This is a genomic window from Pontibacter diazotrophicus, assembly GCF_003367245.1.
Taxonomy (GTDB): domain Bacteria; phylum Bacteroidota; class Bacteroidia; order Cytophagales; family Hymenobacteraceae; genus Pontibacter; species Pontibacter diazotrophicus.
Genome location: NZ_QRGR01000039.1, coordinates 1 through 50,836 on the forward strand (window position 1 = coordinate 1; position 50,836 = coordinate 50,836).

Below are 50,836 nucleotides of genomic sequence, written 5' to 3' on the forward strand. Positions count from 1 at the left end.
ACCTCTACCGGAGGCTCTCCAAGGACTATGAACGCAGCACCAAATCAGCCGAGACAATGATTCAGATTACCATGATACATATCATGCTTAAGAAATTATCTAAATGAAATCAAAACAGCCTCTTAGGCTATTCCGGTGTAAGGCAGGTTGCCATTGATGAAACGTGGTCGGCTTTACGGTTCAGGCACCAGGCAGAGCGGAAAGAAGTTTCTACGTTTGGAGTGGATTTACCGGGCATCGACAGGAAAACAAAAACAGTAACAGTACCCGAAGACATGCAGCAGGCACTGGAGGAGGCAGGCGTGCTGGAACAATTTAAGCAGCTGGCGTTTACGCACCGGAAAGAGTATGTAGTGGCGGTGTTGGAGGCAAAAAGACCCGAAACCAGGGCCAAACGCATCAGTAATGTAGCTGCGCAACTGGCAGAGAGGCAGTAGATACAAGATAACTGCAGATGGTACCATATAAAATAAAAAAGGAGGCGCAATTTTAATTGCGCCTCCTTTTTTGTGCTTGCAAGATATTTACTCCTGAATTACAGTAGGGAAATTGGCTTCTACGTCCGTCTCGCCCACTGCTATATTGCTGGTGCTCCCTTTCAGGCCGGGCTGGTGCTTTAGTGTAATGCGTAGCGTGCCGGTGCTAGCTTCGCCAGTTGTGACGGTGGCTTCTAAACCAATAGGACGGTTGTTGCTGTCCATATCTGTTTTATTAACCGTAACATTCAGGCCGCCTAGTGCGTCATAAAACACCTCATGCTCATCCCCTTCTTCTTCTATCTCCTCTGTAATATCCTCGGATGGCGTCTGGCTGTCGTCTGAGAACGTAAGGGTGGCATCGTAAACTGCATTAGGCACCAGGTTTAATGTCTGGATAGTGGCATCAGTACCGCCTGGTCCATCCGGGTCGCTGAAAACAGCGGTTACATTCTGTCCTTTTCCTTGCGGCACAAGGTTGATGGTTACAGTTGTGATCAACTCACCTTCTTCAACTGGTGGCGTTGGATCATCATCCTCGCAAGACGTGGAAGCGAACAACAAAGATCCCATCATTAAAGCAGTCAGGTAAGGTCTAAATAGGTTTTTCATAAGTTGATAAATTTTGGTAAAAGTTTAATTGGTAAAAAATAAATTACGTGATACACCAGCACATTGCTGATGTCAAAAAATTCACTTTAAGTTTTGCTAAAATCCAAGGGCACTTTAATCCGGAACATGATCAGGCGGCCCGCTTCGTCAGCAAAATACCGGAAGCGGTTCAGGTAATCGCGGTATGTGGTGTTCAGCAGGTTGTTACCCGTAATTCCTATCTCCACCGGTTGCTTCCCAAAGTGTACTGTAGCACCTGCCGCTGCCTGCATTAAAAAGTAGGCGTCTGGTGCCGGGGCAAAATCCTCATCCGTTTTTTCCGGCACGCGCGTCTGTTCCGCCACATAGGTACCTCCCAAGGAAACATAGGCGTCTGAGAAACGACTCCCGTTGCCTGACTGGCCAAACTCATAGCGCAGGCTGTTGTTAAACCTGTCTGCCGGAATGTTGATGAGGTAATCATCTGCCTCTGTGTTTCTGGCACGCACAATAGCTGTTTTAGAGTCTATCACCAGGTTCGGAAGCAGATTGTACTCCAGGCTTAAATCTACTCCACTAAAGGTTGCATCCGTCTGCCTGTACCGGAAAGCCGGGAAAGCACCCCGTATGGTGAGCACAGGGTTGGCAAGCGGTGCCAGATAGATATAATTGTTAATAAAATTGTGGTAGAGACTCAGCTGACCATTCAGGCGCGTGTTGCCGAAATAATTTACGGAGGCCTCAAAATTATACGCCTGCTCCGAACCCAGTTCCGGGTCGCCTACCTCGTAAGTGGCAGCGCTATGGTGCACGCCATCGCTGAAGAGCTCGTTTACACTAGGTGCCCGCCAGGCAGAGGTGGCACTCAGGCCGAAGGTAAGGTGATAGCCCACATCATATAAAGCACCCAGGGTACCCGACACGTTGTTAAAATCATACTCCGGCTTTAACAATTCTCTACTCGACGAGAAACGCTTCACCTGCAAATATTTGTAATCGTATCGGAGACCAGCTTCCAGTTGCAGCCTGTCCTTCCGCCACTTCTCAATGACAAAAGCGCCGGCTGTTATACCGGTATAGTAAGGCAGAAAGTCGCTGTACTTATAGGTGTTCTGCTGGTAAATAGTGCTCACGCCTACTGATCCGGTGAAGTTGCCCAGCGGCTGGTGTTCCCAGATGGCCTCTGTGGTATGCGTGTTCAGGTTAAGGTAAAGTGCCGGATTTCCGGTTGCAGGACCATGCACATCATACTCCTCCCGCCTGTTGCGTTGCAAACCGTATACAAACTCCAGCCTGCCTGCCTCGCCGGTTTGCAGGTATGCCTTTGCCTTTAGCAGGTCGTGCTGCACGTTCTGGTAAGGCCGACCTATTTCGTAGGTGAATTCCACGTTTTCGGCTCCGGCTGGTCTGCCACGGGCAATCGCATAGTTCAAGTCTGTCAGGTTACCGATGTGAGCGGCCCGCAGGATGCCCAGCTTTGTATTGAACTGGCTGTAAAACAGCTCTCCGCCAAACTTTTCCTTCCGGTAACCTAGTGCTGCCGAGAAGTTCTGCTCCTCAAAACCCGTGTTCTCCAGGTAGTAATCCGGCGTTCGGGTATTTCCTGCCTTCTTATAGGTGCCCTGCAGGCGCCAGCTTAGCGGCGGAATACCTGCAAAGTTACCCTCTGCGGTAGCTGACGCGGCCATCTGGCGGTTGTTGGTGCTGCCCACCAGGTTCACCTCGCCGCCAACACCCGGCGTAGTGGGCAAAGCCCGCGGCTCCACGATCACCACGCCTCCAATAGCATCCGCTCCATAGCGCACACCGGCAGCTCCTTTTATCACCTTCATCTGGGTGGCCACAAAGGGGTCTATTTCGGGGGCATGTTCCGAACCCCACTGCTGGCCCTCCTGCCGTACGCCATTGTTCAGCAAGAGTATGCGGTTGCTGTGCATGCCATGGATAACAGGTTTGGAAATAGTAGGCCCGGTCTGAATGGTGGTAACACCTGCAATGCCTTGCAGTGTTCCTGCCAGCGACAGCCCGCGCGTCTCCTCCAACTCCCGCCCCGACAGCGTATACGACGACTGCGCCTGCTCCTGCAGATGAGCACCCGTTACCTCCACCGTGCCCAGCGTTCTGGCAGCTGTATGCAGTTGCAGGTCTCTGACAGAGGAACCTGTCAGCCTGATAGTAAAGCTCTCCGGCTCATACCCCACATAGGTCACCTGCACAGTATAAGTACCCTGGCACAGGTGGTGGAAATGATAATTCCCATACGCATCAGCCACGGAGGCTTTGTGCAGTTCCGGAATAGACACAGTGGCACCAATAAGCGTAGCGCGGGAGTCGTGGTCCAGCACCTTGCCTGATAAGGTAAGGCCACAGTCCTGTTCCTCTCCTGTTTCCAAATCAGGAGGAGGTAACAGCTGCGCCAGTGCCGGCTGCACCTGCATTGCCATGAAAAGAAGTATCAGCAAAAAACTATGCTGAAAGTATTTGAAAAAGAACACGGCTAAGATTTTAGCAATAATCGGCAAAGGCTATCATAGCTTCTGCCAAACTCCAAAAAAGGCACCCTGCAACAAATGATGCCGGCGAGCCTAATGGGGCTATTGTAATAATTAAAGTATACCCGCACCTGCTCGAAAAGTCATGTACAGACATGCATGTAATCAGGTAAAACGGGTAAGGAGCTAAAACTAAGCCAAAGGTGGGCCGCGAAGAAAAGTAGAGGTATGAGTTGCGCTATGCCATGTGCCGGTATAATGCACGGCATAGGTAGCGCGATGTACAGCAGGTTTTAAAACAACGGGAGGAAAGCTGCCCTGATAAGGCTTGCCAAACATATCCTCTACCGGACAATGCTTGTGCTTCAGGCCAACCTGCGCCTCATGCGTATCCGTGTGGTCGGTATGTACGGTGTGCGTATGCGGGTGCAGATCCAGCAAAAGGGCATCCGGTACCATCGCCCTGCAGAAAAGCAGGAGCAGGAATAGGGCGATATATTTCAGGAAGGACTGCACCTTTTATATAGGAACCACAGCAAATGTACAATTAATTCCACAATGTTGCATTTGTATAAAGCTAGTCCCGCATTTTCAACCCTTCTTCTACTACAGATACCGCCGGAATGTTCCTTAAAGTAAATTTTTCAGGCCCAGTCTTGTCAACTTATACAAGCTTTTCTGACATCCTGTCACAAAAGCAATGCTTCAGCTGCTCTGGAACAGGATTTGAAAGCCTTTGCCAAAAGTAGCCTGTCGGTTAAAAGAATTTTCAAAAAAACATATATAGTAGCAACATGGAAGAAAGAGGTAATATTTCGATTCACACCGAGAATATTTTCCCCATCATCAAGAAGTTTTTATACTCTGACCACGAGATTTTCCTGCGTGAGTTAGTGAGTAACGCTGTAGATGCCACACAGAAAGTGAAGCGTTTGGCAGCTGTTGGCGAGTATAAAGGCGACCTGGGCGAGCTGAAGGTAAAGGTAGCGGTAAACAAAGATGACCGCACCATCACGATATCGGATAACGGTATCGGTATGACGGCGGAGGAAATCAAGAAGTACATCAACCAGATTGCGTTTTCAGGAGCCTCTGAGTTTGTAGAGCGTTTTAAAGACTCCGATGGCGATAAAGACCAGATCATCGGTCAGTTTGGTTTGGGCTTCTACTCTGCCTTTATGGTGGCCGACCGGGTGGATATCGTGACCAAATCGTACCAGGAAGGCGCAGAGCCAGCCCGTTGGACCTGCGATGGTAGCACAGAGTTTGCCATTACGGACGCTCAGAAAGAAGACCGCGGCTCTGATGTGATATTGCACGTTGCCCCCGATTCTGATGAGTTCCTGGAAACAGCGCGTATCCGCACTATCCTGGACAAGTACTGCAAGTTCCTGCCAGTGCCGATTGAGTTTGAGGGTGAAGTTATCAACAACCCGAACCCCATCTGGACAAAGCAGCCTGCTGACCTGACAGACGAGGACTACAAGAACTTCTACAAAGAGCTGTACCCGTTCTCAGAGCCACCGCTGTTCTGGATTCACCTGAACGTGGACTATCCGTTTAACCTGACAGGTATCCTGTACTTCCCTAAAATCAAGAACGATTTTGAGCTGCAGCGCAACAAGATTCAGCTGTACTCCCGCCAGGTGTTCATCACCGATGAGGTGAAAGACGTGGTGCCGGAGTTCCTGATGCTGCTGCACGGTATCATCGACTCACCGGACATTCCGCTGAACGTAAGCCGCTCTTTCCTGCAGGCTGATTCCAGCGTAAAGAAAATCAACACCTACATCACTAAAAAGGTAGCTGATAAGCTAAACGATATCTTCAAGAAAGACCGCGAAACGTTTGAGAAGACCTGGGACGACATCAACGTGTTTGTGAAGTATGGCATGCTCTCTGATGATAAATTCTATGAGAAAGCCAAAGACTTCGTGCTGCTGCAGAACACCGAAGGCAAGTACTATACAATAGAAGAGTACAAAGCGCTGGTGCAGGCCAACCAGACAAACAAAAGCGAGCAACTGGTATTCCTGTACACCACAGATGCCGATAAGCAGCACGCCTTTATTGAGGCGGCCCAGAACCGTGGCTACGATGTGCTGAAGCTGGACTCAGTTATCGACAGCCACTTTATTGGCATGCTGGAGCAGAAGCTGGAGAAAACCACCCTGAAGCGTGTGGACTCTGAAACCATCGATAAGCTAGTTGAGCGCGACGAGGCGAAGGAAAGCGTGCTGAACGATAAGGAGAAGGAAGACCTGAAAGCGGCTTATGAGCAGGCTATCAACAACCAGCACATGCACGTAGAGGTAGCGCCAATGTCTCCGGACGATGCACCGGTGGTGATTACGATGCCTGAGTTTATGCGCCGCATGAAGGACATGAATAAGAGCGGTGGTGGCGGCATGATGTTCATGGGCGATATGCCGGACACTTACAACGTAACCATCAATGCAAACCACCCGCTGAACCAGCGCGTGCTGAGTGCCGAAGGCGACGACAAGTCTGCCGTTGCCCGTCAGGCGTTTGACCTGGCGCTGCTGTCGCAGAACATGCTTTCTGGTGCAGCCCTTACTACTTTTGTGAAACGCAGCTTTGAGCTGATGACGAAAGAATAGAAAAGAACTTACAAATTAAAAATTATACCAAACAGTTTAAGGCAGTGCCCACAGGGTGCTGCCTTTTTTGCTTCTGCCGTTCTGCCTCATGAAACTAACCTGCCATATGTAAAGTTATAGGGGCAGTTTGCGTATTGGTGCTTATATGATTTATGTTCATCTTTACGTTTAAAATCTGACAGCTGACAGCTGATTGCTGGGATGATGGTTAAATGGCTTAATTGTTAAATTGTTGAACAACAAGAGCAACATAGCGGAACCAGCCATTCAACCATCAAGCTATTCAGTTATTCGAAATTCAGTTATTCAAAATTGAACATGAGGCATTCTCTTCTTCTGGCGTTGACTTTTGTAGCAGGCATAGGGTTGCTTACCTTAGGCGGTTGCGGCCAACCCAAATGGAACAGTGACTACCACCTGGACCAGGCGCGCCTGAAAGCAGGCGCCAAAGCCGATGTCCTTGCCTCCGGAGATACTATAAACCCTGATGTGGAAGTGCGGAAGGCACTGGAAAAGGAGGAGGTAGAGGGAGAAAAAAAGCGAAAGAAGCAGAAGCAAAGCAAGCGTTATTTCCTGGGCTATAAGGTAAAGCGTGGCTTTATCAAAACAGGTCGCAGTGCCCGCCAGACCATAGAGACTTTTAGTTATCTTCCTGAGCAAGAAGAACTCAATCCGTATGCCCCTCTCAAATACCTGTATGACACTAAGAAGCGCAAGCTATACCGCACCAGCAACAACGAAGTAGACCAGGCACGTTATAAGGTGCTGCACGGCCCTTATGTAAAGAAAATTGACGGGCAGACAGTGGAGGAAGGTTACTTCTATATAGGTACCAAGCACCTGCGCTGGGAAAAATACAGACCTGACGAGGAAGGCACTTTAGTTGGGAAAGACCACTATGAAAAAGGCTTTGTACGCGATGCCGTGGTCACCTACTATGACGGTGCTCAGAAACAAATCAAAGAGGTGGTACCTTATGTGTATGGCGAGGTGCAGGGTACCTACTACCGTTTCTATGAAAACGGGCAGGTGCAGTGGTCCGGGCAGTATGAGAAAGGCCGCAAAGTAGGCACCTGGATCCATTATTACGACTTCCGCGGCCGGCGCCATCACGAGTACCAGTACCCCAAGACAGTGTATGACGAGCGTTTTGAACCTTACTTAGTAAAGGAGTATGACCGGCATGGAACGCTCATCTATGAGAAAGACAGGCTGGACAAGCGCTCCCAGGCAAAGCGTTAGTGAAAAGCGTCTTCTATATGGTGTATGGTTACAGGTGTGTTTAAGGTGATGGCGATAATGTCGAACCGGATGTCATGCTGCCAGTCTATCTTGTAGATAAACGCCTGCGCAGCGTTCAGTATCATCTCTTCCTTCCTGTAGTTAACTGCCTCCTCCGGATATCCGTACCTATCAGTACTTCTGGTTTTGACCTCTACAAAAATCAGCAGGTTCTCTTTCTGTGCAATAATGTCCACTTCAGCGCGTCTGTGCCTGAAGTTTCTTCGCACAATAGTATAACCCTGTTGCAGCAGGTAAGCTGCGGCACGGTTTTCACCGGTTTGCCCGGTGAGGATGTGGGCGTTAATTTGAGAAGCCATTAATTATCTCGTAATTTGCACCAGTCTGAGATTAAATGATTGTTCATCAGAATTAAAGACGAATTATGAAGCAACTTGTTGAAGGTTTTGCGCAACAACTACGCGATGCAATGGATATCGGGGAAAAGGCCACCGTCACTTTCTCCGGCCCTAAATATAATAATGTAGTGATTTCGGGCATGGGAGGCTCTGGTATTGGTGGCAATATCATTCAGTCTTACGTGGCCGACAAAGTTTCTGTACCTGTTATAGTAAACAAAGGGTATACAGTCCCGGCCTTTGTCGGACCGGACACCTTGTTTATTGCCTCCTCTTTCTCCGGAAACACAGAGGAGACGCTTGCCGCGGTAAGAGCCGCCATGCGCAGCGACGCCTCTGTCTGCTTTGTTACCTCTGGAGGCGAATTGCTGCGCATCGCACAGGAAAACAGCATGCCCTACATCGCCATACCCGGCGAATCACAGCAGCCTCGTGCCTGCCTGGGTTACTCACTTGTACAGATGCTGTACCTACTGCACCATGCCGAACTGCTGGACGACACTTTTAAAACAGAGGTAAGGCAAAGCATCAATCTCCTAGAGGAGTTATCGGGAAGTATAAAGGTGCAGGCCAGCGCTTTAGCGAACGCCTTCCATAATAAGCTGCCGATGCTGTACGTTAGCGACGCAATGGAGCCGGTGGCAGTACGCTTTCAGCAACAGATTAGCCAAAATGCAAAGCAACTGAGCCATGTAAACGTTTTCCCGGAGATGAGCCACAACGAAATTGAGGGTTGGCAGCACCCGGAAAACCTATACGCACAGGCTGCAGTGCTGCTCATCAAAACGAGTTATGACCACCCGCGCGTGCGTTTGCGCATGGACCTGACAAAAAAAGTCTTCGAGCGCAAGGCGCAGGATGTGTTGGAAATGGAGGCCCGGGGCGCAACTTTCCTGGAGCAGGCATTCCACCTCATCCACATGTTTGACTGGGTATCTGTATACCTGGCGGAGCTAAATAATGTGGATCCAAATACCATTGATAATATTGACAATCTGAAAGGCGAACTTTCAAAAAAATAGCGTGCAGAAAAACACTGAGATAAAATTCGAACACCTGGGCCTGGTTGACTACAAGGAGGCGTGGGAGTACCAGGAGAAAGTCTTTAACAGCATTCTGGACCTGAAGGTGCAGAACCGTAAAGCAGAGGCGGGCGCACAGCAGCCTACTCCCAATTACCTGCTGTTCTGCTCACACCCACACGTGTACACGCTGGGCAAGAGCGGCCACGAGGAGCACCTGCTCCTCAACGAAGAAGGACTGAAGGAGAAAGAGGCGACTTACTATAAGATTAACCGCGGCGGAGATATCACCTATCATGGCCCCGGCCAGATTGTGGGCTATCCTATCCTGGACCTCGAGAACTTCTTTACTGATATACACAAATACCTGCGCTACCTGGAGGAGGCCATTATCCTGACATTACAAGACTATGGCATTACTGCTGGCCGCATTCCGGGGCTTACAGGTGTATGGCTGGACCACGAGGCGCAGCGCAACCCGCGCAAGATATGCGCCATGGGCGTGAAGTGCAGCCGCTGGGTTACCATGCACGGCTTTGCCTTTAACATCAACACCAACCTCGACTACTTTAATAACATTGTACCTTGCGGCATTTCAGACAAGCAGGTAACGTCGCTGGCGAAAGAACTGGGGCATGAAGTGCCACTGGCGGAGGTCGAGGAAAAATTACAGAAGCACCTGGCAGCCCTCTTTGGCGCCACTATTACGACAGCAGTACATGAAGAAAGACATTGATTTTGGAGCAGTAGAGGGCATCGCAGTAGCGATTGCCACTTCCTTAAGTGAATCCGGAGAAGCCATCTGGAATGTTTATTTACTTAATAACAATACCTTTGCTGTGGAGAACGTGCTGATTGCTTCTAAAGGCTACGGCGTTATAGACGGCAATGAAGTAAAGACATCTGTGCTGCGCCACATGTTCGAGCGCGTGGAGGCAAAGAGCTTTGTGCAGATTGAGCCAATAGACCCGGCAATCTTCCACATTAACAACGAATATTGGGTAAGCTACTATATTGACGGTAAGATTTTTGACAAAAAATTCGTGTTTGTGCCGGACTCCATTCAGGAAGAAAACCTGATTGACATAGGTATGCTGCAGATGCAGGGCGTGCTCCATTCATAAGTTAGTTAAATTTTTGCCTGTGCAGACTCTAACTCAAAAGCACAAACCTTTTTTTATACTAAATTGATTGTATATTTACCTCATTATTAGCCTGTGGCTAAAGAGAGGATGCGCTGTTGTTAATTTAAAGAAGTAAGGAATACCCTTCGCTTTACTTCCATTTGTGCTTATGGATCAGAGAATTTTACCACTCATACTTGCCTCCAGTTGGGCTTTCCTTATTGCCATGTTCGCTGTTCCGTCTATTATCAGAGTGGCGCATCTCAAGAATATCCTGGACGCCCCTAACTTACGCACGGTGCATGCAGAACTTACGCCGCGTCTGGGAGGTCTGGCCATGTTTGCAGGCTTTATGTCGGCACTTACTATCTTCACCAGCCTTGGCAATGGTGTGCAACAGCTGTTGGCCAGCTGCATTATTCTGTTCTTTATTGGCCTGAAAGACGATCTGATTACTATTTCTGCGCTTAAAAAATTCTCTGTGCAGTTATTAGCCACTGGTATTGTCATGTTTATGGCAGACATCCGTATCACAGGCTTTCAGGGCATCTTTGGCATTGGAGAGCTGCCAATAGGGCTGAGCTATGCCTTTACCTTTTTAGTGATTATCGGCATAACCAACTCCATCAACCTGATAGATGGACTGGACGGACTGGCAGGAACACTAGTGTTGATCGCAGCCTGCACATTCGGCTTATACTTTTACCTGTTCGGTGGCACTGCTTATAATAACTACGCAGCCGTTGCTTTCTGCCTCATCGGCGGGGTACTTGGCTTCTTACGGTATAACTTCCACAAGGCTACCATCTTTATGGGCGATACCGGCTCCCTGTTATGTGGCTTCATTATTTCCGTTCTGGCTATTCAGTTTATAGAGATGCGTCCTGAACCGGCGTCTCCTGCTGTGGCTTTAGGCATTCTATTCGTACCGCTCTTCGATACACTGCGCGTTTCTTTTATTCGTATCATGAAAGGCTCATCGCCATTTATTCCTGATAAAAACCACGTCCACCACCGCCTGCTGGCAATGGGCTTCAACCAAATCACCACTGTGCTTATCCTTGCCATGATCAACATGCTGGTCATTGTGTTTGTAGTGAGCTTCGGGGACTGGGGCAACCTGGAAATCCTGATGGTGTTGTTCGCTTTCTCGGTCGTATTAAGTGTGTTTTTAGGAGTTTATAAATCACATAGTGCACAAAGTGTTTCCAAGGCAAAAGTTAAAGCTTAGCCTCTTTTTCCTCATATATAGTATCACATGGCTGGGGCCTGCGCAGGCACAGGTGCTGCCCCTGGAACAGAAAAACGCTATCACAGCCGACTGGATGGTGCGGCGGGAGGGCGCAACGCAGTTAGTGCCATACGTGGCCGGGAGGCACGCTGCATATAACGCCCTGCACCAGTGGCTGAATATTACGCAGGCCCAGCCTTTTAATATTCGTTTTACTGCTCCAAAGGACCTGTGCCTCTTTCTGAACAACCAGCTCATTTTTAAGGCCGACTTTTCTGCTAATTACAACATAGATCTGGCAAAGCACAGCAAAGGTGTGGCCCCTGTGGAAGGCAAGTTCCTGCTAACGGTGTGGCATCCGGAGCAGCAGCCTAATGTCAGCTCATTCCAGAACCAGCCCCGCTCCCAGGCACAGGTAAACGAACTAAATGACAGGCCGCTTTCCGTACGTATGCGCGAGTATGTGAATCAGAATGCCTTTATCCTGTTTCTGCTGGTGATCGGGCTGGTGTACGGCGCCCTTCGGAAAAACTTCCCGAATGACTTTAGCGGCTTGTTCCGTTTCGGCTCCTTCCTGAACCCCCATGCATTGGAAGAAGGCGTTTTAGTGAAGCCGATCCGCTCTCTTTCCAGTCTGCTTTTTGTGTTGGCCTTTTCGCTCACACTGGCACTGCTTATTGCGGCTATCCACACAAATGTGCAGCAAATAAACCTGTTCAACCGCCTCTTCCCTGTTTCCGAGGCCGACATCACCACCAAGGTGCTCTTTTATACTTTGCTTATATTTTTTATTATCCTGTTCAAGTACCTTTTCCTGAAAATCATGGGTTTTATCTTTGGGTTAGAGCAGGTAGTGCAATTACAGTATCGGGAGTTTATAAGATCGATGCTATTTCTGGGTATGTTTTTGCCGCTGGTCATGCTCCTTTACCTGTCTCTGTACACTATAATACCGGAAACGATTCTTTTAATATCGAACCTTGCAGTGTCGTTTGTGCTGGTAATCACTATTATGCGGGTGTTTGCAACAGTAAATAAAAAAGCGCCAGTACTAAATTTGCATTTATTTTCATACCTTTGCGCCACAGAAGTAATTCCGCTTGCCATCATGCTAAAGTTGATTGTTTTTAACTTTTAAAAACACAAACCGGCATTAGCAGCGGGTATTGCAGCAGGTGAAATTTTTAAAACCGTTCCAACTGACTATGGCTGAAAGCAAAGCAAAGGGCACTGCAAACCCTGAAAGGTTCAAAATTCCCATCAAGACAATTCTGGTTACACAACCACAGCCCACAACCGACAATTCTCCATACCTGTCGATTGCTGAGAAGTATGACATTAAAGTCGATTTCAGGGCTTTTATAGAGGTGGAGCCCGTTCCTTTCAAGGAGTTCAGGAAAGACAAAGTGGATATTTTGTCGCATACGGCCGTTATATTTACCAGCCGTAACGCGGTAGACCATTTCTTCAGAATCTGCCAGGAAAGCAAAATAGAAATGCCTGCTGACATGAAGTACTTCTGTATTTCTGACCAGACAGCTTATTACCTGCAGAAGTACATCACGCTTCGCAAGCGCAAACTGTTCGTGGGCGAGAAAACGGCCAAAGACCTGTTTGAGGTGATAAAGAAGCATAAGAGTGAAAAATACCTGTTCCCTTGCTCTAATATCCGCAAAGAAGATATTCCTAACTTTCTTGCTGCAAACAAGATCAAGCACACAGAGGCAATCATTTACAAGACAGTGGCTGCCGACTTATCTGATCTGGACGAGGTAACCTACGACTGCATTGCTTTTTTCAGTCCGTCGGGTATCAGCTCGCTGTTCATCAACTTCCCTGATTTTAAGCAGAACAACACCCGTATCGCTGCTTTTGGGCCTACAACAGCCAAGGCTGTGCGGGATGCAGGGCTGGAACTTGATATTGAGGCACCTATGCCAAATGCCCCTTCCATGACGGGAGCTATTGAAGTATACATACAGAACCAGCAGCAGCACTTAAAAAAGTAGGCGCCTGACGCAACTTTTATCTCTGTATTGCATAGTTAGTAAAACGCAAACGCATACTATCACAAAGTAGTCTGCGTTTGCGTTTTAATGTTTAATAACTATATTTGAACAGCGGGTGCCAATCCACAACACTTTGCAACCATACTTCGCCATGTTGCCACGGCCTATGAAAAAGCTTCTACCTGTTTTGATGTTGCTGCTGCTCTTTTGTGCCCCTGCAGTAGTAGCACAGCAACAACCTCAGTTTACCCATTACGGGTTTAATGGGATGCAAATCAGCCCTGCCTATGCCGGCATCACAAACAGGCCGGAGTTCACTTCCATTTACCGCTACCAATGGCTGGGCTATGACGCCTCGTTTGATGATGGCGGCGCCCCCAGGACACTCTTACTAACAGCCAGCACACCGGTGCGCCTGCTGCATGGCGGCTTAGGCCTGAACCTGATGCGCGACAGAATAGGCAATACCACCCAGCTCACTGCGGCGGTCTCTTACGCTTATCATATTAATATAGGCGAAACCGGCAGATTAGGTATTGGAGTACAGGGCAATATAAACAACTACAAAAAAGGAAACTACAGGGCAATAGATGGCGGCGACCCCAATGTGCCATTTAACAGTGAGGACACAAAGTTTGACCTGGGAGCAGGCCTTTGGTATCAATCTGAGACATTTTATGCAGGCGGCGGTGTAACCAACCTCCTGCATGCCGAATATGAGTTTGCAGATTCAACTAACACGGGCAGAGGAACCGTTTTAGGAGAAAACCACATCTATGTAACAGCCGGCTACAATTTGCCTATTTCCTCAGATTTAATCTTAACGCCAACCATCTTACTCAAGCACGATACTGAGACATTTTCGTTTGACGCGGGTGGCCGGGTAAGTTATCAGGAGAAATATTGGGCCGGATTGAATTATAGACATCAAGAAGCTGTTAGTGCGCTTGTGGGAGTGTCTCTGTTTGAGGATAATGCCCTACGAGTTGGTTACGCAATAGATCTTACTACTTTTAACCAGGCAGCAAAAGCGGCCACCTCGCATGAGGTGATGCTGAATTACCGTCTGCCAGAGCCGGTTATCAGATTTAAACCACCCGTAAGAACTCCACGCTACTATTTTACTAAATAGATAAAGCAGAGCACCTCTCATAATTGCACTGTTTACGGAGAAAACCTCCAAACAGGGCAAAAAAAATTTGTTATTTATAAGGATAATAATCAGCACCTTACCTCGTTTAAAAATTATAAATTCGGGATGTAGGGAATTGTTTTTTTATTTGTTTCTATTTCTTATATATTTGCTACACCTGTCAAAGTGTGTTAAAATCATAATCGAAACTTTTACTTCTTTTTAATAGTCATCATGAACAAACTAATTAAGCTGTCTACATTCGCATTAGCGGTGGTACTGCTTGCAGGCTGTGGAATGGGACGCGGCCCCGAGGGAGATCTTGTGGGAGCCGAGGACCGTCCAGAGTACAATCCACAGGAGGTGCCTTACGGCATGGTTATCTGCCCGGGTGGTACTTTTCATATGGGCCAGGCAGACCAGGACATAGCAGCGTCAATGGCCAACCTGAACAAGCAAGTGACGATTGGTGGCTTCTATATGGATGAAACTGAGATCACTAACAATGAATACCGCCAATTCATCAATGTGATGATGGAGGATTCTATAGATGTTTTAGGTGAAGAATATGTCATGGATCAATTGTATCCTGACACGAGTGTTTGGGTAAGAGATTATACTTACCATATGGGAGACCCCTTAATGGAGTACTATTTTTCTCACCCTGCATTCGACGACTATCCAGTAGTAGGAGTAAACTGGTTTGCTGCCAAATACTTCAGCGAGTGGCGCACGAAGCACAAAAACCAGGCGAATACAGAAGCAGGAATGGCACCGATGCCAGCGTTCCGTCTGCCGACAGAGGCGGAGTGGGAATATGCTGCCAGAGGTGGTCGTGATATGTCTGTTTATCCTTGGGGCGGCCCTTACCTGCGCAACGCAAAAGGCTGCTTGTTAGCAAACTTCAAGCCAGGCCGTGGTGATTATTACAGCGACGGGTTTACTTATACAGCTCCTGTAGCACAGTTCTTCCCGAACGACTTTGGCCTGTATGATATGGCCGGAAACGTATCAGAGTGGTGTGCAGATGCTTATGCTGAAGCCAGTGTGCCGATTACGTGGGACCTGAACCCTGTATATGATGTAGCCGACGAGCCACGCAAGGTAGTAAGAGGCGGATCATGGAAAGACATCGCTTATTTCCTGGAGACAGGTACCCGTAACTTTGAGTACCAGGACTCGGCCAGATCTTATATAGGCTTCCGTAACACGATGATTTACCTGGGCAGATCATCTGGCAATGAGTTTAGATAGTATCCTTTTATATTATAAAAATCAACCAAACCCTTTTCAACCTTATTTTTAACGTTCACAATTAATCAGAAAACAAAATGAGCAAAGCTAGAGGTCGTAATTTCCTATTCGACGTGTTGATGCCTAAAATCTACGGTATTGGTGCTGCTGTCGTAATCGTGGGTGCATTGTTCAAAATCCAACACTGGGATTATGCAAACGAAATGCTTATAGTTGGTTTGTTAACGGAGGCAGTTATCTTCTTCCTTAGTGCTTTCCAGCCACAACCACACGAGCCAGATTGGGCAAGAGTATATCCACAACTAGCGGAGGATTATGCAGGTGAAGGACTTGTTCCGGTTACTGCTAATAATGGACCGTCAGTTACAGGAAAACTGGATGAAATGATGCGTAATGCTGACATCACACCAGAAACAATTAACAGCCTTGGCCTTGGCCTGAACAGGTTGAGTGATACAACAGCTCAATTGGCTGATCTTAGCCAGGCAACTGCTGCTACAGAAGACTATAATGTAAAAGTAAGAGCTGCTGCTGACCAGTTAGGCCAGATAAACAAGGCATATGCTACTACTGCTGACGCCCTTGCACAAATGGCTGGCTCTACGGTAGATGCACAAGAGTACCACGGTCAGGTACAGAACATGACCAGGAACTTAGGCGCATTGAACGCTGTTTACGAAATGGAACTTCAGGATGCTAACAACCACCTGAAGGCGATGAACAAGTTCTATGGTAACCTGAGCATGGCAATGGAAAACCTGACGGATGCCAGCAAAGACACTGCGCAGTTCAAAGAAGAAGTTTCCCGCTTAACGCAGAACCTGCACAACCTGAACACGGTGTACGGCAACATGCTTACAGCAATGAGAAGCTAATTCCAATTCAGTTCTATAATTAACAAGAAAACAACAGTTTATAAGAGTATAAAATGGCTGGAGGAAAAGAGACACCAAGGCAAAAGATGATCGGTATGATGTACCTCGTACTGACCGCGATGCTTGCCTTGAATGTGAGCTCGGCTATCCTGTTAAAGTTTCAGTTCCTGGACGACAGTTTACAGGAAGTGAACCGGAGAACAGTTTCAGATAACGCCGGGGTCGTATCAAACATTAGGACTGCCATTGCAGAAAACAAGAATCCATCTGCAAATGACCAGCGTGTGCTAACAAGAGCACAGGAAGTAAGGGAGCAAACAGCAGAAATGGTAGCCTTTATACAAGGCATCCGTAATACGCTGGTTGAGAAAACAGGAGGCGAAGCACCGGAAGGCGGCTATGAAAACCCGGAGGGTAATGACATAGTAGCCAACACCATGATTGGTGCTGCCAACAAGAACAACGGTCTGGCTTATGAGTTGAAAGATAAGCTGAACGGCTATGCAAAGTTCCTGAAGCAGTATAACCCAAACATGCCGGCACAGCTGGCATATGACGGAGCAGAAGATCCGATTGCAAGCAGAGACCCATCGCAGAAAAACAAAGATTTCGCCGAGCTGAACTTCGAAGAAACACCAATGGTAGCTGCTTTAGCTGTACTTTCTCAGAAAGAGAATGAGATACTGAAGTATGAAGCCGACGCTTTGCAGAAGCTTGCTGCTGAAGTTGGTGCTGACATCATCAAGTTCGAGAAAATCTTCGCAATGGCACGTGCTGAGTCTAAGACGGTAGCGGCGGGCACGAAGTATAAAGCAGACATGTTTATCGCTGCATCTTCTGACAACATCGTTCCGAAGATGAGTTTCCAGGGCAAGCCGGTAACGGTTGCCAATGGCATGGGTGCGGTTGAATTTGTAGCAGCTGCCTCCAACTATGATGCAGACGGCAACTCTAAGCAGACATGGAAAGGCCAGGTTACCATTAACCAGAACGGTCGTGACACAACATTTACAGTAACTGAAGAATATGTGGTAGCGAAGCCTGTTATCCAGGTGCAGTCTGCTGCAGTTCAGGCGCTGTACTTCCAGTGCGCGAATGAACTAAACATCCAGGTTCCTGCTCTGGGCGCAGTATATGACCCAAGCTTTAGCGCCAGCGGTGGTGCTGCAGTAAAAGGAGCGAAGAAAGGTGAAGTAACCATTATTCCGAATGCTACAGAGGTAACCATCAACGTAAGCAGCGGCGGTAATGCTATCGGTAAAGAAACTTTTAAGGTTCGTCCTTTACCTAAACCTGAGTTAGTTGCGTTTGTAAATGGAAAGCCAATTGATTTCAAGCGTGGTGTTCCAGCTGCTTCATTCAGAGAAGTAAGAATGGATGCTGTTGCAGATGAAGGTTTCAAGCAGTTGCTACCAAACGAAGCGCGTTACAGAGTTACAAAATGGAATGCGTACCTGGTAAGAAATAACCAGCCAATAGCACAGCAGGAAATCAACGGCCCAACTGCTAACCTCACAAGTTTTGCTGCCAAAGCAAATAAAGGAGACAGGGTAGTAATGGAAGTTGTTGATGTGAGACGCCTGAACTATAAGGGAGAGGCTACAGCTGTTAAAGGAGTTGAAGGTAACTTCACAGTACCATTAAACTAAAATTTAGAAGCTTACAGGAGTATGAAAATAATCAAAGCAATAGGTGTAGCAGCCGGTATTATGATGTTATCTGTAGGTGCTATGGCGCAACAGGTTTCAAATACAACGGAAAGTAACCCTTCCGCAAGACCGATTCCCGAATCAGATATTCTGTTCAAGAAAACAGTGTGGCGTAAAATTGACCTGCGTGAAAAGCAGAATACTCCTATGTTCTCTGAAAACAGGGAAATCACCAAGATCATTATCAACGCGGTGAAAAGCGGTGAACTGACTGCCTATAAATCTGACTCTGTTAACACACCATTAACCCGGGAGGAATTCATTGCGAACATGACTCCAAAGGAAGCTGCTGGTGGTTTAAGCGAGGAAGAAATTGCTGCAGGTTTTGGTGAGGAACAAGAAGAGGAGGAGTTAGATGCATGGGGCGCAGCCTTAGGCGATGACGCCGTTGCAGAAACAGCAGCTCCTGTAAGTACTGAATATTTCCCAAAGCAGTTATACCTGCTAGAACTGAAGGAGAATGTGGTCTTCGATAAGAAGCGTTCGCGCATGTACCACGATATTCAGACAATCAGCATTAAAGTACCTGCTACGTTGAATGCCTTAGGCTTTGAGCAAACAGTAGGCTCCTTCAGAATGAACGACCTGGTGCGAATATTCCGTAGTAACCCGGAAATGGCTGTCTGGTATAACGCACAGAACGATGCCCAGCACAAGAACTTAGCTGATGCATTCGACCTTTGGTTGTTCAGCTCTTACATCACTAAAATCTCTAACCCTAACGACAGAGGTCTGGCAGATATCTACGGTGGTGGCAGAAAAGGACTACTTGCTGCACAGGATGCTTTGGAAGCACTAATTGAATACGAGTATAGCCTTTGGAGCTACTAAAAAGCACATAGGTTTAACATAAAAAAGAAAGGGAGACTCAGCTGAGTCTCCCTTTCTTTTTTATGTTAAACCTCCTATAATAAGAAAAAGCAGCGGCAGCTATTCTACTTCTTTCGCCTCATGAAAATAACTGTAAAGCAGCGCGGCTTTTGCTTTACCTATTTCTTCAGATAGTTCTTCCTGCGAGAGCTCCCTAAGCTTTTTAACAGATTTAAACTTCGCCAGGAGCGCTTCAGCAGTTTTAGGTCCTAAGCCCTTTATATCCGTTAGCTCTGTTTTTAAAGTACCGGCATCACGCTTGCTGCGGTGAAAAGTAATAGCGAAGCGGTGGGCCTCGTTCCGCAAGCGTTGTATCAATTTTAAAGACTCAGACTTCTTATCTATATAAAGGGGCAGGGCATCTCCCGGGTAAAAAATCTCTTCCAGGCGCTTGGCAATACCTACCACAGCTATTTTACCATAGACATCCAGCTCTTTCAGAGCCTTTACAGCCATGCTAAGCTGCCCTTTACCACCATCTATGATGATGAGCTGCGGTAGTGGCTGGTTTTCGTTGAGAAGCCGTCTATAGCGGCGGGTAACAATCTCATACATCGACTCAAAATCGTTGGCGCCCACCACCGTCTTTATATTGTAGTGGCGATAGTCTTTCTTACTGGGCTTCCCGTTCTTGAAACAAACCATCGAAGCCACCGGATTATCACCCTGAAAGTTCGAGTTGTCGAAGCACTCAATCTGCCGTGGCAGCTCTGTCAGGCGCAGAGCTTTCTTCATGGTCTCCAGCACCCGCAGTTCACGCTTCTCGCTCAGGTCTTTGTTTTTCTCCTGTCGGCTCTCCCGCTCTTTGCGCAGGTAGAGGGCATTCTTGAGCGAAAGGTTCAACAGCTTCTTCTTGTCCCCAATCTGCGGATAAGTAATACTGATGCTGTCGAGCGGAAGCGACAGTTCAATGTTTGTAATCACCTCACGAGAGGTGCTTTCAAACTCCTGCCGTAGCTGCACCACCACAGAAGCCAGAATATCGGCATCAGCCTCATCCAGCTTTTTGTGTATTTCCAGCGACTGAGTCAAAATGATGGAGCCGTTCATTACCTTTAGGTAATTGATAAAAGCACAATCTTCGTTGCTGGTGATGGTAAACACATCAATGTTAGTAAGCGTATTGGAAACAACTGTGGATTTGACCTGGAAATCATCCAGCATATCCAGCTTCTGCTTAAACTGGTGCGCCACTTCATACTGATAGTCTGCCGCCGCTGCCGCCATGCGTTCTTTAAAATAGTTCTTCGCTACAGACAGGTTACCGGAAAGGATATTCTTGATTTGCGAAATGGCAGCATTGTACTCTGTCTCGTCTACCAGAGCCTCGCAAGGTCCTTTGCAATTCCCGATATGATACTCCAGGCAAACCTTGAATTTACCGGCTGCTACATTCTCAGGAGAAAGATTATAGGTACAGGTGCGAAGCGGGTAAAGCGTCCGAATAAGGTCCAGCACCACGTGCATGGTGGTGCCGCTCGGATAGGGCCCAAAGTATCGGGAGCCGTCGTTGATCTTATTGCGGGTGCTGATGACGCGCGGGAAGCGCTCATTTACAATGCAGATATAAGGGTAGGTTTTCCCATCCTTCAGCAGGATGTTGTATTTGGGCTGATACTGCTTGATCAGGTTGTTTTCCAGCAGAAAAGCATCCGCCTCTGTATCCACAATGGTAAACTCGATGTCCTTGATCTGCGACACGAGCTTAAGTGTTTTCTTGTTATGCTGGGCAGAGCGGTTGAAGTAGGAGGAAACACGCTTCCTGATATCAACTGCTTTGCCTACATAGATAATACCATTGTCGTCAAAAAACTTATAGATGCCGGGCTTGTGCGGCAAGTGCGATATTTTCTCCTTCAGCTTCTCGTTCGCTGGCATATAACATCAGAATTAGATCTCGGCATCCAGGTCAATTTCCGTTGGCAGGTTCAGAAACTCATCTTGATTAGAAGAGTCTATAGGCATGCCCCCGTTATACCTCTCACAATCTAATTCTACAGATAAAGGCGTTAAAGGTTTAGGGAAAGGCTCTTTCGAAACATCTAAAGATTTGTCGTTGTACACCTTTTGCATGAAAGCACCATAAATAGGCATGGCTAACTTGCCTCCTTGTCCTTCGCTCATCGTTCTGAAGTGAATGGAACGATCTTCCCCGCCTACCCAGGTACCGGTAACCAGATTTGGCGTTACACCCATAAACCAGGCATCAGAATAATTCTGAGTGGTACCAGTTTTAGCACCAATCTCGTTCTTAAGCCCATTGCGGTAACGCAGGCCATAATAAGCGGTACCACCTGGCTCCGCAGCAGCTTGTAGCATGTGCACCATCATATAGGCTGTTTCCTCGCTTAGGGCATCTACAGATTTAGGAGTATGCTCGTATATCGTGTTTCCGTGCTTATCCTCTATTCTTGTTATAAAATTAGGCTCCACCCAGGTACCACCATTTACAAATGTACCATAGGCACCCACCATGTCATAAAGAGACACATCGCTCGCTCCTAAAGCTAAGGAAGGAGTAGGGTCAAGTGGCGTACTTATACCCATTCGTCTTGCTGTCGACGCCAAGGTTTCTGCGCTTAATTTGCTCACCAGAAAAGCAGAAATAGAGTTTACAGACTCGGCAAGGGCTCTGCGTAGCGTATACTTCTCGCCGCTATACTTGTTATCCGCATTGTCCGGGCACCACATGGTACCATCCTCCAGGGGCACACATACCTTCGTATCTATTACTTCATAGCATGGATAATAGCCACTTTCAATAGCAGCTGTGTACAGGAAAGGCTTGAATGTAGAGCCTGGCTGGCGCGCCCCCTGCTTCACGTGATCGTACTTAAAGTGTTTGTAGTTAATACCGCCCACCCAGGCTTTGATATGCCCGGTCTGAGGCTCCATGGCCAGAAAACCAGTCTGCAGAAAGTGCTTGTAATGCTTCAGCGAATCCATCGGACTCATCATTACCTCTTTTTCCCCATCCCAGTCAAAAATGGTCATCGGTATTTTCTTGTTGAGGTAATAGTTGATGGAATCTTCGTTTCCTTCAAACAATTGGTTCAGGCTACGATAGCGCGCGGTGCGCTTTATGGCCTGCTGCGGAAAACTCTTGATTTCCTGGTTCGACTGATCTACCCAAGGGTTTCGGCCTTTCCAGTGTGCAAAGAACGCTTTCTGACGGTCTTTCATGTGCTCTGCCACCGCCTGTTCGGCATACTGCTGCATCCGCGAGTCGATGGTTGTATATATCTTCAGCCCGTCGCCATACAAATCAAAGCCGTTCTCGCGGCACCACTGGCGAAGGAACTTGCTGGCCTCGGTTCGGAAATAAGGGGCCATGCCCACATTCTGGTTCTCTACCTTATAGTCCAGCTCAATGTCGTTCACCTTCAGATTATCGTATTCTGCCTGATCAAGGAAGCCGTATTTCACCATCTGCGACAGCACAACATTGCGCCGGCGCTTTGAATTCTCCGGGTTAAATCGGGGGCTATAGTAGGTAGGGTTCTTAAACAGGCCCACCAGCACAGCAGACTCCTGCACCTCCAGTTCTCCCGGCTCTTTGTTGAAGAAGGTCTTTGCTGCGGACTCTATCCCAAAAGCGTTGCTGCCGAACTCAAAGATGTTGAGATACATCACCAGAATCTCGCGCTTGGTATAAGACTGCTCCAGCTTCACGGCCATCAGCCACTCCTTTGTCTTATGTATAAGAATGCGCACGCCCGGTACATTGTTTAGCAGGCCGTTGTTTAACTCATCGCCACGGGTTCTGAAAAGGTTTTTAGCCACCTGCTGTGTCAGGGTACTGCCACCTCCCTTAGACCGGCCTGTAACAATTGCAGCAGCCACACGCGCCATTGCCTCCGGATCTATACCTGAATGCTCCTCAAAACGGATGTCTTCTGTTGCAATCAGGGCATTTACCAGGTTGTCTGGCAGGTCTTCATAATCCACAGGTGTCCGGTTCTCGCGGAAGTAACTGCCCAACCGCACGTTGTCGGCAGAGTAAACTTCAGAGGCAAGCTCACTTTTAGGGTTCTCCAATGCACGCGTACTTGGCAGCTCTCCAAACAGGTTCAGGAAGTTGATGCTAACGGCATACAAATAGAGAATAAAGATCGCCAGGCCACCCACAAAGAACAGCCATAATGCGGTAATTACTTTGGGGTAAACTTTACTCTTTGTGTTAGGTGCAGATTTCTTTTGACGCGTAGCCATGTACTTAATAATTGTTTTTAAAGAAGGCCAGATATGCCTCCAAATCTTTTTTCTGCAGAAACTTCTGATAGTTAGCAGAAGAGATGACAAAGGTAGTGAATTCTACCCCTCTAATTCTACCTACAGGAGCCTGCGGTGCTTTTTGTTTCACACTATAAGCCATTGCCTGCTTCGGATCAGCGAAAGTGCGCATCAGCAACATCCTTTTGCCATCTGCTAAGTCTACAGAGTCTATCGATAGGTTCTGCTGCTTATAGTAGGTGCTGTTATACTTCTCATACTTTGGTTGCACATCTTTAAAAGCGGCCTCATCAGCAGGGTAAATCAGCACAAAGTAAAAAGCTGAGTCGTCAGTAGCCTGGTAAGCCAGTGAGTCCACAGCCGGAACAGGAGGCGCTACCGCAGTATTTGCAGAGTCAGCTGGCTCTGCAGCTGTAGCCAGAGGCTGTTGCGGCTCAACAACAGGTGGTGTGGTTGTTGCAGTTTCCGGGCGCTGCTGCTCACGCTGCTGTTGCTGCGGCTCTGCCTCTTCAGGCTGAGCAACAGGAGCGGGCGGCAATATTTGCGGCGTGACTTTGGCCACCGACGCTATAACTGTAGCAATATTTGTGCTAACTTTTTCCTCGGGTGTAATGGCAACGGCAGCTTTGGGCTCTTTCGGCTCCGGCGGTGCAGGGGCTTCCAGGCGCAGCTCGTTCTTCTCTTCGAGTTGCTGATAGGTTGCCAGCAGTTGGTCTGCCTGTGGCAGCAGCGGGCTTTTAGGGTAGGCTGCCTTAAACTGCTGTAGCTGCTGCCGTAACATTTCCGGCTTCTGCGTCCGAGCTGTAACCATTGCGCCTAAAAAAGCTACTTTATCCTTGATGTCGTTCAGCGGGTACTGGCTGATAACCTGGTTCAGTAGCGCTGTTGTCTTTTCGTACTCTTCTGCATCATAGAAACTGTAAGCAGAGTCGTAAAGCGCGTACGCCTTCAGGTTTTCTGCCGCGTTCTTCGACATAAAATCTGAATCGTCCAGCAAACGGGCGTAAGTGGTATTCGGGAACTCCTGCTTTAGCTTGCTATGAAAGGCTTGCTGCTGCGGAGAATCCCCGGCCTTGCCATATAGCAGGTAGAGGCTGTAATAAGATTCCGGAGCATGCTCTGTTCCAGGGAAACGCTGCAGTAAAGAAAGGTAAGTCTGGATGGCGCGCTCCTGGTCATTCAGGTTCTGCGCATAAATGTTCGCCAATCGGAAGAGCGCCTCCTCCACCATCTTTTCTGAGCGCTGCATGTCTGCCGTTGTCACCGGTATATTCTGCAAATAAAGCTGTACCTGTGCTGATGCGCGCTCTTCCGGTGAAGCCTGATTTTCCTCGGCTTCTACAGGAACAGGGGCAAGTGCCACATCGGCCTGGCTCTCCGCCTCGCCACGGGTGCGGTTTCGCCAGAAATCCTGCAAAGGCCTATCGCCCCAACGGCGCACAAACTCAGCACGTGCAGAGGCCATCGCCGTAGGGTTATCGAAATACCACACGCCACCGGTGCTGCTTTCGGTGGCAAAGGTATCACCGTTCTGTGAGCGCCTGTTGTTGCTCCTGCCCGTCTCCTTTTCAGCTAGCAGCTGTCGCTCCTGCTGCCGCACCATTTCCTGCTGGCGTGCCTCCTCTTCGCGCTGCACCAGCGCCTGAAGAAACTCCAAACGCTCTGCCTCGCCCATACGGCCCAGGCGCTGCAGGCTGTCCTGGGTCTGGATCGTGCTGTACTGCTTTGCGAAATCTGCTAACACATCCCGCCGCTCGGCCACAGCCTCATACTCCGGCGCCCGCTGCGGGTACACCTGCACGGCACTGTCGTAGTAGGCAGCAGCCAGGTCAAAATTCTGCAGTTTGTCAAAATAAATCTCTCCTGCCGACAGGTAGCTGTAGGCTTTCTGGTTTGACAGCGTTCCCTGCGTTTTCAGCGACTGCTGCAGTAACACCAGTGCCTTGTCGTAGTTTTGCTGCCGAAGCTCGAACTGGGCCATCTCATAGTAGATCCTATCGCGATACTCCAGGTTCTTATCGTCTTTCAGCATCTTCTGGTGATATCCGGCAATGCGCTCCTTATCCTGCTCATCCGTCAGCTCCGTTACCTGCCCTAAGTTCAGCCTGCTGAAAAAGCCCAGATCGTAAGGTGGGTTGCGCCGCAGCACCTTGCTGTATTCCGCGTAGGCCTCTTTGTTCTGCTTTTTGAGCTGGTAGAGCTGTGCCAGCGTATACCGCGCCCGCGACTGATCATCTTTTACATCGAAATTGGGGAGCGAAAGCGCCAGGTTCTCTATCACCTGTGCCGTATCGTTCTGCAGGCGGTAGTAATGGGCACGGGCCAGGTACAGTTCGCGGGCACTGGCTTTGTTCAGGCGCTCCTTGCGAAGGAACTCTGATACCTGCTGCGCATTCTCCATCTCATCCAGCTGCATAAAGGAGCGCATGAGCCACACCAGCGCCTCATGCCGGTCAGCAGCGTCTTTACTGGTAGCGTTCACATACTTAAAGGTGCGCACTGCCTCAGCAAAATTCAGCTGGTAATAGTTTGCCTTCCCTATTTCTATATAAGAGTTATCTATCCACTTGCTGTTCTTATGGTATTGAATAGGGTGAGAGGCTTTTTTCTTCACGTCCTCCAGGTCAGCCTCGAAGGCCGTGGCTGTGGTAGAATCAATAAACGGGTAAATGGGAAGCACCTGGTTGTAATCGTACTCCATCTGATCCTGCAGTCCCTGTTCTATCAGGCGCATCTTCTCCTTGGCGAGAAAATAGCCATTATAGCGCGCAGTGGTGTTATGATATGTCTTGCTTAGCGGGTTATTACGCTCCACCGAGCAAGACACCAACAGCATACCTGCCAGAATAAAGAATATGTACAGTGATTTTATGTTCAAGGCAATAGCGTGTGCAGGGTGTTTTAGCACTTTATATATAAGGTATAAACGTTGTAGCCTATGCTTAAAGTATGGGGCAAAGCAGCCTGAAAGGCTTTATATCGACCTAAGTGTAAAAGCACCTCCTACAAAAATACAACAATCTGCCAATTACAAGCAAGCGGCTGTTTTACAGCCTGCTATTGAACTATCCAAAAATGTAAATGGTTTCAGACCGGGCAAGAGTTTCTACGGATATAGCTTTTGTGCATGCACAGCAGAAATCACTGCTTAAAATGAGTACTTTTGTAAAAACCAGTGCTATAAGTGCTATATGGAGAACACGCCAGAGCAGAAAAAGAAGCCTTCGCGCGGGGACAGCATAAAACCCTATGTGAAATATTCAGGCATGGCCTTTCAGATGATAGGAGCCATGGTGCTGGCTGCGCTGGCAGGCAGGTGGCTGGATGGGTACGCAGGCACTGAAAAGCCCTGGTTTACTATTGTACTGCTGCTGGTGGCGGTGATCGGAACAATGGTTCTGACGATTTTATCTATAAATAAAAAATAGTATACGTGAAATTTTATCGAAACCTGGCTTTCTTAACGGCTGCGCTTTGTATAGTAATTGGTGCCTTCTTGCAGTTTACAGGCTATGCGCTGGTGCATCCGCTTATCTGGCACACGCTTCTTTTCTTTGTTTTCATTACCGGCTTCACCTATTACCTTATCGAATTAGGAAACAAAAACGATCCGGGGAACCTGCATGTGTATTACCTTGCCTCCATGGGCTTCCGGATGGTGCTGAGCATAGGTGTGGTGCTGCTATATGTTTACTTTTTCAAAGAAAACCGAATGATGTTCGTTTTCAACTTCTTTGCCTTATATTTTCTCTTTACCGGGTTTGAAGTTTACAGTTTGTTGAGTAACTTGCGGCCCAATTTGAAAAAGCAGGAGTAACGGTTCAGTGCTGCTTCTAAAATATTACTTCTAAATCATTCTTAATGAAGAGGTTATTCGTTCTATTGTTTTCTTTCCTGACGCTGAATGCGTTTGCTGATGCACCCGTTGAAGGTGGCGAGTTTAAGCCAGGTGATATGATCACGCATCACATCGCCGATGATTACACCTGGCACTTTGCCGATGGCGTTGTTCTTTATTTGCCAGTTATACTGGTAGATAACGGGGAATTGAAGGTTTTCTCATCCCATAACTTTTACGATGATAACCACGAGACAGTGCCTTATCAGGGATATGCGATAGAGCATGGCCACATCGTGCGGGTGAATGAGGCAGGCGAGCCGCTGGAAGATCATGGTGGATTGTATGATTTCTCTATCACCAAAAACGTAGTTTCCCTGTTTATTAGCGTGGCGCTGCTGTTTGGTATTTTCCTGACAATTGCATCCCGTTACAAAAAGAACGCAGGCAAGGCACCAAGAGGTATTCAGTCCTTCTTCGAGCCTATCATTATATTTGTGCGTGACGACATTGCCAAAGGAAATATCGGCCCTAAGTATGAGCGCTACATGCCGTACCTGCTTACCGTGTTCTTCTTTATCTGGTTCAACAACCTGCTGGGCCTGATGCCAGGCGGTGCAAACTTAACAGGTAACATTGCGGTAACACTGATACTGGCCCTGCTTACGTTGCTAATCACTGTTTTCAGCGGAAACAAGAACTACTGGAAGCACATTTTTGCTACTCCAGGTGTGCCGTTGTGGTTGGCGCCAATCATGATTCCGGTGGAACTGATTGGTATCCTGACAAAGCCTTTCTCGCTGATGGTACGTCTTTTTGCAAACATCACAGCAGGTCACATCATCATCCTGTCGCTGTTTAGCTTGATCTTTATATTTGAAAGCCTGGCAGTTGGGCCGCTGAGCGTGGCGTTTGCAACTTTCATGAACTTCCTGGAGTTGTTTGTGGCGCTGCTACAGGCATATATCTTCACCCTTCTTTCTGCGATGTACATTGGCGGTGCTGTGGAAGAGCACGAGCATGAGCACGGGGAAGAACATGCTGCACCCGGTGCAGCAGCCCATTAATCTGAATTTTTATTTTTTTTAACTATATATAACTACAATTATGTTATTAGCAATTTTGCTTCAAGCAGCAGCAGTAGCGACTGATTATGGTCTGGCTATCATGGGTGCCGGTATCGGTGCAGGTCTTGTAGCCCTTGGTGCTGGTTTGGGTATTGGTAGAATCGGTGGCTCTGCCATGGAGTCTATCGCTCGTCAGCCTGAGGCTAGCGGACGTATCCAGACTGCAATGATTATCGCTGCTGCCCTTATCGAAGGTGTTGCACTTTTCGGTGTGGTAGTTTGCTTGCTAATCTCTTTCTTAGGCTAATCAGCTTAAGTATTGGTCTCACGTCCAGACGTATGGTCTGGACGTTGAGTCCAAAAATGTAGGATATAGTTAAACAATACAGTTTTTAGGCAGACGTGCCACTACGGTGGCAAACGGGCCAAATAAAGAGAAACTCATTTTTCAAATTATAAAACAATGGAATTAGTAACCCCGGGTATAGGTTTGATTTTCTGGCAGACGGTCACATTCCTGATCGTGCTGTTCCTGCTTGGTAAATTTGCCTGGAAGCCAATCATGCAATCGCTGAATGAGCGCGAGACTTCCATCGAAAACGCGCTGAGTGCTGCTGAGCAGGCAAAGCTGGAGATGCAGGGCCTGAAGGCGGAGAACGAAAAGCTGTTGGCGCAGGCACGCATGGAGCGTGACAAAATTCTGAAAGAAGCTTCGGAGGCAGGCAATAAGCTGGTTGAAACAGCCAGAGAGAAAGCGAATGAAGAAGGTGCCCGTATGATAGCCGTTGCCCGCGAAGCGATAGAAAACGAAAAGCGTGCGGCCATCGCAGATGTGAAAAACAAAGCGGCAGCACTCTCTATTGAAATCGCAGAACGCATCCTCAGAAGAGAACTGAGCGATCCGCAGGCACAGCAGGCGCTGGCACAGAGCTACGTAAGCGAGGTATCCCTTTCCTAAACATACGCTTGATGATGCCAGACATGCGTGAAAGGCACCATCATTATATAAAAGACTATGTCTGATATTAGAGTTGCTTCCAGATACGCGAAGTCGCTGATAGAACTGGCGAACGAGAAAGGAGTTTTAGAGCAGGTGCACAACGATATGCTGCTGTTCTCTAAAGTTGTTTCTCAGAACAGAGATTTTGAACTACTGCTCACGAACCCAATCATCAAGCCAGACAAAAAGCTGGCGGTGCTTACAAGCATCTTTGGCGGTAAAGTGCAGCAGATGACACAGATGTTCTTCGACATCGTGACAAAGAAAAACCGTGAGTCGGTACTGCCTTTTATGGCAGCAGAGTTTGAAAAGCAGTACAACGAATTTAAGGGTATACAGGTGGTATCGGTAAACAGCGCCGCTCCGCTTGCTCCCGCACAAAGAGATCACCTTATCAAGCAGCTTACTGCTGAAACAGGTAAAATAATTCAACTGAAAGAATCGGTTGATCCGTCACTTATCGGGGGCTTTGTGCTCCGCGTGGGTGACAAGCAAATAGACAGCTCTGTGAAGAACAGCCTTCGCAAGCTAAAAATTGATTTTAAAGACAACTCCTATATTAATAAACTATAATCATGGCAGAAGTAAGACCTGATGAAGTATCAGCCATATTAAGAGAACAGTTATCTAACTTCCGCTCTGAGGCAGAGTTGGAGGAAGTAGGAACTGTACTACAGGTAGGTGACGGTGTCGCTCGTATCTATGGTCTTTCCCAGGCACAGTCTGGAGAGCTCCTGGAATTTGAAAACGGACTTCAGGCACTTGTACTTAACCTGGAAGAAGACAACGTAGGAGCCGTATTGTTAGGTGACTACAGCGAGATTAAAGAAGGTGCCACTGTAAAAAGAACAAACCGTATTGCCTCTATCCGGGTAGGTGAAGGCATTATAGGACGTGTGGTTAACACACTTGGATTACCGATTGACGGCAAAGGCCCTATTGCAGGGGAACTGTTCGAGATGCCGCTGGAGCGTAAAGCACCAGGCGTTATCTTCCGCCAGCCGGTAAACGAGCCAATGCAAACCGGTATTAAAGCGATTGACTCTATGATTCCGGTAGGTCGTGGCCAGCGTGAGCTTATCATCGGTGACCGCCAGACTGGTAAATCAGCTGTAGCGATTGATACTATCCTGAACCAGCGCGAGTACTACGAAAGAGGTGAGCCTGTTTTCTGTATTTATGTAGCCATTGGCCAGAAAGCATCTACTGTAGCACAAATTGTGAAGTCGTTGCAGGAAGGTGGTGCCATGGAATATACCGTAGTAGTATCTGCTTCTGCAGCTGACCCTGCGCCAATGCAGTTCTTCGCGCCATTTACAGGTGCCGCTATCGGTGAGTTCTTCCGCGACACAGGCCGTCCGGCACTGGTGGTGTATGATGACCTTTCGAAGCAGGCCGTGGCTTACCGTGAGGTGTCGCTGCTGCTAAGAAGACCTCCAGGACGTGAGGCATACCCGGGAGACGTATTCTACCTGCACTCCCGCTTACTGGAGCGTGCCGCTAAGTTGACTACCTCTGATGAGATTGCCCGTAACATGAACGACCTTCCTGATTCAATCAGGCACCTGGTAAAAGGCGGTGGTTCACTAACGGCACTTCCTATCATCGAAACACAGGCAGGTGACGTTTCTGCTTATATCCCGACAAACGTTATCTCCATTACGGATGGTCAGATATTCCTAGAGACAAACCTGTTCAACGCTGGTATCCGTCCGGCCATTAACGTAGGTATCTCTGTATCGCGCGTGGGTGGTTCGGCTCAGATCAAGTCAATGAAGAAGGTAGCAGGTACTCTGAAGCTGGATCAGGCGCAGTTCCGTGAACTGGAAGCGTTTGCCAAGTTCGGTTCTGACCTGGATGCTTCTACTAAGCTGACAATTGAGCGTGGCCGTCGTAACATGGAAATCCTGAAGCAGGCGCAGTTCTCTCCGGTAGCGGTTGAGGAGCAGGTTGCTATTATTTACTGCGCTACCAACGGATTGCTGGATGATGTTCCGGTAAACGAGGTAAGAGCGTTTGAGCAAGACTATCAGCGCACCCTTCGTGCACAACATACTGATGTGCTGAGCGCATTAAGAGCCGGTAAACTGGATGACCAGATAACAGGCACACTGAAGCAGGTGGCAAGAGAATTGTCAGATAAGTACAGAAAATAGAAAAGTCATGGTTGGAGGTTAAAAGTGTGACGCTTTTAACCTCCAATTTTATGCTTATAAATCAATATGGCAAGTTTAAAGGAAGTTAGAGGCCGTATTACATCGGTATCTTCGACACAGCAGATCACAAAAGCCATGAAAATGGTGTCGGCTGCAAAGCTTAGACGGGCACAGGATAACATTCTGCGCATGCGCCCTTATGCGCAGCGCCTGAGCGGAATTCTGGCAAACCTGTCGTCGCAAACAGAAGGTTCTGAGAACAACATGTACTCTGCTAAGCGCGAAGTGGTAAATAATGTGCTTATCATTGCTGTCACCTCAGACCGTGGTCTGGCCGGTGCTTTCAACGCAAATATTGTGAAAGCCGTTGTAGCCCGGATCGATAGTAAGTACAGAAGCCAGGCAGCTGCCGGTCATGTTACAGTTCTTACCATCGGTAAAAAAGGACTGGATGCTTTCAAAAAAAGAGGCGTGCCTGTAATTGAAGACTACAGTAACGTTTTCGCTACTATTTCCTTTGACAACGTTCGTCCTGCAGCAGAGCGGGCCATGGCTGGCTTTGTGGCTAGAGAGTATGACCAGGTAGACCTTGTTTACAATGAGTTCAAGAATGTAGCCACACAAATTGTGCGTCAGGAGCAGTTCCTGCCAATCGAGGAGAAGCCGGTTGAGGTAACGGATAAAGCCGCCCTGTTAGTAGATTATACATTTGAGCCGTCGAAGGAGCAGATTATAGAAGAGCTGATCCCGAAATCGCTGAAGATACAGGTTTACAAGGCAGTGCTGGAATCTAACGCCGCTGAGCACGGTGCCCGTATGACAGCCATGGACAAAGCGACTGAGAACGCAGGAGAGCTTCTGAAACAGCTGAAGCTTACCTATAACAGGACGCGCCAGGCCGCCATCACCAAGGAAATCCTGGAGATCGTGGGGGGTGCAGAGGCGCTGGCAGCAAAATAAGAAATTAAAGCCTTTCACAGCAGCGCTCATCAGCACGGTGGGCGCTGTTTGTTTTTTTGGGGTACCTGTGCAGGCAAGGTTAACAAATTGTGAAATAAAGGCCTAGGCACACTCCAAAGAGCAGAACAAACATGTACCTGTTATATTTGTAACAGGAAACTATCAGAAATGAGAGAGCAAAAGCTTTTCATGCGCGGCATCATAACAAAAGCAGCAGCAGTATGCTTGCTGGTGGTAAGTGCATGCGCGGGTACAACGCAACAAGCCACTCCTACAGAAAGTAGCACAGCAGCGCGTACACAGGACTTTGTGAATGTGCTGCCAAGGCCAAAGCTGGTAGTGGGTATTGTGGTGGACCAGATGCGATATGATTACCTCTACCGTTACTGGGACAAGTATGGCAACGACGGTATCAAAAAACTGGTAACACAGGGCTTTAACTTCAAGAACAACCAATACAGCTACGTGCCCACCTATACAGGGCCGGGACATGCTTCTGTATATACGGGTAGTGTGCCCGCTATCAACGGTATTATCGGGAACAACTGGTATGAGCGGCGGCAGAACAAAATGGTGTACTGTGTAGAAGACGAAACAGTAAATACGGTAGGAAGCACCTCTACTGCCGGCAAAATGTCTCCTGCCAATCTGCTAACCACCACCATTACAGACGAACTGCGCCTTGCCACTAACATGGGCTCTAAAGTAGTTGGTATCGCTTTAAAAGACCGCGGCGCTATATTACCTGCAGGTCACCTGGCGAACACTGCCTATTGGTTTGACTCGCCAAGCGGAAACTGGATAACCAGCACCTACTACCGCGAGGACTTACCACAATGGGTGCAGGAGTTCAATAACCAAAAGTATCCCGACCAGTACCTGAGTCAGCCATGGAACACTTTGCTGCCAATAGCCGAATACACAGAGAGTACAGCTGACAACACGCCTTGGGAGGAAACGCTGCCAGGAGAACAGGCACCGGTATTCCCGCACAACATTCCTGCCATCAGGGAGAATGACTATGAACTGCTGCGTTCTATACCTGCAGGCAACACCATTACGAAGGATTTTGCACTGGCAGCCCTGAGAGGCGAAAATTTAGGAAAAGGAACGTATACAGATTTCCTGGCCGTCAGTTTTTCTACGATAGATTACATTGGCCACAAGTTCGGGCCTAACTCCATAGAAGCCCAGGATGCGATGCTGCGTTTGGACATGGAATTGGCTGAGTTGATAGCGGAAGTAGAAGATGAGGTAGGAAAAGGCGAAGTGCTGTTTTTCCTTACCGCAGATCATGGAGCAGCGCAGGTGCCGGCTTTTCTTCAGACAATGAATATTCCATCGGGTGTGGCAACATCCGGCACCATACGAGACTCTACCGAAGCATACCTGGACAAGATGTACGGCAGCGGAGAATGGGTAGAGCGCTACACAAACCAGCAGGTTTACCTGAACAGAGCGCTTATAGACAGCAAAAAGCTTATCTTAGCAGATGTACAGCAGCGCGTGGCAAGCTACGTGATGCGCTTTGAGGGGGTGATGCGAGCTGTAACAGCCAGCGCTTTGCAAGGCACCAGTTGGAACCGTGGAATGATGGCTCGAGTAGAGAACGGTTATAATGCTCAACGGTCCGGAGACGTTATCGTATTACTGCAACCAGGGTGGTTTGAAGGATACGGCAGTGGCAAAGGCACTACCCACGGCTCTTACTCCAACTACGACACGCACGTGCCACTCATCTGGTATGGCTGGAATGTGAACCCTGGAGAAAGTTCTGTTCCGACAGAAATAGCAGACATCACACCTACCATTGCTTCCTGGCTCCATATACAAGAGCCAAACGGAAGCGTGGGCAGACCTTTACAGGAATACATGAAATAAACCCATAATGCCCGAGACAGAAAACAGACGGCGCTAAACAACATTAAAAAAAAATATATGGAGAACAATATGGATATCAGCAACCCATGGCATAGTGTAAGCTACGGTGAGGAGGCTCCAGCAGTATTATCAGCTATCATTGAAATCCCGAAAGGATCAAAGGCGAAGTATGAATTAGATAAAGAAAGCGGAATGCTAAAGCTTGACCGCGTTCTTTTCTCATCTATACATTACCCTGCCAACTATGGCTTTATCCCGCAAACTTACTGCGACGATAAAGACCCACTTGATATTCTGGTAATCTGCTCAATAGACGTGCAGCCTATGTGCCTGATTGATGCGAAGGTAATCGGCGTAATGCAGATGATCGATAACAATGAGGAGGATGACAAAATTATTGCCGTCGCAAATAACGACATGTCAGTACGCCACATCAACGACATTTCGGAGTTACCGCCGCACACCTTACTGGAAATGCGCCGCTTCTTTGAAGACTATAAGAAACTGGAGCACAAAGAAGTGATTGTAGAGCAGTTTTTGGGCCGTGAGCACGCGTACAAGATCATTCAGGACAGCATTGACCTGTACAACACCACCTTTGGCGAGCCTCAGAAGAAGGCAAAAGCGCTTTAGTAATTTTACTTTACCTGTTAAGCCTGGCGTGGATTTTTCTGTGCCGGGCTTTTTGTTTTAGAACCAGATAAAAGCCAGAAATAAAAAGCCTTTTGAGTGAAGGCTGATTTGTTGCGTATTTGCATAAAGGATGAAGCAGTACAGAAGCAGAAGCATAGCAGGATCTGATTTCTACACGCTACTGGAGCGCGTAGCAGGGGGATTGCTGTACAGCCATCTGTTCATCTCTTTCTGCGCCTATAGCCTGACGATAGAAACATACCTGTTGGCAAAAGTGCCGGTGTCTTTGCCCCTCGCTGCCTTTGTCTTTCTGGCCACGCTGTTCACCTATAACCTGAGCAGTGTGCAGAGCGTTCTGCGCCATCCACAGCAAAGAGGCCCCGGGCAACATGCACCCTGGGGGCAGCGCAACAAGAAACTGCTGGCCGGAGTGGGGCTTGTGAGTATAGCTGCTGCCGCACTGATATACTTTAGCTTTAACCTGAGAATAAATGGCTGGTTTCTATTGCACCTGGCTCTTATCTCCATTGGGTATACCGTACCCATCAGGTATAAGGAAAAGGTGGTAAAGCCACTAAGGAGCGTCCCGCTTCTGAAAGTCTTCCTGATAGCGTATGTTTGGGCGGCTGTAACAGTCCTGGTTCCCCTAATGGATGCAGGTATTCAGTTGTGGGAAACTGAGGCACTGTGGCTCTTCCTGCGCCGCTTCCTGTTCATACTCGCCCTCGCCCTGCTATTCGACATACGGGACTATACCTATGACCGCAACACCAATACCCTCACCTTTCCAGGGTGGATAGGCGTGCAAAATACCAGGCTGCTCTCCTTAGCCCTGCTGCTGCTATATGTGCTGCTCTTACTAAACACCGAAAGTGGCCTGGTGCTAATGGCTTTGATAGGCAGTGTAGCAGGAGCTGCTATGGTCATATTACTTTCTTCGGAAAGAAAGCCCCGTATATATTATGCCGTATTGGCTGACGGCGCCATGCTGCTACATGCAGGCCTGGTTTACCTGGCTATGACATAGGCTGCTGCAGGCACATGAATGCTTTTGGCAGGTGGTCGATCAGGTCTGACGCCGTCATACCGATGTCTCCTACCGTACGCAGGGCCAAATCCCCAGCAAGCCCATGCACATATACGCCCAGGATGCAGGCCTCCTCTAAATTGTACTGCTGCCCTACCAGCGCTGTAATAACCCCTGTGAGCACGTCGCCGGTGCCCCCCGTTGCCATACCGGAGTTGCCCGTGGTGTTGAAGTACACTTTGCCGGAAGGAGTGCCAATGGCGGTGTGGCTGCCTTTGAGGGTAATATAGCACTGATGCTCCTGGCAAAAATCCCGGAGGCGCTGCAGGCGCTCGTAATCGTTGTTCACCTTGCCTGCCAGGCGCTCAAATTCCTTCGGATGAGGCGTGAAAATAACTTTATTCTTCGGAAGCTGCTCCTTCAGCCTATCACTGCCGGCAATAATGTTGATAGCGTCTGCATCTATCACCAGAGGATGGGACGAAGTTGCCAGCAACTGCCCGATAGCGGTTTTTGTAGGAGGTTCTGTCCCTATACCCGGCCCCACGCCAATGACATCAAATTTATCAATGGCTTCCGGTAACTCGGAAAGATGCCTGCGGTTAGGATCTGTGAGTGTCATCGCCTCCGGTACCGCTGTCTGCAGCACCGTATAACCCGCAGACGGTGCCTGTATAGTTAAAAGGCCGACACCGCTTCTCAGGCATGCCCTTGCTGCCAACACGGCGGCACCCATTTTGCCGTAGCCGCCACAGAGCAGCAGTGCATGCCCGTACGTGCCTTTGTGCGAAAACTTCCTGCGGGGCTTTAGCAACTGCTGCACATCGCGCCTGGAGGTATAGTATAAATCCGTTTCAACTCCTGAAACAAACTGCTCGCTGAGCCCAATGGGCACCACCTGCCAGTCTCCCACATACTCTTCGTGCTGCGGCAGGAAGAAAGCCAGCTTCGGCAGCTGAAAGCTAATCGTGTTGTCTGCTTTTATGATCGTGCAACCCTCGGGAGTCTGGCTGTCGGTGTAAAGCCCGGAAGGCATGTCGATGGAGGTAATGCAGGCGCCGCTGTTGTTCAGCTGCTCTACTACCTCTTCATACAAACCTGTCAGGGGCCTGGTTAGGCCAGTGCCAAAGAGTGCATCCACCACACAGGCTATCAGTGGCAGCTCCGGAATGTCTTTCTCCTCTTCTATCGTTTGCGCCTGCACCTCTTCCGGCAAGCGCTCCAGGTTTGCCTTGAAATCTTCGGAGGCTTTGGCAGTATCACCCACTATGAATACCTGCACCTTGTACTTCCGCTGATGCAACAGGCGTGCTACTGCCAGTCCATCGCCGCCGTTATTACCAGGGCCACAGAAAACAAAGACTTCTTCCGTCGGTAAAAACTTGTTTTCAAACCAACCGGTAAAAGCCCTGGCGGCACGCTCCATCAACTCCAACGAGGCCATATTTTCCTCCTGAATAGTATAAGCGTCAGCTTCCCTGATTTGTGCAGCGGTAAGAAGTTTCATAGATAACGGATGAGTTTCCTCAATATACTAAGATTTGAATATGGAGGTTCTTCTTTAGAAGATAAGAAACCACTTATTTCCTGAAATCAGATGAGGGATAAAAGCTTCTGCCAAACCTACAAGGCAAGTAATCACCAGTCAGACAACTTAAAAAGCGACTGTTAAAGTCATCTTGATTTTCAGGTTATTTTTCGGAGCATCAGAAGAGTAGGGGCCATAGCGGTACAGAGCCCCGACACCGACACCTGCGAAAGGGGAGCTGATAATATTGGCCAGCAGTAGCCCTGATTCAAAAAAGCCCTTTTCCATGGTTTGATATGCTTCCTGTGGGATTACATCCTGTAGCGGCTGCTTCAGGTCACCAAACCCGATATTGGAGACAACAATTAAGTCTGGCTGAAAGAAACGGGTACGCAGGAGGCGCTTACCAAAGTTCTGTGAGAAGAAGAGGGCGGCATAGCGGTCGGAGAAGAATTCATACGGCCACATCGTCTCAAAACCTTCGCCCGCATACATATAATATTCCCGGTTGTAGCTGCCATAGCCGTTGTAAAGATTAACAAACGGAGCATTACCGTCTACCAGCCCTCCGGCCAAGGTAAAATTGCTTTCGCCAAAAGTGCGGTGGCGGAAGGTGGCCTCTGCCCGCACATCATATTTGTTATAGCCGTAATTACCGTTCAGCAAACCATCTATGCCACGGGTATACTGCAGCCACAGCACCGGGTACTCGTTCGCCATGGGCATCAACTGGTTGAACTGCTGCATAAACTTTTCGCCATACGCATACCGGAAGCTTAACACGGCCTCTGTCAGATTGTAAGCGGGCTGCGGCGCATCAGCGGCAGTATAGCCGAAAGTAGTCCGGCGTTGTTCCTGCCGGAGCATTGCCTGCGCCTGCAGGTAACGGAGCAGCCTCCCGGACAGTGCCAGGCTTTTATGGGTGGTATAGTCAAGTACAGGCAGTAAAGCGGGACGCACATCGCCCAGGAGGCTGCGCTGCTGAAAAGGCAAGCGCCTGCCGCCTGGCTCCAGCACATCCTCGAAAAATGTGGCTTTTAGCTGCAGCGTTGATGGCTGGTGCAGTACCACAGCGGCATCCGCACCATATTTTGCTTTCTTGTCCCTGAAACCATACCCGTAGTAGCCTCCTATACTAAAACGCTCAGAAAACGATGCGTTTGTATGAGCTCCTATACCTAAGCGCAGCCCTTCGAAAGCACTTATGCGCAGCAGGCGGTTCAGGTCCACGCTAACAGGGCCAATGGGGATCTGCTGGGCCATTAGATATTCCGTAATACGAACGGTGCGGTCCAGGTTTTTAGCTTTGCCCACACTGTCGAGGCGCTGGTAAGTGCGTTGCTCCAGGGCACTGAGCGAGTCGGGGCGATAGCCCTGGTAGAAATCATCGGGCTGCAGGTGCGCATCTGCCTTCTGCTGCAGGGCAACAACGCCAAAGTCAGACTTGCGCAGGTTTGGGTTCAGGTTAATGTTAGTGATGTAAGTGCGGAGGTGCCCGTATGGCTGGTGGCCCATAAACTTGAACTGTTGCACACTTAACTCCACATCCAGCTCTGTCGGGAACCACTGTTGCTGCGGCCCTACCTGCTCGTACTGCTGCTGCAGCTTTATGCCGCTCTTGTCGTCACCGGCAGTAGTTTGCGCCAGCACATGCTGTACTGCCCAGCCATCACTGTTGATGTACAGCAGCCCCTGCAGTCCGTCAAAGTTCTTTCCCTGCTGTGGTTTAAAGGAAATAATGAACACCGTATCCTGCCCTACCATGTTTGTTTCCTGCAAAACGAAATCATACTTCCGTATACTGCCTGTGCTCAGGGGGCTGAGATAGCGTTTCCCGAAGAACACGGGCATGTCATCATACACAGAAAATTCACGCGATTCGGCTGCTACCACACCAAAGCTCGGCTGCTGCAGGCCTGATACCCGCGTGGCCAGTATGGTCTCTTTTGTGAAGTTCGGCTGTAGAAAAGCGTAATCCGTCACGCTCTCCAGGAGAAACAGGTGCTGCTGATCCAGCAAATTCCGCATTCTCAGGTAAGCGGAGTCCTGTGGCGAGAGTTGCAGCGTGTCGCTTAAATCCAACTCGCGGGCATCGGTGGCTGTCAGCACAAACTTATTATAGGTGCGGTAGGTGTAGGCCTGCAGGTTTTCGGGGCGGTGCCGGTCACGGTTCTGGTGGGCCAGCCGGATAATGCGGTGCGCTGGGTTTTCACCGGTTCCGAGCACTACAACTTCCTGCAACTGTGCTGCTGATGGCTGCAGGAACACATCTATTCTTTGAGAAGAATCAGGATAAATAACCTGCGGGGCATAACCCACATAGCTGAAACGGAGCCGCGTAATCGGGCGGTTGTGCCGCAAGCGATATTCTCCGTCCAGGTTCGTAGTGGTGCCCGTCTCTCCGCCATTGGCTGCTATACTCACGAACGGAAGCGCCTCTCCGGTTATGGCATCATGTACCACTCCCTGCACCTCACGCACCTGTGCATAGGAAGCCGCACTAATAAAAGTCAAAATACAGAGCAGCAGGAGAAAGCGTGATAGTGGCATTTGGTAAAGATAAAAGAAAAGGCGCCTTGTCCTGCTACAGAAAAAGCGCCCCGGCCTGTAAATCAGATTATTATTTATCAAAACTGCATATGGAATCCTACACCTGGGCTACCGTTTGGTAACATCACTGGTACCACAGCAGTATTCAACCCGCCTCCTTCAGTTAACTTGGCATGTATCCAGTATACCGTATTCACAGAAAGTATACCTACTCCGGCTCCGGCCAGCACATCCGACATCCAGTGGGCATTGTTGAGCACCCGCAGCACGCCTGTTCCGCCCGCAATACCATAACTTACCACGCTTACCCAGGGGCTCTTATGGCGAAACTCCTTATCCATAAAAGTGGCTATGGTAAAGGCATAGGCGGTGTGGCCAGACGGAAAGGCATGTGACTTTCCGTTCGGGCGGTCTATGTCGGTTAGTCCTTTTGTTGGCCATACAATGGCCGAGGTAAGTGCCCCGGCAGAAAGTAATAACAATGTCTGCCGGCTTAGTTCGTGCCGGTTCTGCGAAGAGATAAGATTGAATCCATACAGTCCTGCCAGTGGCGCCAGCATCAGAAAATCATCGGCGTTGGTGGCAAACTCAGGAAATACCCTGGTCCTGTAGTCAAAAATATCCTGGCTGTTTATAATGCCCCTGCCCCCAGTGGTGTAGACACCCACACCGATAAGCACCGCAGCCGGAATAACAGCCCTCTTAAAGAAGCGACTATTATCACCCTCCAGGCGCTGCGACTTTGTAAATGGCTCTTTCTGCCCGGGAAGTACTGTGTCTGGCGGTATATACGCATCATCCGATATCACCTTAAGCGTATCGGTTCGGGTAGCCTTTTGGGGCTGTGGCTGCACTTGTGCCACAGCTGCAGCAGGACCAAACAACACACTTACCCAAAGTAGGTGTATTGTTAGAAGTTTGTTCAATCTCATATAAATGCAGTAGGCGTGAGTCTTTTCCGTTTTTGATGTTACGGAATTATTACGTAAAATTTAACGCGTGCTACTGCCAGGGGTTTTATACAGGACGTACATTTTGTTATACTATCTGCTTATACTAATGCCTTTACCTGTCCAGCTCGCCCAGCACAATGTCTACGGAACCGACAATAGCAATGAGATCGGCCACCATGCAGCCTTTAGCAATTTCATGCAGCACCGACAGGTTAGAGAAGCAGGGAGAGCGGCCTTTGCAGCGGAAAGGCATATCGCTGCGGTCTGTTGTCCGGAAGAAATATCCTAATTCGCCACGCGGCGTCTCTGCCCTGAAATACAGTTCCTGCGTGCCGGTGGTGCGGAGCTTTTTCGGACAGCCTGCCTGTGGGTCAAAGTCTGGAGTGCGTTTGTGGTCGCCCTGCAGGCGGTCGAGGCACTGCTGTATAATTTTTACTGACTCCCGGCACTCCAGCGCCCGCACATAGTTACGGTCCCAGCAATCGCCCACGCTGCCTACCAGGCCGGTGCCGGTTGGCACCTCAAACTCCAGTTCCGGGTATACACTGTAACCGTCTACGCGGCGCAGGTCATATTTCAGGCCGGAGCCACGCAGCATGGGGCCGGAGCAGCCGTAATTAATGGCTACATCCATCGGAAGTATGCCTACATTAGCGGTGCGGTCGATAAATATCTTGTTCTCCAGCAGCACTGTGTCTATCTCGTCCAACTTCGGCTGCAGATAGTCGATGAACTCCTGGCAGCGCTTTTCAAAACCGATGGGCAAATCATAGTACAGGCCGCCTACCCAGATATAATTGTACAGCATGCGTGCGCCAGATACCCACTCCAGCAGGCGCTGGATGTGCTCGCGGTCGCGCAGCATCCATAGGAAAGGCGTAAAAGCGCCAATGTCGATGCCGTAGGTGCCGATAGCCACAAAGTGCGAGGCAATACGGTTTAGTTCCGCTACCAATACCCGGATATATTCCACCCGCTTCGGTATCTGATCTGTGATGCCCAGCAATTTCTCCACGCCCATGCACCACACGTGCTCTGAGTTCATAGCCGCCAGATAATCCATGCGGTCTACGTATGGGATGGTTTGATTGTAGGCCATGTGCTCGGCATGCTTCTCGAAGCAGCGGTGCAGGTAACCTATATGGGGTGCCACGTCCGTCACAATTTCCCCGTCCGTTACCACCTCGAGGCGCAGTACGCCGTGCGTACTCGGGTGCTGCGGACCCATGTTCACAATCATTTCGCCGTCTTTCAGGTTGTCCAGGCTGAACTTGTTCGGCTCTGACTGCAGCAGGTAGTTTTTATAGAGAGTGGATGACAAAAGCGTTAGAAAGTTAAAGGGTTAGAAAGTTAGAGAGTTAAACTGTCGCATTTAGGAAAATAGATGTACAACGGCCAGTTCATCATATCCGTATCGGTGAAATCTCTTCATCTTCAAATTTCCAAATTTTCAAATCTACTACTCCGGCTTCTCGCGCTTATCTGAGAAAGGTGTGGGCTGCCCTACCAGCTGCTGCGGTTCCCCTTTGAATCCATTCAGCTCGTTGTGCTGGTCGAAAGGCACTTTAATGCCGTGGTAGTACTCCTGCAGTTCATAGTCTCTGCGGAGAGGGTGGCCTTCCCAGTCGGCAGCGCACAGAATACGGCGCATGTCCGGGTGGTCTTTAAAGTAGATGCCTACCATGTCGAACACCTCCCGCTCGTGCCAGTCGGCGGTGCGCCAGATGTGGCTGACGGTAGGCACCTGCGGTATCGGTTGGTCCTGCGTATTGTTTCGCGGTACCTGCACCTTCAGCATCAGGTGGTGGTCGTAAGGGATGGAGTACAGGTTATAGGCTACCTCCATGGTGCCTGCCTCCGGACCGTTGTCGATGCCGGTCACGCAGGAGAGGAAATCGAAGTACGTTAGCTCGTGGTCGTGCAAGGCAAGGCACACTTCTGATAGGCGCTCTGTTTGCAGCACGAGGTAGGACTGCAGGTTATCTGTCTTTTCGGCTACCACTACCTCCGCACCAAATGCATCAACTATAAAATCTCTTAACTCCTCGAAAGACACGGCTTCTTGAATTATGAATGATGAATTGCTTCTGGTGCTTTGTCTCCATCAGCTACCAATTGCCCCTACTGCGCGCGCTTTGCCATAATCTGCTGCACGGCTCTTGGGGCACGGATGCTTTCTTTCCGAATGATTTCCTGCAGCTGCAGGAAGCCGCCTATCAAAGCCTCTGGCCTTGGCGGGCAACCGGGCACATACACATCCACAGGAATAATACGATCCACGCCCTTCACCACATGGTAGCCGTGCTCCCAGTAAGGGCCACCGCAGTTAGAGCAGGAACCCATTGAGATAACGTAGCGCGGCTCCGGCATCTGCTCGTAAAGGCGGCGTATGCGGTCAGCCATTTTAAAGGTAACGGTACCTGCCACAATCATGACATCAGATTGGCGCGGTGAGGCGCGCGGAATAATGCCGAAACGGTCCATGTCGTAGCCGGATGCATAGGCACCCATCATTTCAATGGCACAACAGGCCAATCCAAAACCCATCGGGAACAGCGAGGTCAGCCGGGCCCAGTTCAACAGGTCGTCTAACTTTGTGATGACTATTCCGCCTTCTCCAGTCTTTGCTTCCATATTGGGTGATATTATATATGATGAATGGGGAAGTATTTAATGCCCCATTCTTTCTATTCAAACATTAAACTAAAGTTGCTATGCCCTGGGTTCCGTAGTTTCTGGTTCTGCTTTACCTGGGCCGTACTGCCGTTCGTTTACGCGCTGATACATGTCCACCGGTATTTTAGAACGGCTTTTCGGGACCACTGGCTCCGGCTTAATCCAGTCTAAATGCCCTTTGGCCCAGGCGTAGGCGAGGCCCAGCACCAGAATACCAATAAAGATGAACATTTCGATCAGGGCAAACCATCCCCAAACGCCATCGGTAGCCTCAATCAGCTCCCGGCGGCCAAACACCGTTGCCCACGGGAACAGAAAAGCCAGCTCAACATCAAAAATGATAAAAATAAGCGCCACCACATAGAACCGTGGGTTAAACTGTATCCAGGCATTGCCAATCGGTTCCTCGCCACTCTCATAGGTAGAAAGCTTCTCTGTGTTGGGCCGGTCCGGACGAATCACTTTGCTCGTAAACAGGCCAATCATCACAAAAATAGCAGCCCCTATCAGGAAGAGCAGGATTGTTCCGAAATCAGATGCATAGGTTTCTGCCATAGCTTACAGCTGTTTATGCAAATTTACAACAAAAAGCCGGGATTGTTTACCTGTAGCAGTTTTGGGTGCCGGGCAGGAGAGAGCACTGTGGTGTATTGTGCTGTTCCGGACATCTTTGTCCAGAACTAAACCTGAAGCGGATTTCCTAATCCGCGTGCCGGACAGCGTAGTACACGGGGATTAGAAAATCCCCGACAGTTAGCTTCCGGACCAGGAAGTCTGGAAGAGCATTTGAGCACTACTTCATCCTGTCAATCTATAAATCCTGAAAATCCTAATTCTGACAAATAGGTTGGAAACCCTCTTTTCTAACACAAAACCGCCTGAACCAGTAAAGGTCCAGGCGGTTTGAATCTATCTACAAACTACTTAATTACCAATTATAATACCCGTTCTCTTCGCCGTCGTTCAGGAGCTCTGCAGCAGTGTCCGGGCTGCGATGGATGTCTTTGAGTTTGCGTTCTTTCCAGACTGCAGCAGACTCCCGCACTACCTCCAGGTGGGCATCAGACTTCAGGCGCTCTTCCTCCCGCTTGGCATCCACTTCATAATCGGTACGGGCCGCGAACTTCGCGTTGGCCACCGTTTTACGGGTATCGTACTGCTGCTGGCGTTCGGCTACGCGCTGCATCTCCTGCGTCGTACGCTCGTGCTCAATACCTTTCAGAATATCATCATAAGGACCTTTGCTGGAGATAAGCTTCGTGAATATAGGTGCTGTCTCTAAGCATATAAACAGTAGCGTGATGAAGAAAACGGGTAGCCAGGGCAGTTCGTCAAGTGCGTTGATGCGGGCCATCAGACCATCGTAGTTCGAAAAGCTTTCCTGCCCCTCAGCCACCGTCTCGTCATAGTTCTGCATGAGTTCGTTAATGCGCTGCTCCCGCTGCAGGATGCGTTCATTTGCATTCGCCTGCAACAGTTTGAGTTCCTCGTCTACCTTATCGTACTGCCGTTTCTTTTCTTCAAAAATAGGGCCTTTGCCTACCTTGCCTGTTCCGCCTGTGCCATCAGCTTCAGCGGCAAGGGCATCGTAGAGCCTGTTGCGCTCCTGCACCTTCGCATCTACTTCCTGACGTATGCCGGCTATTTCTGTTTTGATGGAATCTACCTCCACATACTGCTGCCCCACCAGTTGTTTATGGGCAATGGCCAGTTCTGCCTGCTTCTCCTTCAGCACTGCCTGAATCTCTTTATCAAAAATCTTCAGTTCCAGCGGCTTTGAGATAACCACCGCCAGCACCAGGGCCAGGAAGATGCGCGGCATTACCTGCAGCAGCTCTTTCCAGAATTTGCCCTCTTTGCGCAACGTGGAAACAATAAAGCGATCGAGGTTGAAGATAACAGCACCCCACAGCAAGCCAAAGGCAATGGCCATCAGAGCATCGTCGAAGACGGTGTAGAGAGCGTATCCGCCTGAAATACTGGCTAAAAGGCCCGTAAACAGCACAGTAGCGCCAATACCGGCATATTTTATATGCTCTGATTTAGAGCATTTATCAAGTATGGTATCGTCGGCACCGGCACACCACCAAAAGAATCTTTTCATGTATAAACGATCAGCTGAACAAGAGAAAAAGGCTTCCAAAGAAGCTATAAACAGTAAACGTATAAAAGCTTACGGTTTATATTTCAAATTGGGTTTAATTAGTTAAAAATCAAACCGCTACCTTTTCCCCCTCAACGGGACTGCTTTCAATTAAATTCGAAATTCTCTACCGATTCATTTAGCTTTTCATAGAGCAGCAGAGAAGCCATGCCGCTGGCCAAAACCATACGCGTATCAGGGTTTAGCTGCGAACTCACCCAAACTTTTCCGTTGTTGATAACCTGCACTGCACCGACCACATTTTCTCCCTCTTTAAATTCGTAGCCAATAACATCCGACATGGGCAGCCCTTTGCCCTCGAACTTATATACAGGCGCAATGGTGTAAGTAGTCTTGCGGTTAGACAGTTCGCCCCTGAACTTTTTGCGTTCCAGGTAATTGCCCGGGTCTACTGTGAGCAGGTGCCATTGGCCGCTTTCCGGGGAGGTAAAATGGCTGGCGTAGTACTCCATGTTCGGGCCTACATCTATGGTCACACCAGTGTTCGATCGCAGTGACTTGTCTTTGAGCCTGCTGGCCCCGAATACGTACCACTCGCTGCCCATGCCATCCTGCAAACTGAACTCGTACTGCTGCCTGGCGCTGATGTTGTTATAGCTGAAAATGGAGAAACCCCCCATATTCCTCCAGCCGCGGTGTACGTTAGCCACCGTATAGTTGCCTATCTGGAAATTGCCATTCGGCTTCAGGAACTTTCGGCCTTCTATAGGCAGTTCTTCCGCGCTTTGCTGAAGATCAGGGGATACCGCCATGTGCGGCACCGTGCAGTTTGTAAAAGCCAGCATACAAGCCAGCGACGAGGTTACAAGACAGCTTTTCATAGTTTTAGGAGTTGATGCTTAGCAGATTATAAATTATTAGGTTCTCAAATATAGGCTTATCATATATGACGCCAATTTAAAGCTCCAGCCGTAACTATTCCAGATAACAAACCTCCTCTACCCGGTCAATACATGGTGTGTCTTCTACATTAGAAGACCCTCTCCACCTACCGGTGGTTGCCCGGCCTCCTTGATATTTTTTACCAGCAGATATTCCAGAAAACAAAAAAGGCAGCAAGCCTTCGCTTCCTACCTTTCTGTGCTCTCTTCAAACAAAAAGTTTAACGCTACTCTGCGTCCTCGTCCGGCAGGATATCCACGTCCTGCACCAGCACCAGCTTCTCAATTTCACGCGCTCTAGGTGTATTCGCCAGGCCGCCTTCCGCAGTTTCCTTGTACTTGCGCTCCATGCTTTCGCCTACCTCGCCAAGGGCTGCCACGCACTGGTCTACCGGAATGACGGCGTTAACACCGGCAAGCGCCATTTGCGACGAGGAAAAGGCAATGGCTGCTGCACTGGCGTTGCGCACAATGCAGGGCACCTCTACCAGCCCCGCCACCGGGTCGCAGACAAGGCCCAGCATGCATTGTATGGTGATGGCCACAGCCGTAAACACTTGCTCCACGTTGCCGCCCAGGCAATATACAATAGCACCTGCGGCCATGGCTGCCGCACTGCCTGTTTCGGCCTGGCAACCACCCACAGCACCGGCCAGCGACGCATTTTGCTCAATAATCAGCGCAATGCCTGCGCCTACAAGCAAGCCTTCGTGTATGCTTCTATCCTCCAGTCCATGCAGCTCCTGCAAGGTGGTAAGCGTGCCCGGTAAGATGCCCGATGCGCCTGCTGTGGGAGCCGCTACCACACGGCCCATGCAGGAGTTCACCTCTTTGGCGCCCAGTGCACGTGAAATCAGCATCTGAAATTCCGGTGACAGCACCGTTATCGGCGCCTTCGCCACCTTCTTCGCGCTGTTGTTCACCATGCCTGAGCGGGACTGCATGTTTTCTGTAAGACCGGTTTGCACCGCATCCTTCATCACCTCATACGCTTTGGCAATGTTCTCCCAGATGTATTCTTCTGAGCGGCCTTTCTGCTCTATTTCGTATTCCAGCACCGGCTGGTACAGCGGTTCTCCGGTTTCGGCACAATGCTTTTCCCAGCTCTTGAAATCGTTAAATAATAATGACATAGTTTTCTTTCTCCTATAAATCCCGGCTAAGAACGCCAGGGCGGCCAATATAATCACATTTACTGTATGCAGCTATACACGCCTCTTACATAACAAATTTGCCTCCGGTAAACGTTCTACTCCATCCTTTTTGCTTCTATCTAACTCCTTTGGCTGTAGCTCGTTCAAGCACATTACATTACAGCTTTATGGCAGACGTAACACATAAAATAAAGAATAACCTTCTAACGGCCCTTCAGCAGGTGGAGCATAATCTATCTATGGCAAAGTATAAAGCAAAAGAAAAGCTGCATTTACTGGACCCGGTTAACATTATGCCTTACTATGGTTTTGGTAACGATAAATATGTGTATGTAAAGGGAAGAGTGCTTGAAAATGAAAAGCTAAAAAAATCGAAAGACGAAGACAGCACGCTGACGCACCTTGTAAACACCTACAAACGCTATGAATCAGATGAAATACCGGGTATAAAGCTAACAGCAACCTTCGCCGGCCAGAAGATAGAGCTGGAGACTGACCCGGAAGGTTTCTTTGAAGCGGAATTCAGAACAGACGCACCTTTTGATTACAGCAGCACCGGTTATAAAATAAAGCTGACTTTACAGGAGCAGAAAACAGCGGAAGACAGGACAGAAGCAGAAGCACATGTGTTTGTTCCGGGCGAGGATGCAGCGTTCGGTATCATTTCCGACATTGATGATACGGTGCTGGTATCTAAAATCGCTCATTTTCTGGAGCGGCTTAAGCTGATGCTGACAAAGAACGCGACTGAGCGCAGCCCTTTCTCAGGTATAGCCGGCTTTCTGAGAGCGCTGTGCAAGGGCAGCGACAACAGTAGGCAGAACCCGCTCTTCTTTGTGTCGGGCAGTGAATGGAACCTGTATGACCTGCTGATCAGCTTTTTCCGCTCTCACAATATCCCGGAAGGGCCACTGTTTCTAAGGGACAAAGGCATCCGCCTGAATGAAGGCTACCTCGAGACCAGCGGACAAGAGTATAAGCGCGATCGGATCCGCCACATCCTCGACACATACCCCTCGCTCAGGTTTATCTGCATCGGCGACAGCGGGCAGCATGACCCCGAGGTTTATCAGCAAATAACACAGGATTATCCGGGTCGCATTCTGGGCATCTATATCCGGGACGTGTCGCCGAACAAGCGTGATAAGGAAGTGCGAGCGATAGCGGAGCAGGTGAAAGAGCAGGGAGTAGAAATGGAGTTAGTGGAGGAAACATTTTCAGCTGCAAAACATGCAGTTAAAATGGGATGGATCAATGAAACCCAGTTGGAAGATGTGAGGCAGGCGTGTGAAGAAGATGAGCAGCAGGAGAGCTAAACGGCGCGTCCTGTAGGTTTGAAGCTATTTACCTGTAGAACCGCCAGTCCGCTGGCACGTTCTATTGCTATGACGGATTATAGGCAAGTAGCCGAAATGCTGTCGGCAATGGATTTGCCCGGCACTGCAGAACATGCCATCATTAAGCAGAGGCGGGCTTTCTACAGGTACAACAAAATACGGATAACAAGAATACAACCAGCAAATCATTTATTTATGAGTAATAGAAAGCATATCTCCATACAAGTATATGGCAAAGTACATGGTGTGTTCTTCAGGGCCAGCACCAAAGAGAAAGCACAGGAGCTTGGCATAACCGGTTTTGTACAGAACGAGGAGGACGGCACCGTCTATATAGAGGCCGAAGGAGACCCTGCCGCTCTAAAACAACTAGAGCAGTGGGCGCATGAAGGGCCTCGCAGAGCACAGGTAGAGAGGGTAGAGGTGAAGGAAATGGAAAGTCTGGCGGGGTTTAAAGAGTTTAAGGTGAAACGGTAGGAGGAGATAAGTTCAGGAGATGTTAACAACATATAAAATTTGTCCTATATTAGCAAAACAGATATCTCCGTCCCTAATGAGTACAAGGATACTACACTGTTCATCAGCTATAGAGAACTACAATATTTGTATTGAACAAAAAGTCGCTGGATTCCAGAACAGAGGACCGCAACCTGGCGACCTAGTATATTTAGCAGCCAAAGTGGGCAAAAAGACACTATGTGGCGCTCGTTTTAAGCTTGATAAGCTAACGGATTTAAAGCCTTGGCCTGATGGAGAAAAGTATGTACATTCTTTGAAGGTGAAAGAAGTAGAATATTGCCAACCGTTTGACATTTCTATTTTATCACAGACGGGAGGAAAATTTTGGAGCCTAAAGTACATACAGGCATCAAAGCCAATTTCAGATAAACCTGCTTGCGATTTACTAGATCAAGAATTTAGCCTCAAAAAAACAGATCATTTTATTCCTTTCAATATTGATTCCGATGGCGACAACGACACTGCAAATTTTGTAGTTGAGGATGAGATTACAGAATTAGCAGTTAAAAAGCCCTTAACACGTGATTCAATTAAGGTTCAGGCGCTGCTTGCTGAAATTGGTGATCGTATGGGTTACAAAATTTGGCTCCCAAAGAACGATAGGAGCAGGGTATTAGAAGTTTGGCAGACAAAAGTGAACTCTGTTCTACAGGATTTACCACTCAATTATGATAGCGACACCTTGAACACCATCGAAAATATTGATGTGCTTTGGATAAAAGGCCGCTCTATTGTACGTGCCTTTGAGGTAGAACACACTACTTCTATTTATTCAGGTATACTAAGAATGGCAGACCTAATGGCCTTGCAGCCGAATCTTAATATAAAGGCACACATTGTTGCCCCAATAGAGAGAAAGGAAAAGGTAATGAATGAACTGTCAAGACCAGTATTTAAACATGTACTGGCGCCTTCATGCTCTTTTATCTCCTACGACTCTATTGAGGGATTATCTAAAGAGAAGATGCTAGAATATATGACTGACGCCGTGTTAGAGGCTTTTTCTGAGTCTGTAAAGGACTCTGCTATATAATATATCCTTAGCCGTTGTTGGTTTTTTCCCAACAATTATCCTTCAGTGGTATTTTAATTCGGCAGTATAGCGCTTGCTGGTGAAAACACCATAGCCGTCAGGCTAAGGATAAAGTATATCATTTGGTGATGGTTTTAGTAGCCCGTTCTTGTCTCTTCTTTTTTCTTTCCTGCCTATCCTGATTACCCTTCTGAGCACTT

Annotated in this window: 45 protein-coding genes; 28 read left to right on the top strand and 17 right to left on the bottom strand. The window is 48.7% G+C overall.

Annotation, left to right across the window (positions count from 1 at the left end):
- The first annotated feature begins 221 nt into the window (after nt 1-221).
- Entirely contained in the window at nt 222-437 is a 216-nt protein-coding gene (locus DXT99_RS23965) for a YdeI/OmpD-associated family protein (RefSeq protein WP_246000993.1), read from the top strand.
- Between the two features lie 87 nt (nt 438-524).
- Here DXT99_RS23965 and DXT99_RS23970 read toward each other — a convergent pair whose 3' ends face one another.
- The 3 genes from DXT99_RS23970 to DXT99_RS23980 all read right to left on the bottom strand — a co-directional run bounded on the left by DXT99_RS23970 (nt 525) and on the right by DXT99_RS23980 (nt 4,075).
- Nucleotides 525-1,088 carry a hypothetical protein gene (locus tag DXT99_RS23970; RefSeq protein WP_115568133.1) on the bottom strand — a complete coding sequence of 188 codons (564 nt, stop codon included), beginning with the start codon at nt 1,086-1,088 and terminating at the stop codon, nt 525-527.
- An 86-nt stretch (nt 1,089-1,174) separates the two neighbouring features.
- Nucleotides 1,175-3,529, bottom strand: a complete 2,355-nt coding sequence (locus DXT99_RS23975) for a TonB-dependent receptor (protein ID WP_147294297.1) — start codon at nt 3,527-3,529, stop codon at nt 1,175-1,177.
- A 222-nt stretch (nt 3,530-3,751) separates the two neighbouring features.
- Entirely contained in the window at nt 3,752-4,075 is a 324-nt protein-coding gene (locus DXT99_RS23980; RefSeq protein ID WP_246000994.1) for a hypothetical protein, read from the bottom strand.
- Nucleotides 4,076-4,353: 278 nt separating this feature from the next.
- Between DXT99_RS23980 and htpG the strand changes: the two genes are divergently transcribed.
- Nucleotides 4,354-6,180, top strand: a complete 1,827-nt coding sequence (gene htpG / locus DXT99_RS23985) for a molecular chaperone HtpG (RefSeq protein ID WP_115568135.1) — start codon at nt 4,354-4,356, stop codon at nt 6,178-6,180.
- Nucleotides 6,181-6,498: 318 nt separating this feature from the next.
- A complete protein-coding gene (locus DXT99_RS23990; protein WP_115568136.1) occupies nt 6,499-7,422 on the top strand; it encodes a toxin-antitoxin system YwqK family antitoxin in 924 nt (307 codons plus the stop codon).
- Here the strand turns inward: DXT99_RS23990 and DXT99_RS23995 are convergent.
- Nucleotides 7,419-7,781, bottom strand: a complete 363-nt coding sequence (locus DXT99_RS23995) for a YraN family protein (protein WP_115568137.1) — start codon at nt 7,779-7,781, stop codon at nt 7,419-7,421. The genes DXT99_RS23990 and DXT99_RS23995 overlap by 4 nt on opposite strands.
- A gap of 65 nt (nt 7,782-7,846) precedes the next feature.
- On the opposite strand from DXT99_RS23995, the gene DXT99_RS24000 reads away from it, so the two are divergent.
- The 11 genes from DXT99_RS24000 to porN all read left to right on the top strand — a co-directional run bounded on the left by DXT99_RS24000 (nt 7,847) and on the right by porN (nt 19,007).
- The gene (locus DXT99_RS24000; RefSeq protein WP_115568138.1) at nt 7,847-8,842 is read left to right on the top strand and encodes a bifunctional phosphoglucose/phosphomannose isomerase; all 996 of its coding nucleotides are present in this window, start codon (nt 7,847-7,849) and stop codon (nt 8,840-8,842) included.
- Nucleotide 8,843: 1 nt separating this feature from the next.
- Nucleotides 8,844-9,578, top strand: coding sequence for a lipoyl(octanoyl) transferase LipB (gene lipB / locus DXT99_RS24005; protein ID WP_115568139.1), 735 nt, complete (start codon nt 8,844-8,846; stop codon nt 9,576-9,578).
- A complete protein-coding gene (locus tag DXT99_RS24010; RefSeq protein WP_115568140.1) occupies nt 9,562-9,966 on the top strand; it encodes a hypothetical protein in 405 nt (134 codons plus the stop codon). Before lipB ends, DXT99_RS24010 begins: the two co-directional genes overlap by 17 nt.
- A gap of 169 nt (nt 9,967-10,135) precedes the next feature.
- On the top strand, nt 10,136-11,197 hold the full coding sequence (locus DXT99_RS24015; protein WP_246000995.1) for an MraY family glycosyltransferase: 1,062 nt from the start codon (nt 10,136-10,138) through the stop codon (nt 11,195-11,197).
- A complete protein-coding gene (locus DXT99_RS24020; RefSeq protein ID WP_246001000.1) occupies nt 11,160-12,335 on the top strand; it encodes a DUF4271 domain-containing protein in 1,176 nt (391 codons plus the stop codon). The genes DXT99_RS24015 and DXT99_RS24020 overlap by 38 nt, the downstream gene beginning before the upstream one ends.
- A 67-nt stretch (nt 12,336-12,402) precedes the next feature.
- Nucleotides 12,403-13,206 (top strand): uroporphyrinogen-III synthase, encoded by an 804-nt coding sequence (locus tag DXT99_RS24025; protein ID WP_115568174.1) that lies wholly within the window; start codon nt 12,403-12,405, stop codon nt 13,204-13,206.
- Nucleotides 13,207-13,372: 166 nt separating this feature from the next.
- Entirely contained in the window at nt 13,373-14,338 is a 966-nt protein-coding gene (locus tag DXT99_RS24030) for a PorP/SprF family type IX secretion system membrane protein (protein ID WP_115568141.1), read from the top strand.
- Between the two features lie 234 nt (nt 14,339-14,572).
- Nucleotides 14,573-15,592: a T9SS ring complex lipoprotein PorK/GldK gene (porK, locus tag DXT99_RS24035; RefSeq protein ID WP_115568142.1), complete on the top strand. Its 1,020-nt coding sequence runs from the start codon at nt 14,573-14,575 to the stop codon at nt 15,590-15,592.
- Between the two features lie 77 nt (nt 15,593-15,669).
- Nucleotides 15,670-16,467, top strand: a complete 798-nt coding sequence (gene porL / locus DXT99_RS24040; protein WP_115568143.1) for a type IX secretion system motor protein PorL/GldL — start codon at nt 15,670-15,672, stop codon at nt 16,465-16,467.
- A gap of 53 nt (nt 16,468-16,520) precedes the next feature.
- A complete protein-coding gene (gene porM / locus DXT99_RS24045; protein WP_115568144.1) occupies nt 16,521-18,116 on the top strand; it encodes a type IX secretion system motor protein PorM/GldM in 1,596 nt (531 codons plus the stop codon).
- A 21-nt stretch (nt 18,117-18,137) separates the two neighbouring features.
- The gene (gene porN, locus DXT99_RS24050; RefSeq protein WP_115568145.1) at nt 18,138-19,007 is read left to right on the top strand and encodes a type IX secretion system ring subunit PorN/GldN; all 870 of its coding nucleotides are present in this window, start codon (nt 18,138-18,140) and stop codon (nt 19,005-19,007) included.
- 99 nt (nt 19,008-19,106) lie between these two features.
- On the opposite strand, the gene uvrC is transcribed toward porN, so the two are convergent.
- From uvrC to porW, 3 genes are read right to left on the bottom strand one after another with little or no spacing between them, the layout of a single operon-like run.
- Entirely contained in the window at nt 19,107-20,924 is a 1,818-nt protein-coding gene (uvrC, locus tag DXT99_RS24055) for an excinuclease ABC subunit UvrC (protein WP_115568146.1), read from the bottom strand.
- Between the two features lie 12 nt (nt 20,925-20,936).
- Complete coding sequence (locus DXT99_RS24060; RefSeq protein ID WP_115568147.1) at nt 20,937-23,258, bottom strand: penicillin-binding protein 1A; 2,322 nt, start codon at nt 23,256-23,258, stop codon at nt 20,937-20,939.
- A 4-nt stretch (nt 23,259-23,262) separates the two neighbouring features.
- Nucleotides 23,263-26,157, bottom strand: a complete 2,895-nt coding sequence (gene porW, locus DXT99_RS24065; RefSeq protein WP_115568148.1) for a type IX secretion system periplasmic lipoprotein PorW/SprE — start codon at nt 26,155-26,157, stop codon at nt 23,263-23,265.
- Between the two features lie 313 nt (nt 26,158-26,470).
- Between porW and DXT99_RS24075 the strand changes: the two genes are divergently transcribed.
- The 11 genes from DXT99_RS24075 to DXT99_RS24125 all read left to right on the top strand — a co-directional run bounded on the left by DXT99_RS24075 (nt 26,471) and on the right by DXT99_RS24125 (nt 35,841).
- Nucleotides 26,471-26,707 carry an AtpZ/AtpI family protein gene (locus DXT99_RS24075; protein ID WP_115568150.1) on the top strand — a complete coding sequence of 79 codons (237 nt, stop codon included), beginning with the start codon at nt 26,471-26,473 and terminating at the stop codon, nt 26,705-26,707.
- A gap of 5 nt (nt 26,708-26,712) precedes the next feature.
- A complete protein-coding gene (locus tag DXT99_RS24080) occupies nt 26,713-27,096 on the top strand; it encodes a hypothetical protein (protein WP_115568151.1) in 384 nt (127 codons plus the stop codon).
- Nucleotides 27,097-27,140: 44 nt separating this feature from the next.
- Complete coding sequence (gene atpB, locus DXT99_RS24085) at nt 27,141-28,184, top strand: F0F1 ATP synthase subunit A (RefSeq protein WP_115568152.1); 1,044 nt, start codon at nt 27,141-27,143, stop codon at nt 28,182-28,184.
- Between the two features lie 40 nt (nt 28,185-28,224).
- The gene (atpE, locus tag DXT99_RS24090; protein ID WP_115568153.1) at nt 28,225-28,491 is read left to right on the top strand and encodes an ATP synthase F0 subunit C; all 267 of its coding nucleotides are present in this window, start codon (nt 28,225-28,227) and stop codon (nt 28,489-28,491) included.
- 156 nt (nt 28,492-28,647) lie between these two features.
- A complete protein-coding gene (locus DXT99_RS24095) occupies nt 28,648-29,142 on the top strand; it encodes a F0F1 ATP synthase subunit B (RefSeq protein ID WP_115568154.1) in 495 nt (164 codons plus the stop codon).
- Nucleotides 29,143-29,199: 57 nt separating this feature from the next.
- Nucleotides 29,200-29,757: an ATP synthase F1 subunit delta gene (atpH, locus tag DXT99_RS24100; RefSeq protein ID WP_115568155.1), complete on the top strand. Its 558-nt coding sequence runs from the start codon at nt 29,200-29,202 to the stop codon at nt 29,755-29,757.
- A 2-nt stretch (nt 29,758-29,759) separates the two neighbouring features.
- Nucleotides 29,760-31,340 carry a F0F1 ATP synthase subunit alpha gene (atpA, locus tag DXT99_RS24105; protein ID WP_115568156.1) on the top strand — a complete coding sequence of 527 codons (1,581 nt, stop codon included), beginning with the start codon at nt 29,760-29,762 and terminating at the stop codon, nt 31,338-31,340.
- Between the two features lie 66 nt (nt 31,341-31,406).
- The gene (gene atpG, locus DXT99_RS24110) at nt 31,407-32,300 is read left to right on the top strand and encodes an ATP synthase F1 subunit gamma (protein WP_115568157.1); all 894 of its coding nucleotides are present in this window, start codon (nt 31,407-31,409) and stop codon (nt 32,298-32,300) included.
- Nucleotides 32,301-32,468: 168 nt separating this feature from the next.
- Entirely contained in the window at nt 32,469-34,181 is a 1,713-nt protein-coding gene (pafA, locus tag DXT99_RS24115; protein ID WP_246001003.1) for an alkaline phosphatase PafA, read from the top strand.
- Between the two features lie 57 nt (nt 34,182-34,238).
- A complete protein-coding gene (locus DXT99_RS24120) occupies nt 34,239-34,814 on the top strand; it encodes an inorganic diphosphatase (protein WP_220273446.1) in 576 nt (191 codons plus the stop codon).
- 130 nt (nt 34,815-34,944) lie between these two features.
- Complete coding sequence (locus tag DXT99_RS24125) at nt 34,945-35,841, top strand: UbiA family prenyltransferase (protein WP_115568158.1); 897 nt, start codon at nt 34,945-34,947, stop codon at nt 35,839-35,841.
- Here DXT99_RS24125 and DXT99_RS24130 read toward each other — a convergent pair.
- The 10 genes from DXT99_RS24130 to sdaAA form a co-directional block, all read right to left on the bottom strand.
- A complete protein-coding gene (locus DXT99_RS24130) occupies nt 35,831-37,348 on the bottom strand; it encodes an NAD(P)H-hydrate dehydratase (protein ID WP_115568159.1) in 1,518 nt (505 codons plus the stop codon). The genes DXT99_RS24125 and DXT99_RS24130 overlap by 11 nt on opposite strands.
- A gap of 147 nt (nt 37,349-37,495) precedes the next feature.
- Complete coding sequence (locus DXT99_RS24135; protein ID WP_115568160.1) at nt 37,496-39,919, bottom strand: DUF5686 and carboxypeptidase-like regulatory domain-containing protein; 2,424 nt, start codon at nt 39,917-39,919, stop codon at nt 37,496-37,498.
- 77 nt (nt 39,920-39,996) lie between these two features.
- Nucleotides 39,997-40,851, bottom strand: a complete 855-nt coding sequence (locus tag DXT99_RS24140) for a phosphatase PAP2 family protein (protein WP_115568161.1) — start codon at nt 40,849-40,851, stop codon at nt 39,997-39,999.
- 133 nt (nt 40,852-40,984) lie between these two features.
- Nucleotides 40,985-42,193: an NADH-quinone oxidoreductase subunit D gene (locus tag DXT99_RS24145; RefSeq protein ID WP_115568162.1), complete on the bottom strand. Its 1,209-nt coding sequence runs from the start codon at nt 42,191-42,193 to the stop codon at nt 40,985-40,987.
- 138 nt (nt 42,194-42,331) lie between these two features.
- Nucleotides 42,332-42,928 carry an NADH-quinone oxidoreductase subunit C gene (locus DXT99_RS24150; protein ID WP_115568163.1) on the bottom strand — a complete coding sequence of 199 codons (597 nt, stop codon included), beginning with the start codon at nt 42,926-42,928 and terminating at the stop codon, nt 42,332-42,334.
- Between the two features lie 65 nt (nt 42,929-42,993).
- Nucleotides 42,994-43,506: an NADH-quinone oxidoreductase subunit NuoB gene (nuoB, locus tag DXT99_RS24155; protein ID WP_115568164.1), complete on the bottom strand. Its 513-nt coding sequence runs from the start codon at nt 43,504-43,506 to the stop codon at nt 42,994-42,996.
- A 78-nt stretch (nt 43,507-43,584) separates the two neighbouring features.
- Nucleotides 43,585-44,103 carry an NADH-quinone oxidoreductase subunit A gene (locus DXT99_RS24160; protein ID WP_115568165.1) on the bottom strand — a complete coding sequence of 173 codons (519 nt, stop codon included), beginning with the start codon at nt 44,101-44,103 and terminating at the stop codon, nt 43,585-43,587.
- 373 nt (nt 44,104-44,476) lie between these two features.
- Nucleotides 44,477-45,652, bottom strand: coding sequence for a DUF4407 domain-containing protein (locus DXT99_RS24165; protein WP_115568166.1), 1,176 nt, complete (start codon nt 45,650-45,652; stop codon nt 44,477-44,479).
- A gap of 146 nt (nt 45,653-45,798) precedes the next feature.
- On the bottom strand, nt 45,799-46,533 hold the full coding sequence (locus tag DXT99_RS24170; RefSeq protein ID WP_147294298.1) for a hypothetical protein: 735 nt from the start codon (nt 46,531-46,533) through the stop codon (nt 45,799-45,801).
- Between the two features lie 287 nt (nt 46,534-46,820).
- Nucleotides 46,821-47,726: an L-serine ammonia-lyase, iron-sulfur-dependent, subunit alpha gene (sdaAA, locus tag DXT99_RS24175; protein WP_115568168.1), complete on the bottom strand. Its 906-nt coding sequence runs from the start codon at nt 47,724-47,726 to the stop codon at nt 46,821-46,823.
- A 188-nt stretch (nt 47,727-47,914) separates the two neighbouring features.
- Here sdaAA and DXT99_RS24180 point away from each other — a divergent pair, with 188 nt between their 5' ends.
- From DXT99_RS24180 to DXT99_RS24190, 3 genes are all read left to right on the top strand, one after another.
- On the top strand, nt 47,915-49,063 hold the full coding sequence (locus tag DXT99_RS24180; RefSeq protein ID WP_115568169.1) for an App1 family protein: 1,149 nt from the start codon (nt 47,915-47,917) through the stop codon (nt 49,061-49,063).
- Between the two features lie 216 nt (nt 49,064-49,279).
- Nucleotides 49,280-49,561 carry an acylphosphatase gene (locus DXT99_RS24185; RefSeq protein WP_115568177.1) on the top strand — a complete coding sequence of 94 codons (282 nt, stop codon included), beginning with the start codon at nt 49,280-49,282 and terminating at the stop codon, nt 49,559-49,561.
- A gap of 76 nt (nt 49,562-49,637) precedes the next feature.
- The gene (locus tag DXT99_RS24190; protein ID WP_115568170.1) at nt 49,638-50,636 is read left to right on the top strand and encodes a hypothetical protein; all 999 of its coding nucleotides are present in this window, start codon (nt 49,638-49,640) and stop codon (nt 50,634-50,636) included.
- Nucleotides 50,637-50,836: the final 200 nt, after the last annotated feature.

Coding starts and splice junctions, on each gene's coding strand:
- DXT99_RS24060 (WP_115568147.1), bottom strand. CDS start 23,258: ATGGCTACGCGTCAAAAGAAATCTGCACCTAACACAAAGAGTAAAGTT.
- DXT99_RS24095 (WP_115568154.1), top strand. CDS start 28,648: ATGGAATTAGTAACCCCGGGTATAGGTTTGATTTTCTGGCAGACGGTC.
- DXT99_RS24030 (WP_115568141.1), top strand. CDS start 13,373: ATGAAAAAGCTTCTACCTGTTTTGATGTTGCTGCTGCTCTTTTGTGCC.
- atpG (WP_115568157.1), top strand. CDS start 31,407: ATGGCAAGTTTAAAGGAAGTTAGAGGCCGTATTACATCGGTATCTTCG.
- DXT99_RS24130 (WP_115568159.1), bottom strand. CDS start 37,348: ATGAAACTTCTTACCGCTGCACAAATCAGGGAAGCTGACGCTTATACT.
- sdaAA (WP_115568168.1), bottom strand. CDS start 47,726: ATGTCATTATTATTTAACGATTTCAAGAGCTGGGAAAAGCATTGTGCC.
- DXT99_RS24185 (WP_115568177.1), top strand. CDS start 49,280: ATGAGTAATAGAAAGCATATCTCCATACAAGTATATGGCAAAGTACAT.
- atpA (WP_115568156.1), top strand. CDS start 29,760: ATGGCAGAAGTAAGACCTGATGAAGTATCAGCCATATTAAGAGAACAG.
- porM (WP_115568144.1), top strand. CDS start 16,521: ATGGCTGGAGGAAAAGAGACACCAAGGCAAAAGATGATCGGTATGATG.
- DXT99_RS24165 (WP_115568166.1), bottom strand. CDS start 45,652: ATGAAAAGATTCTTTTGGTGGTGTGCCGGTGCCGACGATACCATACTT.
- porL (WP_115568143.1), top strand. CDS start 15,670: ATGAGCAAAGCTAGAGGTCGTAATTTCCTATTCGACGTGTTGATGCCT.
- DXT99_RS24135 (WP_115568160.1), bottom strand. CDS start 39,919: ATGCCACTATCACGCTTTCTCCTGCTGCTCTGTATTTTGACTTTTATT.
- DXT99_RS24160 (WP_115568165.1), bottom strand. CDS start 44,103: ATGGCAGAAACCTATGCATCTGATTTCGGAACAATCCTGCTCTTCCTG.
- atpB (WP_115568152.1), top strand. CDS start 27,141: ATGAAGAGGTTATTCGTTCTATTGTTTTCTTTCCTGACGCTGAATGCG.
- DXT99_RS24010 (WP_115568140.1), top strand. CDS start 9,562: ATGAAGAAAGACATTGATTTTGGAGCAGTAGAGGGCATCGCAGTAGCG.
- DXT99_RS23995 (WP_115568137.1), bottom strand. CDS start 7,781: ATGGCTTCTCAAATTAACGCCCACATCCTCACCGGGCAAACCGGTGAA.
- porK (WP_115568142.1), top strand. CDS start 14,573: ATGAACAAACTAATTAAGCTGTCTACATTCGCATTAGCGGTGGTACTG.
- DXT99_RS24180 (WP_115568169.1), top strand. CDS start 47,915: ATGGCAGACGTAACACATAAAATAAAGAATAACCTTCTAACGGCCCTT.
- uvrC (WP_115568146.1), bottom strand. CDS start 20,924: ATGCCAGCGAACGAGAAGCTGAAGGAGAAAATATCGCACTTGCCGCAC.
- DXT99_RS24075 (WP_115568150.1), top strand. CDS start 26,471: ATGGAGAACACGCCAGAGCAGAAAAAGAAGCCTTCGCGCGGGGACAGC.
- DXT99_RS24015 (WP_246000995.1), top strand. CDS start 10,136: ATGGATCAGAGAATTTTACCACTCATACTTGCCTCCAGTTGGGCTTTC.
- DXT99_RS24025 (WP_115568174.1), top strand. CDS start 12,403: ATGGCTGAAAGCAAAGCAAAGGGCACTGCAAACCCTGAAAGGTTCAAA.
- pafA (WP_246001003.1), top strand. CDS start 32,469: ATGAGAGAGCAAAAGCTTTTCATGCGCGGCATCATAACAAAAGCAGCA.
- htpG (WP_115568135.1), top strand. CDS start 4,354: ATGGAAGAAAGAGGTAATATTTCGATTCACACCGAGAATATTTTCCCC.
- DXT99_RS24140 (WP_115568161.1), bottom strand. CDS start 40,851: ATGAGATTGAACAAACTTCTAACAATACACCTACTTTGGGTAAGTGTG.
- DXT99_RS23990 (WP_115568136.1), top strand. CDS start 6,499: ATGAGGCATTCTCTTCTTCTGGCGTTGACTTTTGTAGCAGGCATAGGG.
- DXT99_RS24190 (WP_115568170.1), top strand. CDS start 49,638: ATGAGTACAAGGATACTACACTGTTCATCAGCTATAGAGAACTACAAT.
- DXT99_RS24000 (WP_115568138.1), top strand. CDS start 7,847: ATGAAGCAACTTGTTGAAGGTTTTGCGCAACAACTACGCGATGCAATG.
- porN (WP_115568145.1), top strand. CDS start 18,138: ATGAAAATAATCAAAGCAATAGGTGTAGCAGCCGGTATTATGATGTTA.
- atpE (WP_115568153.1), top strand. CDS start 28,225: ATGTTATTAGCAATTTTGCTTCAAGCAGCAGCAGTAGCGACTGATTAT.
- DXT99_RS24120 (WP_220273446.1), top strand. CDS start 34,239: ATGGAGAACAATATGGATATCAGCAACCCATGGCATAGTGTAAGCTAC.
- DXT99_RS24125 (WP_115568158.1), top strand. CDS start 34,945: ATGAAGCAGTACAGAAGCAGAAGCATAGCAGGATCTGATTTCTACACG.
- atpH (WP_115568155.1), top strand. CDS start 29,200: ATGTCTGATATTAGAGTTGCTTCCAGATACGCGAAGTCGCTGATAGAA.
- nuoB (WP_115568164.1), bottom strand. CDS start 43,506: ATGGAAGCAAAGACTGGAGAAGGCGGAATAGTCATCACAAAGTTAGAC.
- DXT99_RS24170 (WP_147294298.1), bottom strand. CDS start 46,533: ATGAAAAGCTGTCTTGTAACCTCGTCGCTGGCTTGTATGCTGGCTTTT.
- DXT99_RS23970 (WP_115568133.1), bottom strand. CDS start 1,088: ATGAAAAACCTATTTAGACCTTACCTGACTGCTTTAATGATGGGATCT.